This is a genomic window from Ectopseudomonas guguanensis (assembly GCF_900104265.1).
Lineage (GTDB): Bacteria > Pseudomonadota > Gammaproteobacteria > Pseudomonadales > Pseudomonadaceae > Aquipseudomonas > Aquipseudomonas guguanensis.
This window is the reverse complement of record NZ_FNJJ01000009.1, coordinates 170,551-225,869: the sequence shown is the minus strand read 5'-3', so window position 1 is coordinate 225,869 and position 55,319 is coordinate 170,551. Positions and strand designations below refer to the sequence as shown.

Below are 55,319 nucleotides of genomic sequence, written 5' to 3'. Positions count from 1 at the left end.
AGTCAATGCTGAACGCCAAGGTTGACCCTGCCCTTTACTGGCCTGTGGATTCAACGTATGACCGCAGAACCCTATGACCCCGCGGCCTATCGCGGCAGTGCACTGCCTGCGTCCTCGATTCGCGACAAGCAAGGCCTGTTCGATACAGCTTATATGGAGGCATTACGCCAAGCTGGACAGAAAAGAGGATGCCGAGCTACGCACACTGGCCAGCCCCAATCAGCAGCAACCTGCCCGGCCTGCTGGCCCATATGGGCGATGTCAGCATTCATTCTGAAACGCGGCTGCGCAGCAGTGAAATACGCTATCGCGGCAACGGCGAACCCTTTCCTCCGACAGTGACCGTGCACAACCCCGCCCCAGTAGTTCAGCGCATACTGCCCGATCGCCGCGAACTGTATATGAACACACCACTGGCAAGACAATGGACGGGGAATCTGCGCGACAGCAGCCTGCATCATGAATGGCGGGTGCGCGCACAATTGCGCCTGGCACTGGATACCGGCGAAAAAGACTGCCGCCCCGGCGCGCTCGTCTGGCTCTTCCCCGCCCCGCCGATCAGAAGCGGCAAGGCCGATCCTGCCAAGGCACCAGCCGCCAACTTCAACAAGACCAACGAACCCTTCTGGGCCGATGAGAAGACCCATGCCGAATCCTGATTCGTTCTACAGCCCCCAGGCCTACCACCCCGAGCGCATACCCGACCAGCCGCCAGCTGAGAAACAGCCCTGGTTGCGCCGCTTCGGCAGCATGCGCTTGCCTTGGGGCAATACCCAGGACATCTTCCCGGCCAGCGTACTGACCAGTATCAAACCAACCAGTTTGCGCCGTCAGGAGGAGATGGACAGGCTCAGGGATGAACAAAAGAGCCGTGGCGAATATAAACCTAAGCCATTCGAGCATATTGACCTTCATGATCGGCTGGATAACGAGCGGATCAGACACGCACAGTTTCCAGCCAGCTCCAAATTTTGGATATACATGCAGATGATCGGAAAAGGCTTCTCATGTATAACTATTCCCCTCATACTCTTTTCATTCTTGATAACTGAAGACTACAGTCATCCTAACTGGCCAAGCGAGCTAACAAACACCTTCCTTATTCTGTCTGCCTTTGTATTTGCTCCTCTTCTAATTATATGGGGGGAGGCTCGCTTGTTATCTACCACTTTCCCAAGCTCTGGATAAAACCCTCCAGAGGCCCACTCTGGGAGTTCAATCGCCGCACCGGGTTGGTCACTGTCTTCGACTACGACAATAACGGTGAATACAAAAAGAACGGCACCATCGGCGAAAAGGTCGCGCCCTTCTGCGAGTTCGATGCCTATATCACCGTCACACCGGATCGCCAGGGGCTGCCCAATAATGTGCTGTGCATCGTTCATCGCTACCGGGACATCTGGATCAACATGGGCAACTTCGTAGCCGCCAGTAGCAGCACCTCCGAGCCGTGCGCGCTCTGGGACTACCTGCAGAACTATATGGACATCAGCAAGCCTCTGCCGGACACCCCAGAGCTGGAAGCCTTCCGTCATCTCGACCCCACCACCGCCGAGCACGACCGCCAAACCGGCCGCGAACCGCGCTATTGGCGCGATATGGACGATGAAACCTTCAAGGCCAAAGAGCGCGAACTGAACGAACGCATTCCCCAGATCGACACCTTCAGCCGCCCCAACCTGATGGCCCAGCATGTGCAATACCTCTGACACCTACGCGGCGACAGCCTACGACTCCCGGCACATTCCCCAGCAGCCGCCTCAGATTCGCCAGCATGCCGTCCTGCTCTGTATGCCCCTGCCCTGGGGAGAGGCGCAAGACGTGGCGCCTTACGCGTTGATGAAGCATTACACGCCGAAAAGTCTGCGCGAACAGGAAGAGCACGAACGCCAGCCCCCCCGGGGTTCGAGCCCGTGACGAAGCGAAGTTTCACAATGCCTGCAACCATATCCGTTATCGAAGAGCCCATGCCTCGCGCTGGACGTCACGCGCCTGGGCGAGCCGGTGCCCGGCGTGGTGATCAGCGCCGACGGCCGCCCGGAGTTGGTGGCCGAGGTGCATGCGGCATGGGCTCGACTACCTGCCCAAACCGGTCAAGCCGGCGGCCCTGCGCGCCCTGCTCAGCTGTCATCTGGTGTTGCGCGGCTAGTGCGGCTCGCCAAAGCACTGATGGCGGGTTGCACCCGCCCTACGGATTCCGTTCGGTGCGCCCCCCATCCAAGGGTTGGACTTGCCGCTCCCGACCGCGGATCGGCTAGGCAGGCGCGCATCGGCCGCCAACAATGGCCAGCGCTGTCATTCTCATCCGCCGGAGCCTGCCATGCCCGCCGCCACCTCGCCGTCCGCTCGGCGCCAAGCCGCCTTATGAACGCGCCGCTGCAACGCCACGCGCTGCAGCCGCAGCGGCTGTCCATCCAGGGTGACGGCGTGCGCCTGCAGGCCTATCTCTGGGACAAGGCCGGCGTCCCGACCCTGCTGCTGGTGCATGGCTATCCCGACAACCACGAGATCTGGCAGCCGCTGATCCGCGAGCTGGCCGCCGACTATCGGATCGTCGCCTACGATGTGCGCGGTTGCGGTGCATCCGCGGCGCCGCAGCACCTGCGCGACTACCGTCTGGAGCGGCTGGCGCGCGATCTCGAAGCGGTGCTGCTGGCCACCAGCGCGGGTCGGCCGGTGCATCTGGTGGCGCATGACTGGGGCTCGATCCAGAGCTGGGAGGCCGTGACCGAGCCGCGCATCCAGCCGCTGCTGGCGTCCTACACCAGCATCTCCGGCCCCTGCCTCGACCATGTCGGCCACTGGCTGCGCGAGCGCCTGAGCCTGCGTCGCCCCGATGCGCTGCTGCAGGCGCTGGGGCAGTTGCTCAGTTCCTGGTACATCGCCTTCTTCCACCTCCCCCTGCTGCCGGAACTGGGCTGGCGCCTGGGCCTGGATCGCGCCTGGCCGAAGCTGCTGCGGCGTCTCGAAGGCGTGCGCAACCTGCCGCCCAATCCGACGCAGCGCAGCGATGGCATGCGCGGCGTGAAGCTGTATCGCGCCAACTTCATGCGCAGCCTGTGCAAACCGCGCTCGCGCAGCACCCGCCTGCCGGTGCAACTGATCGTGCCGCTGAACGACCGCTTCGTGCGCCCGCAATTATTCGCGGACCTGCAGCGCTGGGCGCCACTGCTGACTCGCCGAGAAGTTCGCGCCGGTCATTGGCAATTGCTCGCCGAGCCCGGCGCCCTGGCCGGCTGGCTGCGCGACTACGTGAACGGACTGGAACGGCGCCAATCAACTGATCGGGCCGGCAAGCGCGACTGAAGGGTCGTGAACGACACGCACCTGCAAGGCAGGTGCAAGCGGCCGGCGCCTCGACGCGCCGGCACGTGGCTCACTCGCCCAGTTCGTCGAGGGCCGGCAGGTCGGCGGCGCGCTCGAGCAGTTCGCCCGGCAGGCTCTTGCTGGCGCGGGCGCCCAGCAGCCTGAGGTTTTCCACACGGCCGACGAGGTTGCCGCGACCGTCCACCAGCTTGTTGCGCGCGCTGGCGTAGGCCTTGTCCAGCTGTTGCAGACGGCTGCCCATCTCGTCCAGATCGGCAACGAAGGCGACGAACTTGTCGTACAGCTGGCCGGCGCGCTCGGCGATCTCGCGTGCGTTCTGCCCCTGGCGCTCCTGACGCCAGAGGCTGTCGATCACCCGCAGGGTCGCCAGCAAGGTGGTCGGGCTGACGATCACCACCTGCTGCTCGAAGGCTTCCTGGAACAGCCCGGGCTCGGCCTGCAGCGCCGCCGCGAACGCTGCCTCGATAGGTACGAAGAGCAGGACGAAATCCAGGCTGTGCAGGCCTTCGAGGCGCTGGTAATCCTTGCCGGAAAGCCCCTTGAGGTGGCTGCGCAGCGAGATCAGGTGCTGCTTGAGCGCTTGCTGGCGGATTGGCTCGTCCACCGCCGCGACATACTGCTGGTAGGCGCTGAGGCTGACCTTGGCATCGACGATCACCTGCCTGTCACCGGGCAGACGGATCAGCACGTCAGGCTGGAAACGCTCGCCGCCGGCGCCCTTGAGGCCGACCTGGGTCTGGTATTCGCGGCCCTTCTCCAGGCCGGCATGCTCCAGTACGCGCTCGAGCACCAACTCGCCCCAGTTGCCCTGGGTCTTCTGTCCCTTGAGCGCGCGGGTCAGGTTGGTCGCTTCGTCGCCCAGGCGCTGGTTGAGCTGCTGCAGGCGCTCCAGCTCCTTGCTCAGGGAAAAGCGTTCGCGGGCCTCTTGTTGATAACTCTCGTCGACGCGCTTCTCGAACGCCTGGATGCGTTCCTTGAGTGGGTCGAGCAACTGGCCGAGGCGCTGCTGGCTGGTTTCGGCGAAACGCTGCTCGCGCTCGTCGAAGATCTTCGTCGCCAGCTCGGCGAACTGGGCGCGCAGCTCGTTGCGCGCGCCCTGCAGGTCGTCGAGGCGCTGCTGCTGGTTATCCCGGTTTTCCTGCAGCTCGGCCGCCAGCGCCGCACATTCTGCGGTCAGCCGGCGCAGCTCGGCTTCGTTGCGGTCACGCTGCTGACTCCAGGATTGCGCGGCCTCGCGGGCGATCTGCCGCTCCTGCTGCAGCAGCTCGTTTTCCCGGCGCAGGCCGGCCAGCTCGGTCTGCTGCTCGACCTTGATCTCGCTGACCTCGGCCAGCTCGGCACGGCAGGCATCGAGTTGCGCCAGCAGACCGGCCTGGCTCAGTTGCGCGTGCTCCAGGCGCTCCTGCAGCAGCGCCTGCTCGCCCTGCTCGCGGGCCAGTCGGCGCTGCAGCGACCAGAGCGTAGCCAACAGCGGAACCAGCGCGACGACGGCGCCGATGGCGAGAGAAAGGGGATCGATTGGCATAGACGCTCCGTGCTTGACCGCCGAGCAGTATACCCAGCCAGGGCTCTACACGGGGCCAGCACGCAGTCAGCGCGACAGGCGCTCCAGCTCCAGCTGGGCGCAACGATCGCCGGCACGAGCCGCCTGGCGCAGCAGCTCGAGGCCGATACGACGATCGCGAGTATTGCCGCAGTCGCGGCAGAGCAACCGACCCAGGCGGCTTTGCGCCTGCACGCAGCCTTTGCGCGCGGGCTGCTTGAGCAGGTTGCCGGCGATACGCTTGACGCTGGGAGTTTGTCCCAGACGTGGACTGTCGAGCAGCCAGAGCGCAACGCGCATGGGCAGACGAGCAGAGGCGGAACGAGGTGCAGGGGCCGAAGAAGGTAAAACGCGAGGCATAGATAACGGGGGATGGCTGCCGGGGCGCGCCACTCTACTCCTTTTTTACCGAAGGTAAAGTCTTGCCTGGCAGACGGATTTTCGTTCCACAAAAGAGTTCCGCCACAATCCACAGAAGCTGTGGATAACTCCGTGAACAACTTGCGCGAAAGGGCTGCCAGGCCCGATGCCTCGGGGCTCCGAGACAAACTGTCGATTTTTTCACCAACGAAAAAAATGCATATTTTTCATTGACTTAAAAATCAAGCACGAAAAATCAAACGTTTAGCAACGTTTCTGACAGTGATGTAACAGCCTGCTTCAGCATTGTGCACAACTCGCTGCGACATATCCGCGCAGCGCTCTGTTTCGGGGCATTCAAACGCCCCATGCAGCCCTCATGCGGGGCTGCGATGACCTCCCCCTGCACCACAAACTGCGCTCAGCGAAACGGCCTTCGTCGATCCGCTTGTTCAGGCAGCTCGCCCGCAAGGTCGAGCGCGGGCGACGGCCAGAGGCGCGCATCGGCTTGGCACTCTCTGGAGCATGGGGTACCGTCCCGCAACGGCACCTGGCAAGGAGAACTCATGAGCCGCCGGCGTTTCTGGCTGGGCATCTGCGTGGCGCTTGCGGTGCTGTTATCGCTGCTAGCCTGCTACGCCACCTATCGCGTGCAGCAGTTGCTCGACGAGCACGATGTCGAGCTCCACTGGCAGGGTTCGAGCCTCAGCTGGCGAGGCCTGCAGCTGCGCGAAGTGAGCCTGGTGCGGCGCCAGGATGGCGAACTGTACGCCCGTGCCGAGCAGTTGCAACTCCAGTGGCTGGCCAGCGAAGCGCCGCGCTATCGCCTGGTCGCACAGGGGCTGCGGGTGGACTGGCAGCCGGCGCCGACAAAGGCAGAAAACCCGACCACCAGCGACCTCGACACCCCCCTTCAGACAGTATCGGCTGCCCTGCCCTGGCTGCCGCGGCGGGTCGAGCTACGTGACGTCCAGGCGCAGCTGCCCTGCGCCCGCGGCCGTTGCGCGCTCGCCGGCGACCTCGACCTGCAGCGTGTGGGCGATGCCCTGCAGCTGCACGTGCGACTGCTGCGCGAACGCCACAGCGCCATCCTGCAGGCGCACCTGCAGGGACTCGACGGCGCCCTGGACAGCGCGCGCCAGCTGCAGATGACGCTGCACCTCGACGATCAGCAGCAGATGGAGCTGCGCAGCGATCTGGTTGCGCAAGACGATGCACTGCAATGGCAAGGTGACCTGCTGCTGGCACCGTTACAGGAGATCGCCTGGGTCGCCGCCTGGCTGGGCGAATGGACGCCACTCGATGCTGCCAGCCTGCCGGTAACGCCGCAGCAGGCCGGCGTCATCGCCCAGTGGCAGTTGCAGCTGCCGCAGGCCACCCGCCCATTCGGCGATCTGCTGGGTGCACCCGGTTGGCTGCGTGTCGACGCCCAGCTGCCGCAACCCTGGCCGCTGCCCGGCGTCGGCCTGATCAGCGGCGAACTGCAGCTCGACCTGCGCAACGCGACGGGCGCCTGGCAGGCGCGCAAGCTGCACGGCAACCTGCAGCTCGATACCCAGGACGCCCCCTGGCTGGCGGCACTGCCGGCCGGTGTGCGCGCGCACCGTCTGCAGCTGCAATTGCTGCCACTGGCGAGCAGCGCGGATGACGAGCTGGCCCTGCAACTGCAGCTCGCCGCAGAGGGGGCGCTCGAGGTGCAGGCCCGTGCCGAGCTTGGCCTGAAGCAGACGCGCGACTGGGCGCTGCAGGTCCGTCAGCTGCAGCTCGATGCCCGCAGCAAGCGCGTGGACCTGAGCGACAGTCGCGCCGATGGCTTGCGTCTGAATCTCGCGCTTGGCGGCCAGGCCACGGCGCAGCAGCTGCAACTGACAATGGCCGGCAACTCGCACCTGGAGATCCAGCGCCTGCGTAGCGCCGAGGTGATAGTGCAGCAAGCCCGCTTGAGCCTCGCCGGCCTCGTCCTGGCCGGCGCGCCACAGGCCCCGACCCTGTCCGGCCCGCTGGCGCTGCGCGTGCAGAGCCTGCAGCAGCCGCAGCTGCTGACACAGGCCTGGCAGTGGCAGGGCCGGCTGGAGGCCAACGCGACCCAGCAGAAACTCGATGGCGCCCTGCTGGCCGACTCAGGCCTGAGCCTGGCACTGGGCCTGAACCATGCGGCTGACGGGCTGGAACTGAACGCCAGGCTCGATGAAATCTTCCTGCGCGCCGGCAATCCGCTGCCGCAGACACTGACCAACTGGCCACCGCTGCTGACCCTGGACAACGGCCGCATGCAGGGCGACGCCACGTTGCGCCTGCCCGCCAACAGGCCCCTGCAACTGGCGGCACGCCTCAATGGCAAAGGCCTGGCCGGGATCTACGACCGCAGCACCCTCAGCGGTATCGACGCCGAGCTGCAACTGCAGCTGGACGGCGATCGGCTGCGTCTCGACCTGCCGCAGCTGAGTGCCCGTCAGCTCGACCCCGGCATCGAACTCGGCCCGTTGCATCTGCAGGCCAGCTACCAGGCCAGCCTGCGGCGACCGCTGGCCGGCAGCCTGACGCACCAGCGCGCCGAGCTGGGCGTGCTGGGTGGCAGCCTGAGCCTGGCGCCGGCGACCTGGGCACTGCAGGAGCCCAGCCAGTTGCTACCGCTGAAGCTCAGCGGCCTGGACCTGCAACAGCTGTTTCGCGTCTATCCGGCCGAAGGCCTGTCCGGCAACGGACTGATCGACGGCACCCTGCCGCTGCGCCTGGGTGAGGCCATCAGTATCGAGCAGGGTCTGATCGAAGCCAGGCCGCCGGGAGGGCAACTGCGCTTTCAGTCGCCACGCATCCGTGCCATGGGCCAGGCCAACCCCGGCATGAAACTGGTCACCGACGCGCTGGAAGACTTCCACTACGATCTGCTCAGCAGTAGCGTCGACTATGATCAGTCCGGCACACTGCGCCTCGGTATGCGTCTACATGGACAGAACCCGGCCATCGAGAAAGGCCGGCCCATCCACTTCAACATCAACCTGGAAGAAGACGTTCCGGCCCTGCTGGCCAGTCTGCAGCTGACCGACAAGGTCAGTGGCATCATCCAGCAACGGATTCAGCAATGGATGCGCCAGCGTGTCCCCCAAGAAGCAAAGGAGTAGCGCCATGCGCACGTACCGCCTCCTCGCAGTCCTGAGCCTGGGGCTGCTGTGCCTGGCCTGTACCCCGACGGTACAACTGGCCATGCCCAACGAGCCGATCAACATCAACCTCAACGTCAAGGTCGAGCACGAAATCTACATCAAGGTGGACAAGGCTCTGGACAGTGTATTCAGCGAAGGCAGCGGCCTGTTCTAAGGAGAAAGGCGATGATCCGTTACATTTCGACCCTGTTGCTGGCATTGAGCCTGAGCCTGCCGGCCTACGCACTGAACCTCAACCAGGCCATGAGCGCACTCGGCGAGGCCAAGAGCAGCGGCCAGCTGGGCGAGCAACCCAACGGCTACCTTGGCGTGGTCAAGCCCGGTGGCCAGGCCGAGGAAATCGCCCGCCTGATCAACCAGGCGCGCCGCGCCGAATACCAGAAGGTGGCGCAGGACAACGGCATCAGCCTGAGCGACGTGGAAGCCATCGCCGGCAAGAAGGCCATCGAGCGCACGCCGAAGGGGCAGTTCATCCAGCTCAATGGCCAGTGGCTGCAGAAGTGACGTAGGGTGTCGCGGGGCCGCCCAGGCCGTACGCACCGGCGCCCGTCGGTTTTATGACCCGCAGAAACGAAAGAACCCGCCTAGGCGGGTTCTTTTTTTACGAAGGCAGCGATCAGGCGCCGGCTTTGCTCACGGCATCCTTGATCAGGGTCTGCAGTTCGCCCTTCTCGTACATCTCGGTGAGGATGTCGCTGCCGCCGACCAGTTCGCCAGCCACCCACAGCTGCGGGAAGGTCGGCCAGTTGGCGTACTTCGGCAGGTTGGCGCGGATTTCCGGATTCTGCAGGATGTCGACGTAGGCGAACTTCTCGCCGCAACCCATCACTACCTGGGCGGCACGGGCGGAGAAGCCACACTGCGGCGCGTTGGGCGAGCCTTTCATGTAAAGCAGAACGGTGTTGTTGGCGATCTGCTCTTTGATGGTTTCGATGATATCCATGGGGCACCTCAGCATAGACTTCGCGACCCGACGGTCGCCACGGTGGCGCGATTGTAACGAAAAGCCGAGCATAATGCTCGGCCTTGCCGAGCATCCATTCCGTGATATGCGATGCCCCGTAGGAGCCCCGCCTCGGGGCGAAGCTCCTGGGTGTTTACCCAACATCGCGTGACGGCCGCCCTTCTCCGCGAGGCGCGGCGCCTACCACCCACTCGGGAGAGGCACCCGCCTACGCAGCCACCACCTCCACCGGCACACCATTGAGCACCGCATTGCCGGACAACGCATCGAGACGGCGCTCGTCGGTCAGGTCGTTGGCACTGGCCCCGGGCTGGGCCCGTGCGATATCCAGTTGCACGCCGGGGCGGGCATGCCCCCAGCCGTGCGGCAGGCTGACCACGCCGGCCATCACCTCGTCGCTGGCCGCCACCTCCACCTCGATGCTGCCGACCCGCGAGCGCACCTGCACGCGCTGGCCGTCGACCAGGCCACGGCTGGCCAGGTCCGCCGGGTTCATCAGCAACTGATGACGAGGCTTGCCCTTCACCAGGCGGTGGTAGTTGTGCATCCAGGAATTGTTGCTGCGCACGTGGCGCCGGCCGATCAGCAGCAGTTCATGGGCTGCCGGCTGTTCCTGCCCGGCAAAGCGCGCCAGGTCCGCCAGCAGCTGCTCGGGCGCCGCCTGTACCGTCTTGCTCGGCGTTTTCAGGCGCGCCGCCAGGTTCGGCTGCAAGGGGCCCAGGTCGAGCCCGTGCGGGTGGTCGCGCAGCGCTGCCAGGCTGAGCTTGTGTTCGCTGCGATCGCCATAGGGGCCGAAACGCAGCCCCATGTCGATCATCTGCTCCGGCGCCACAGTCGGCTTCAACTCCAGGCCATTGCGCGCGGCGAAGGCCTTGGCCAGGCCGACGAAGATTTCCCAGTCGTGCAGCGCCCCCTCCGGCTTGGCCAGGATCGCCTCGTTGAAGCGGGTGACGTTGCGCACGGCGAAGACATTGAAGGTGGTGTCGTAGTGATCGTGTTCCAGTGGCGCGGTGGGCGGCAGGATCAGGTCGGCGTAACGGGTGGTCTCGTTGATGTAGAAATCCACCGAGAGCATGAAGTCCAGGCCGTCCAGTGCCCGCTCCAGCTGGCGACCATTGGGGGTGGACAGCACCGGATTGCCGGCCACCGTGACCAGCGCGCGAATCTGCCCCTCGCCGGGGGTAAGCATCTCTTCGGCCAGTGCCGAGACCGGTAGCTCGCCGCCGTATTCCGGCAACCCGGACACCCGGCTCTGCCAGCGATTGAAATGCCCACCGGAAGTGCTCGCCACCAGGTCCACCGCAGGCGTGGTGCAAAGCGCCCCGCCAGCCCGGTCGAGATTGCCGGTAACCAGGTTGATCAGTTGCACCAGCCATTGGCAGAGGGTGCCGAAGGCCTGGGTGGATACCCCCATGCGCCCGTAGCACACCGCCTTGTCCGCCGCGGCGAAGTCCCGCGCCAGCTGGCGAATGCTGGCGGCCGGGACGCCGCAGCGGGCGCTCATGGCTTCGGCGGTAAATTCGGCAATGGCCGCGCGCACCTGCTCCAGCCCCTCCACCGGCAGATGGCTGGCGCGCGTCAGGCCCTCCTCGAACAGGGTATTGAGTAGCGCCAGCAGCAGCGCGGCATCGCTGCCGGGACGCACGAACAGGTGCTGATCGGCGATGGCCGCGGTCTCGCTGCGCCGCGGGTCGACCACCACCAGCTTGCCGCCGCGGGCCTGGATGGCCTTCAGGCGCTTCTCCACATCCGGCACGGTCATGATGCTGCCGTTGGAGGCCAGCGGGTTGCCGCCGAGAATCAGCATGAAGTCGGTGTGGTCGATGTCCGGAATCGGGATCAGCAGGCCGTGGCCGTACATCAGGTGGCTGGTCAGGTGGTGCGGCAACTGGTCGACCGAGGTGGCGGAGTAGCGGTTGCGCGTCTTCAACTGGCCAAGGAAGTAGTTGCTGTGGGTCATCAACCCGTAGTTGTGCACGCTGGGGTTGCCCTGGTACACGGCCACGGCGTTCTGCCCATGCTCGGCCTGGATCGCGCTCAGGCGCTCGGCAACCAGTTCGAAGGCCTCGTCCCAGGCAATGGCCTGCCACTGCTGGCCGATGCGGCGCAGGGGCTGGCGGATGCGGTCAGGGTCGTTCTGGATGTCCTGCAGCGCCACCGCCTTGGGGCAGATATGGCCACGGCTGAAGCTGTCCTGGGGGTCGCCCTTGATCGAGCGGATCTGCGTTTCGCCGTCTGCCAGGGTTTCGGTTTCGATGGCGAGGCCGCAGATGGCTTCGCACAGGTGGCATGCACGGTAATGAAGGGACTTGGTCATGGCCTGGCCTCTTGTTCTGATCCGAGACGACCGGTCAGGTCGCAGACTTCGAACTATGGGCCGGGCGAAGGGACGACGCCAGCAGCGTTCGTCTCATGAATCGGCAGGCATCATGCCTGCCGATTCAGGGTCGCAACGGTCCGAATCAACGGATGGAGGTCACGGTGCCCTTGTTGCCGGTAACGCTGACGCTAACGGTCTTGTACACGAAGTAATCCTGGACGTTCACTTCGTAACGCGGTGCGACGATCACGTCGGCACTGGAGGCCTTGACTGCCTTGTAGGCAGCTGCGGACTTGGCGGAAGCGACCGGGTCGAGACCCAGCGCGAAACCACCTTCGCCACCACCGTAGGTCACGCCATCGGCGAACTGGGTATCACCACCCAGCTTGAACACACCGAACAGGATGTTCACCGAAGATTGACCGGAGATGGGCTCGCCCACTTTCACGTCGGCCTTCAGGTTGGTCTGCACGGTACCGTTCAGCGGAACGGTCGGCTGGCTAACGTTCTGGCTGGCACAGCCAGTCAGCAGGGCGAGAGCGGAGAAAGCGGCGGCGTAGGCTACGTGTTTCATGCAAAACTCCTTTGCACATATATTCCATGGATGTCCCCATTGCGGGGGCAATGCATTGCCTCGAAAAGGCGGCGGCATCCTAGAGGCCCGTTCCAGAGCGGCGCAAGCGATGATGTCAGTTTTGTGACATCTCGCACGCCGCTTTGCGAAAAGGCTTACAAAACATCCATTTGCCAGTTCCAGAGGGGCAATTTGCGCCTTCTCGTCATTTCCTTATAAGATCGCGCCTTCCCCTGTTTCGTCGCACCCTGCGGCCTCTGCCGCAAGCCCTGCCGTTTTCCCGTTTTTTTGCATTCGCCTCGGGCTTGCGAACTGTAGTGATAAAGGTAGTTAACGATGAGCGTCAGACACTTTCTCTCGATGATGGATTACACACCGGACGAACTGGTGGGGCTGATCCGCCGAGGCATCGAGCTGAAGGACCTGCGCAATCGCGGCGTGCTGTTCGAACCGCTGAAGAATCGCGTGCTGGGCATGATCTTCGAGAAGGCCTCGACCCGCACCCGCCTGTCGTTCGAAGCCGGTATGATCCAGCTCGGTGGCCAGGCCATCTTCCTCTCGCCGCGCGACACCCAGCTGGGCCGTGGCGAACCGATCGGCGACGCCGCCATCGTCATGTCGAGCATGCTCGACGCCGTGATGATCCGTACCTTCGCCCACAGCAACCTCACCGAATTCGCCGCCAAGTCGAAGGTGCCGGTGATCAATGGCCTGTCCGACGACCTGCACCCCTGCCAGTTGCTGGCCGACATGCAGACCTTCCTCGAACACCGCGGCAGCATCGCCGGCAAGACGGTGGCCTGGATCGGCGACGGCAACAACATGTGCAACTCCTACATCGAGGCGGCGATCCAGTTCGACTTCCAGCTCAAGGTCGCCTGCCCCGCAGGTTACGAGCCGGACGCACGCTTCCTCGCCCAGGCCGGCGATCGCGTGCAGGTCGTTCGTGACCCGCGCGAGGCGGTGGCTGGCGCTCACCTGGTGAGCACCGACGTATGGGCCTCCATGGGCCAGGAAGACGAAGCCGAGCAGCGCATGGCGCTGTTCCGTCCTTACCAGGTCACTCCTGCGCTGCTCGACAATGCCGCGTCGGACGTGCTGTTCATGCATTGCCTGCCGGCCCACCGCGGCGAGGAGATCAGCGTCGATCTGCTCGACGACCCGCGCTCGGTAGCCTGGGATCAGGCCGAAAACCGCCTGCACGCGCAGAAGGCGCTGCTGGAAATGTTGGTCGAGCCGGCGTACCACCACGCATGAGCGAGCCGTTGCTGCAACTGCGCGGGCTGAATTGCGGCTATCACGCGCACAAGGTGGTGCAGGACCTCGACCTGCATCTGAACGCTGGCGACATCGGCTGCCTGCTCGGCCCCTCCGGCTGCGGCAAGACCACCACGCTGCGCGCCATCGCCGGCTTCGAGCCGGTGCTCGAAGGCGAGATCGAACTGGCAGGTGAGGTGATCTCCCGTGCCGGCTTCACTCTGGCCCCGGAAAAGCGCCACATCGGCATGGTGTTTCAGGACTATGCCCTGTTCCCCCATCTCAGCGTCGCCGACAACGTCGCCTTCGGCATTCGCAAGCAAGCCAATGCCGAGCGTGTCACCCGGGAGCTGCTGGAGCTGGTCAAGCTCGGCCATCTGGCCCAGCGCTATCCGCACGAGCTGTCCGGCGGGCAGCAGCAGCGTGTCGCCCTGGCCCGCGCCCTGGCGCCGGAACCGAAACTGCTGCTGCTCGACGAGCCCTTCTCCAACCTCGATGGCGAGTTGCGTCGACGCCTCAGCCATGAGGTGCGCGAGATTCTCAAGGCGCGCGGCACCAGCGCCATTCTGGTCACCCACGATCAGGAAGAGGCCTTCGCCGTCAGCGATCATGTCGGCGTGTTCAACCAGGGCCGCCTGGAGCAGTGGGACACACCGTTCAATCTCTACCACGAGCCGCTCACGCCCTTCGTCGCCAGTTTCATCGGCCAGGGCTACTTCATTCGCGGCCAGCTGCTCAGCCCGGATACGGTGCAGACCGAGCTGGGCGTGATTCGCGGCAACCGTGCCTATACCTGGGCACAGGGCAGCGCGGTAGACGTGCTGCTGCGTCCGGACGACATCGTCCCGGATGAGAGCAGCGATCTGAAGGCGCGCATCGTCGGCAAGACCTTCCTCGGCGCCGCCACCCTGTATCGCCTGCAACTGCCAACCGGCAGCCAACTGGAATCGATCTTCCCCAGCCATGCCGATCATCTGCCGGGCGACGAAGTGGGCATCCGCATCGCCGCCGATCACCTGGTGGCCTTCCCTGCGTTGGGCAGCGTGGCAGCGCAATTGCAACTGACCGACTCCGGCGGCGTGCGCCGGGTCAGCAGTAACTGAATCAGAGCATCAGCCGGCCCGAAGCAATATGCCGCGCGTGGCCGGCGATCTTCACCCGCGCGCCATCGAGGCGACAAAGCAGCTCACCACCACGCGCCGAGCACTGAAAGGCGCTGAGCTCGCTGCGCCCCAGGCGCTCGGCCCAGTAAGGCGCCAGCATGCAGTGCGTCGAGCCGGTCACCGGGTCCTCATCGATGCCGATGCTCGGTGCGAAATAGCGCGAGACGAAATCATGCCGCTCGCCGGGCGCCGTGATCAGCACGCCAAGCCCCGGCAGCTCGGCCAGCGCCGGCAGGTTGGGAGCGAAGCCCCGCACCTGCGCCTCGCTGGCGAGCACCACCATCAACTCCTGCACGCTGCCATCGGCATCGAGCAGGGCCAGCACCTGATGCGCGGGCTGATCCAAGGCGCGCTCGACCTCGGCTTGCAGCGACGCCGCTACCGGCACCACTGGACGCAGCGGAAAATCCAGCTCCAGCCGCTGCCCCTGGCGAGTCACGCGCAACGCGCCGGACAGGCAGGTGAACTGCAACACCTCGCCCGCCTCGTGATAGAGATCGAACAAGACCTTGGCGCTGGCCAGGGTCGCGTGGCCACACAGCGGCACCTCGCTGGTCGGGGTGAACCAGCGGATATGCCAGGCCTCCCCCTCCTTCACCACGAAGGCCGTCTCGGCCAGGTTGTGCTCGGCAGCGATACGCTGCATCAGCGGCTCGTCGAGCCAGGCATCGAGGCGATAGACCATGGCCGGATTGCCGGCGAAAGGTTGGTCGGTAAAGGCGTCAACTTGATGAAATTCGAGCGGCATGCTGAGTACCTGGCCGGATGAGAACGGCCAGCATGCCTGCGCCAGGTAACCTGCAACAGATACAGTTGCTGTTTTCCAGATAGCCGAGAGCGTCGCGGCTGAAGCCGCTCCTACCGCCCTGCAGGTGTAGCCCGGATGAAATCCGGGGATTGCAATACACCCCCCGGAGTGCATCCGGGCTACGAGCCTTCGGCTACGCGGTGTTCGGCAAGGTGACCCGTGGCATGGAGGTGGTCGACAAGATCGCCCAGATCCCCATTGGCAATCGCGGCATGCACCAGAACGTGCCGCGCCAGTCGGTGCTGATCATCGACGCCAAGCGTCCCGCTCCTACGGCCCTGCAGAGGTTCAGGGCTCGCTGCGCACGCGCTTCACCGCGTCCAGCCAGCCGGCGTAGAGGCGCTCGCGATGCGCGTCGTTCATCCGCGGTTCGAAACGTTGCTGGCGATGCCAGTGGCTGGCGATGGCATCGAGGTCGCGATACAGCCCGAGCTTCAGCCCCGCCAGATAGGCGACGCCGAGCGCAGTGGTCTCGGTGACCTCGGGACGCTCGACGCTGACGCCGAGGATGTCGGCGAGAAACTGCATGACCCAGTTGTTCTCCACCATGCCGCCATCCACACGCAGCGCACTGGGCGCCGCCGCGCCATCCTGGCGCATGGCCTCGAGCAGGTCGCGGGTCTGGTAGCACACCGACTGCAGGCCGGCGGTGACGATCTCCTTGATCCCGGTATCGCGGGTCAGGCCGAAGATGGCGCCACGCGCCTTCGGGTCCCAGTAGGGCGCACCCAGACCGGTGAAGGCCGGCACCAAAAACACCCCGCAGGCCTCTCCCGTGGCTTCGGCCAGGGCCTCGCTTTCGCGCGCATGACTGATCAGCTTGATGCCGTCACGCAGCCACTGTACCGCCGCACCGGCAACGAAGATGCTGCCCTCCACCGCGTAGGTGACCTTGCCGTCGAGGCGGTAACCCACCGTGGTCAGCAGGCGATTCTTCGAACTCACCGGCTGCCCGCCGGTGTTCTGGATCATGAAGCAGCCGGTGCCATAGGTGCTCTTGACCATGCCCGGTTCGAAGCACGCCTGGCCGATCAGCGCCGCCTGCTGGTCACCGGCCATGCCCAGCACCGGGATGCTGGCGCCGAGCAGCTCGGCTTCGGTATGGCCGAACTCGGCGGCGCAGTCGAGCACCTCAGGCAGCAGGCTGGCAGGGATGCCGAACAGCTTTAGCAGTTCCTCGTCCCACTGCTGGGTATGGATGTTGAACATCAGCGTACGCGAGGCGTTGCTGGCATCGGTACGGTGCACCTTGCCATCGGTCAGACGCCACAGCAGGAAGCTGTCGACCGTACCGAAACGCAGCTCGCCGCGCTCTGCCCGCTCCTGTGCGCCCGGCACGTTGTGCAGAATCCAGCGCAGCTTGGTGGCAGAGAAATACGGGTCGATCAGCAGACCGGTCCTGGCCGAGACCATCGCTTCGTGGCCTTGCTCCTTGAGTCCGGCGCAGTAGTCGGCGGTGCGACGATCCTGCCAGACGATGGCCGGATGAATCGGCGTGCCAGTGGCCGCATCCCAGACCAGCGTGGTTTCGCGCTGGTTGGTGATGCCGATGGAGGCGATCGACTCGGGCTGCAGGCCACTGCTGGCGATGGCATCGCGGCAGACCTTGAGCGTGGACAGCCAGATTTCCTGGCCGTCGTGCTCGACCCAGCCATCCTGCGGGAAGTACTGCTTGAACTCCTGCTGAGCACGCGCCACCGGCAAGCCCTGGGCACTGAAGATGATGGCACGGGAACTGGTGGTGCCCTGGTCGATGGCTAGCAGGTATTGGGACATGCAAGATTCCTTGTTGTTATCGGTAGCGTTCACTGCAGTTGACTGCAGACTGGCTTATTTTGCTGGCAGCATACTGCCCAGCTCAGGCTTTGCCGATAGCGGCGAAGTGTCCCTGGGTGTGTTGCGCCAGGGTATCGGCCGAGAGCTCCAACTCCAGCCCGCGCCGGCCGCCGCTGACGTGGATGGTCGGATGCAGGCGCGCCGACTCGTCGATGAAGGTGCGCAGGCGCTTCTTCTGCCCCAGCGGGCTGATGCCGCCGACCAGATAACCGGTGGCACGCTGCGCAGCGCTCGGGTCGGCCATATCGGCCTTCTTCGCCCCGGCCGCCGCCGCCAGCGCCTTGAGATCGAGACTGCCGGCCACCGGCACCACGGCCACCAGCAGCTCACCCTTCTCGGTGGCAGCGAGCAGCGTCTTGAATACGCGCTCGGACGCCAGGCCCAGCTTTTCTGCCGCCTCCAACCCGTAGGACGGCGCCTTGGGGTCGTGCTGGTAACTGTGCACCCGGTGTTCGGCCTTGGCCTTTTTCAACAGATCGATTGCAGGCGTCATGTTCGAATGTGAAAACGCAGTGAAGGATGGTCTACATTAACAGGCCGAAAACCTCCGCATCTACAGCTTATAATGGGTGACCATCACAGGAAGCGCTCATGAATCTCGCTCCCCGCCAGCACGACATCCTCAATCTCGCCCGTGAACGCGGCTACGTCAGCATCGACGAACTGGCCCAGGCGTTCGCCGTCACCCCGCAGACCATCCGCCGCGACATCAATCAGCTGGCCGAGCACGGCCTGCTGCGCCGCACCCACGGCGGCGCTGCCTGCGAGGCCTCGAGCATCCAGAACACCGCCTACGGCATGCGCGCCGGGCAGATGCGCGAGGAGAAGCAGCGCATCGCCGAGGCCGTGGCCGCGCAGATTCCCGATCACGCCTCGCTGTTCATCAACATCGGCACCACCACCGAGGCCATTGCCCGCGAGCTGCAGAACCACCGGGGCCTGAAGATCATCACCAACAACCTGCACGTGGCCGCGCAGCTCAGCGCCAAGGCCGACTTCGAGGTGCTGGTGGCCGGCGGCACGGTGCGCAGCGACGGCGGTATCGTCGGCCAGGCGGCGGTGGATTTCATCCAGCAGTTCAAGGTCGACTACGCCATCGTCGGTATCAGCGGCATCGACGAGGACGGCAGCCTGCTCGACTTCGACTATCAGGAAGTACGCGTCTCCCAGGCCATCATCGACAATGCCCGCCAGGTTTTCCTCGCTGCCGATTCCAGCAAGTTCGGCCGCAACGCCGTGGTGCGTCTGGGCTCCATCGCCCTGGTCGACCGCGTGTTCACCGATAGCGCGCCGTCGGCCGCCATCACCCGGCTGCTGCACAGCCACAAGGTCCAGCTCGACCTGGTCTGATCAGCGCGGTTGGCAGGTACTCATGCAGGTCGGGTGAAACCCGCCAGCCTGCTCATGGCGGGGTTACACCCGCCCCACAAATGCCCCGCGAACGAAGCCCAAACTCCTTTCACGACCGCTCGGCGCACAATCGCGCGCCGGGGTAGCGAAGTTGCGCATCTTCGACTAGCATATTTTCGAAAGTGAACATAAACACATTCGAATCCAATAGCCGAGCGTGCCCTATGCCCCACGATCCCTTCACCAGCCCCGTTGCGGAAGTCTATGACCTCGCCGTCGTTGGAGGCGGTATCAATGGCGTGGGCATCGCAGCCGATGCAGCCGGTCGTGGCCTGTCCGTGTTCCTTTGCGAAAAGGACGACCTCGCCAGCCACACCTCCTCTGCCAGCAGCAAGCTGATCCACGGCGGCCTGCGCTATCTGGAGCACCACGAGTTCCGCCTGGTGCGCGAGGCCCTGGCCGAGCGCGAGGTGCTGCTGGCCAAGGCACCGCACATCGTCAAACCGATGCGCTTCGTCCTGCCGCACCGCCCGCATCTGCGTCCGGCCTGGATGATCCGCGCCGGCCTGTTCCTCTACGATCATCTGGGCAAACGTGAACGTCTGCCCGCCTCGCGTGGCCTGCGCTTTGGCGCCGGCAGCCCGCTGAAAGCGGAAATCAGCCGCGGCTTCGAATACTCCGACTGCTGGGTGGACGATGCCCGCCTGGTGGTGCTCAACGCCATGGCAGCCCGGGAAAAGGGCGCGCATATACACCCGCGTACGCGCTGCGTCAGCGCCCGGCGCAGCAAGGGGTTGTGGCATATCCACCTGGAGCGCAGCGACGGCAGCCTGCTGTCGATTCGTGCTCGCGCACTGGTCAATGCAGCGGGTCCCTGGGTCGCGCGCTTCATTCGTGAAGACCTCAAGCAGGACTCGCCCTACGGCATCCGCCTGATTCAGGGCAGCCACATCGTCGTACCGCGACTGTACGACGGCGAACAGGCCTACATCCTGCAGAACGAAGACCGCCGCATCGTCTTCGCCATTCCCTATCTGGAACGCTTCACCCTGATCGGCACTACCGACCGCGAATACCAGGGCGACCCCGCTCAGGTGGCGATCACCGCCGAGGAAACCGACTACCTGCTCAAGGTGGTCAATGATCACTTCAAGCAGCAGCTGAGCCGCGCGGACGTGCTGCACAGCTTCGCCGGCGTACGCCCGCTGTGCGACGACGAATCCGACGAGCCTTCGGCCATCACCCGCGATTACACCCTGTCACTTTCCGGCGCACCGGGCGAAGCGCCGCTGCTCTCGGTATTCGGTGGCAAGCTGACCACCTACCGCAAGCTGGCCGAGTCGGCCATGCAGCAACTGGCGCCCTACTTCGGCAAACTCGGTCCGAGCTGGACGGCCAGTGCGCCACTACCTGGCGGCGAGGACATGCAAGACCAGGGTGCGCTGGTCGAAGCCCTCTGCGAACGTCACGGCTGGCTGCCGGCCAGCCTGGCCAGACGCTGGGCCACGACCTACGGCAGCCGCACCTGGCGCATGCTCGAAGGTGTGCACAACCTGACCGACCTCGGTGAACACCTCGGCGCCGGCCTCTATACCCGCGAGGTGGATTATCTGCGCCGTGAGGAGTGGGCTCGCAGCAGCGCCGACATTCTCTGGCGGCGCAGCAAACTGGGGCTGTTCATGACACCCGCGCAACAGGCGCGTCTGCAGGACTATCTGCACACGCGCGACCCGCATTCGGCCCATGCCGCCTGACATTCTGCGTGCCCCATGCCCCGCTTCGCGGGGCTTTTTTCTGGCCGCAACAAAATAAAAACATTCACCGCACCGGGCGCCGCAGCGGCAACAGAACTTTCAACAACTTTTTTATTTTGCCAATTCAATAACTTGGCACCAAGTTGCGGAATGAAAACATTCGTATTCAGTTTTATTTTTACTTATCTTTCAAGAACTTAGGTTTGACAGCAGAAAGAACCCGGCAGAAAATTCAAGGCCATCACGGTCATTGAAACAGCAGGAGCGGTCATGAAAGGCGACAAGAAGGTCATTCAACACCTGAACAAGATTCTTGGTAACGAACTGGTCGCCATCAACCAGTACTTCCTGCATGCGCGCATGTACGAAGACTGGGGCCTGAAAAAACTCGGCGAGCACGAGTACCACGAGTCCATCGACGAGATGAAGCACGCCGACAAGCTGATCAAGCGCATTCTCTTCCTCGAAGGCATTCCCAACCTGCAGGATCTGGGCAAGATCCTGATCGGTGAAAACACCAAGGAAATGCTCGAGTGCGACCTGAAGATCGAGCACAAGGCACATGCCGACCTCAAGGCTGCCATCGCCTACTGCGAGAGCATCGGCGACTACGCCAGCCGCGAACTGCTCGAAGATATCCTCTGCTCCGAGGAGGATCACATCGACTGGCTGGAAACTCAGCTGAGCCTGATAGAAGCCGTCGGCCTGCAGAATTACCTGCAGTCGCAGATGGACGAATAATCCTTACGCGCTACATAAAAAACGGGAGCCAATGGCTCCCGTTTTTTATTGCTATCACGAATCTCGTGGAAGGGGCGCAAGCCGCGATAGCAAGTCGCCGCTGAAGCGCCTCCCACGACTCACCGCGCTTCGCTTTCCTTGACCCGGAACCAGGCCGCATACAGCGCCGGCAGGAACAGCAGGGTCAGCGCCGTGGCGACCACCAGACCGCCCATGATGGCCACGGCCATCGGCCCGAAGAACACGCTGCGTGACAGCGGGATCATCGCCAGCACGGCCGCCAGTGCGGTCAGCACGATGGGGCGGAAGCGTCGTACCGTCGCTTCGATGATGGCGTGCCAGCGATCCAGGCCGTGGCTGATGTCCTGCTCGATCTGATCAACCAGAATCACCGAGTTGCGCATGATCATCCCGGCCAGGGCGATGGTGCCGAGCATGGCGACGAAACCGAACGGCTGGCGGAAGATCAGCAGGAACAGGGTCACGCCGATCAGCCCCAGCGGCGCGGTGAGAAACACCATGGCCGAACGCGAGAAGCTTTTCAGCTGCAGCATCAGCAACGTCAGCACCACCACGATGAACAGCGGCACCCCGGCGTTCACCGACTTCTGCCCGCGGGCCGAATCCTCGACCGTACCGCCTACCTCCAGCAGATAGCCATCAGGCAGCTCGGCGCGGATCGGCTCCAGCGTCGGCAGGATCTGCTGGGTCAGGCTGGCAGGCTGCTGACCGCCATACACGTCGGCACGCACGGTGACGTTGGGCAGACGATTGCGATGCCAGATGATGCCTTCCTCGAAACCGTATTCCAGCGTCGCCACCTGCGACAGGGCCACGCTGCGGCCGCTGTCCGTCGGTACCGCCAGACTGGGCAGCAGGCTCAGGGCCTTGCGCTCCTGGGCGGTACCGCGCTGCAGGATCTCGATCAGCTCATTGCCCTCGCGGTACTGGCTGACGCTGGTGCCGGACAGCGAGCCCTGCAGGAAGCGCGACAGCTCGGCGGTGTTGACTCCCAGGGCCCGCGCACGATCCTGATCGACATTGAGGATCACCACCTTGCTCGGCTCTTCCCAGTCCAGGTGCACGTTCACCACATGCGGATTCTCGCGCACCTTGTCCGCCACCTGGCGGGCCAGCGCGCGCACCTCGTCGATATGCTCGCCACTGACGCGGAACTGGATCGGATAGCCCACGGGTGGGCCGTTTTCCAGACGGCTGACGCGGCTGCGCAGCGCCGGAAACTCGTCGTTCATCACCTGAATCAGCCAGGTGCGCAGGCGCTCGCGCTCCTCGATACTGGTGGCCAGCACGACGAACTGGGCGAAGCTTGCCGCCGGCAGCTGCTGATCCAGCGGCAGGTAGAAGCGCGGCGAACCGGTGCCGACATAGGCCACGTAGTTGTCGATGCCGGGCTGCTCCTTGAGCAGTTGCTCCAGGCGACGCACCTCGGCCTCGGTGGCGCTGAGCGAGGCGCCCTCCTCCAGCTTGATGTCGACCATCAGCTCCAGGCGCCCGGAGGCCGGGAAGAACTGCTGTGGCACGAAACGGAACAGCAGCACCGAGGCGATGAACAGGCCGATGGTCAACAGAATGACGAGGCCGCGACGGCGCACGCACCACTCAACCGTGGCGCGCACGCGGCGGTAGAACGGCGTCGAGTAAGGGTCGTGGCCCGCGTCGCTGCCGCCGTGTTTGGCCGCATGCAGCTTGGCCAGGTCGGGTAGCAGCTTGTCGCCCAGATAGGGCACGAACATCACCGCCGCGATCCACGAGGCGATCAGCGAGATGGCCACCACCTGGAAGATCGACCGCGTGTACTCGCCCGTGCCGGACTGCGCGGTGGCGATGGGCAGAAAGCCCGCGGCGGTGATCAGGGTGCCGGTGAGCATGGGAAACGCGGTGCTGGTCCAGGCGAAGCTGGCGGCCTTGAAGCGGTCATAGCCCTGCTCCATCTTGATCGCCATCATCTCCACCGCAATGATCGCGTCGTCCACCAGCAAGCCGAGGCCGAGCACCAGGGCGCCGAGGGAAATCTTGTGCAGGCCGATGCCGAGGTAGTACATGGCGGCGAAGGTCATCGCCAGCACCAGCGGGATGACCAGGGCCACCACCAGACCGGTGCGCAGCCCGAGGGAGAAGAAGCTGACCGCCAGCACGATCACCAGCGCCTCGACCAGCACCTTGACGAACTCACCGACGCCGGTCTTCACCGCTGCCGGCTGGTCCGACACCTTGCGCAGTTCCATGCCCAGCGGCAGGGTCTGCTGCAGGCGGGCGAACTCGCCCTCTAGTGCCTTGCCCAGTACCAGAATGTCGCCACCGGCCTTCATCGACACCGCGATACCGATGGCATCCTCGCCCATGAAGCGCATACGCGGCGCGGGTGGATCGTTGAAACCGCGCTTGACCTCGGCCACGTCGGCGATGCGGAAGGTGCGATCGGCGACCCGAATCGGAAAATCGCGAATTTCCTCCACCGACTCGAAGCGACCGGTCACGCGCAATTGAATGCGCTCGCTGGACGTCTCGAAGAAGCCGGCAGCGGCCACCGCATTCTGCGCCTCCAGCGCCTGCTGCACCGCAGACAGCGGCAGGCCGAGGGTCGCCAGCTTGGTGTTGGACAGTTCGATCCAGATCTTCTCGTCCTGCAGCCCCACCAGTTCGACCTTGCCGACGTCCTTGACCCGCTGCAGTTGCAGCTGCAGGCGGTCGGCGTAGTCCTTGAGCACCGCGTAGTCGAAACCCTTGCCGGTCAAAGCATAGATGTTGCCGAAGGTGGTGCCGAACTCGTCGTTGAAGAACGGCCCCTGGATGCCGGGCGGCAAGGTGTGGCGGATGTCGCTGACCTTCTTGCGCACCTGGTACCACAGCTCGGGAATCTCCGAACTGCGCATGGAATCGCGCGCCATGAAGGTCACCTGCGACTCGCCGGGACGGGAGAAGCTGGTGATGCGGTCGTACTCGCCGGTTTCCATCAGCTTCTTCTCGATGCGCTCGGTGACCTGGCGCGAAACCTCTTCGGCGCTGGCGCCCGGCCAGTTGGTACGAATCACCATGGCCTTGAAGGTGAAGGGGGGGTCTTCGCTCTGCCCCAGCTTGGTGTAGGACAGCGCCCCGACCACGGCCAGCAGCAGCATGATGTAGAGGACGATCTGGCGATTGCGCAGCGCCCAGGCAGACAGGTTGAAGCTCATGCCGGCTTACTCCTTGACTGCCAGTTCGACATTGCGATTGTCGCGATCAACCGGGCGCACCTTCAGCCCTTCACGCAGTATCTGAACGCCAGCGGCCACCACCCAGTCCGAAGCGGAAAGCCCCTCCAGCACCGGCACGCGGTCGTCACCATAGGCGCCCACGCGGACCGGTCGACGCTGCACGGTGTGCTCGCTGGGGTCGATGACCCAGACGAAGGTCTGGCCCTGCTCGGCGCTCAGTGCCGACAGCGGCACGGCCAGCGGCACCTCGCCGTTGCTGGCGATGAATACGCGCGCGCTCTGCCCCAGTTCGGCCGGTACCTTGCCCTCAGTGAAAGCGACACGAGCGGCGAAGGTACGCGACTGCGGATCGGCCGCCGGCGCCATTTCGCGAATGCGTCCGGGGAAACGCTGGTCAGGCTGCGACCAGAGTTCCACCTCGACCGCCTGACCGATCTGGAAACGGCCGAAACTCTGCTCCGGCAGGCTGATGGACACCTCGCGCTCGCCATCGGCGGCCAGGGTGAAGACCGTCTGCCCGGCCGCCACCACCTGCCCGACCTCGACCGCGCGACGAGCGATCACGCCATCCTGCGAGGCACGCAGCACGGCGTAGTCGGTCTGGTTGCGAGCCACGTCGTACTCGGCCCGGATCTGTTTCAGACGGGCTTCGCCGGCGCGATACTGATTCTCGACATTGTCGAACTGCGAGCGGCTGACCAGGTTGCGCCCGAGCAGCGCCTTGTAGCGATCACGCTCGGCACGCACGGTCTGCAGGTTGGCTTCTGCCGCCGCCATCTGTGCGCGGGTAGCCTCCAGCTGCAGGCGTACGTCCTGCGGGTCAAGCTCGGCCAGCGCCTGATCCTTCTTCACCCGGTCACCGACCTCAACCAGGCGCTTGCTCACCTTGCCGGCGATGCGAAAGGCCAGTTCCGGCTCGTAGCGTGCGCGCACCTCGCCCGGATAGCTGTCGACCAGGGCGGCGGCCGGCTGCGGCTGCACCACCATCGCCGGGCGAACCGGCTGTTCGGGCTGCTCGCCGTTGCCGCAGGCAGACAGAAGAAAGACAAGACCCAGAGACGCAACTAGCGGGAGCACATGGCGGGACATGATGGCGACCTTTCGGAGAAGGTTTGGAATATTTGTACTGCCGGGTATAGTAAAAATAGCAAACTCGCCAGTCCAGTATTAAAATTCGCCAATGCCTGACAAGTTGTTACAACCTTCCGGCCCCGGCCGTCCGAAGGACCCCGCCAAACGCCGTGCCATCCTCGAGGCGGCCAAGAGCCTGTTCCTGCGCAACGGTTACGACGGCAGCAGCATGGACGCCATCGCCGCCGAGGCCGGGGTTTCCAAGCTCACCGTGTACAGCCATTTCACCGACAAGGAGACGCTGTTCTCCGCCGCGGTGAAGGCCAAGTGCGAGGAGCAGTTGCCGGAGCTGCTGTTCGAACTGCCGGCCGGGGCGCCGATCGAGGCCGTGCTGCTGAACATCGGCCGCGGCTTTCATGCGCTGATCAGCAGCCGCGAGTCGGTGGAGCTACACCGGATGATGGTCAGCCTGGCCAGCCAGGATCCCAAGCTGGCGCTGATGTTCTATCAGGCCGGACCGCAGCGTGTGTTGCAGGGGATGGAGGCGCTGCTGCGCAAGGCCGACCAGGGCGGCCTGCTGCAGATCGACGACCCGCTGATGGCCGCCGACCAGTTCTTCAGCCTGGTCAAGGGTGGCGCGCATTTCCGCCTGCTGATCGGTTGCTGCCCAATGCTCGAAGGTGAGACCGCCGAGCGGCACGTGCGCGGCGCCGTCGGCCTGTTTCTGCGCGCCTACCGGCGCTGAACCAGCGCAGGGTGCGCTGTGCGCACCGCTGATGGCGCAGATATGCTGTGATGCGCGCGGCGCACCCTACGCGCCTTCCAGCTTCTTCTTCGGGTAGACGTCGTAACGGCTGGACTTGCCCTCCAGCACGTAGCCGGGTTTCGCCCCATCGATGGCCGGCGCCTTGCGTGGGCGCTTGACCACCACACGGTGGGTGGCCAGCGCGAGCGCCGCTTCGAGCAGTGCCGGCGCGTCCAGGTCGTCGCCGACGAAGGGACGGAACAGGCGCATCTCCTTTTTCACCAGCGCACTCTTGTCACGATGCGGGAACATCGGGTCGAGGTAGATCACCTGCGGCGCCTCACCCTGCCAGGCGCGCATCAGTTCGATGGCATTGCCGGTGAGCAGGCGCATGCGCGCGGCAATCGGCGCTACCTCCAGGTCCAGCGCGGCACGCTGCAGGCCGTCCTCCAGCAGTGCGGCGACCAGCGGCTGGCGCTCGATCAGGGTCATGTCGCAGCCCAGACTGGCCAGCACGAAGGCGTCGCGCCCCAGCCCTGCCGTTGCATCGAGAATGCGCGGGCGAATGCCCGACTGCACCCCCACGGCCTTGGCGATCATCTGCCCGCTGCCACCGCCGAACTGCCGCCGATGCGCCGCCGCGCCCTCGACGAAATCCACCCGCACCGGGCCGGGCGCCTTGTCGCCCAGTTCGACCAGCTGCAGCCCGCCATCGCCCAGCTGCAGGGCGAAATCGGCCTCGCCGTCTTGCCTCAAGCCCAGGCGCGACGCCCATTGGGCGGCCTCTTCGGCGTACTGGGGGTGGAGGGCTTGGATACGGATGCTGGCGTTGTGCCGCTCGTCGGTCATGGGCTCGTTCTGCTCAAAAATCACTCAAAGCACCGGCCGCACGGCCGATATCGAAGAAGCGGCATTCTGCCAGACCCGGCCGCCGACAGCCGCATCGAGAGTGAACATGTTCGACGCCCTCTCCGCCCCACGTCCAGGTAGCAGCCCTGCCAGCCCCCGTCCGCAAGACGACGAGCTCGACCGTGCGGCGCGCGAATCCATCAACTATCAGATTCTGCGCCGCACCCTGGGTATCGAAGACGAGCAGAAACCCGGTGAGGTCGCTCGTGAACTGCGGGAAACCGCCGAGCCACCTGCCGTGTCCAGCAGCGCCGCGGTCGTCAGCCAGGCGGTAATCGATCAGCGCGGCCTGGAGCTGAATGTCAGCGTGGGCCAGACGCCCCAGCAGGTCGACCCGCTGGTACTGGATATGGCTGGTAACGGCTTCACCACCAGCGGTCTTGGCCGTGCGGTGCGCTTCGATCTGGATGCCGACGGACGCATGGACTCGATCAGTGTACCCACAGCTGACGACGCGCTACTGGCGCTGGATCGCAACGGCAACGGGCGCATCGACGATGGCCGCGAGCTGTTCGGCGATCAGCATGGCGCTGCCAATGGCTTCGCCGAACTGGCGCGCTTCGACGACAACGGCGACGGCCGTATCGATGCCGCCGATGCCGTGTTCGACAAGCTGCGCCTGCTGCGTTTCGATGCCCAGGGCCGCCAGCGGTTGCAGACACTCGGCGAAGCAGGCGTCAGCGCCATCGACCTGCGCGCCCGCGACGTCAGCATCGCCCTGGGTGCTTACGACCAGATCGCCCAGCTGGGCCGATTCGAGTTCACCGATGGGCGCAGCGGACAGGCGGCCGACCTGCTGTTGGCCAAACGCTGATCGCGCCGCGTCGGCATTCGGGTAGGGTGCGCCGTGCGCACCGGGAACAACGCAGTGCTTGCCAGGTGCGCACGGCACACCCTACGTGAAGCCGCCCTACGGACCGCAAGCGCCTCAGCGGCACATCCGCCACATGCCCATGTCCACGTGAAAATGATCGCGGTGGGCGGCGTTGTACTCAGGCCCCAGGGTCACGTTGAAACTGTCGCAGGCCGCCTCCTGTACCAGACGCAGGAAGCGCGCCTTGTCGCCCTGTCCAGGCCAGTCTCGCAATACGCTGACATGCTGGCCATCGCGCAGGCGAAAACCGACCATGTCCAGCGCGTTGGCATAGGAATGCTGGCTGGGTCGCTGGCTACCGGCGATGCTGCGACAGGCGAAGCTGCCGACGTGTTCGATGCGGCTGACCGGCTGGCCGAACACCGCCTGGGCGGCGGGCTGCAGGCCATGGCGCTCGAACAGGGCGAAGCTCACTGCCAGCGGACAGGTGGCCATGAAACTGCTGCTCAGGCCGACGTTGGCGCCCTGGATACGCACGGCATTTTCAATCGGGCAGCCGGGATGCGGCGTGCTGTCGGGAAGGCGCGTGAAGCGCAGCTCGGAAGTCGCCAGGGCCAGGTCACACAGCTCGCGATCCTGGCTCAGGCGCCACAGTTTGAATGAGGTCAGCAGGTTCGGCGTTTCTCGCACGTCCAGCGGCGCCCAGGGGTTGAAGCGCGGCGCCACCTCGACCCAGCCACGCCACAGCGATACCAGCAGCGCTGCACACATCAGCAGAGAGAGAAACAGCAAACGGCCGATTATCCGTATCAGCATATCCATCTTTCATCAGAGCAGGCCGAGCTGCTCCAGTTCCGGTTCCGTCTGCAACACCGGCAATTCAGGCAGGCCCGGCAGGCGCTGCATCAGCTGCTGGTGAAAACGCCGTGCCAGCTCGGGCGCCAGACGATTATCGGAGGTATGCGCGAAGACGTAGGGCACGAGCCCCTGTTCGATCCAGCCGGCGACCTTGTCCAGCCAGGGCTGCATGAAGGGGTCGTTGGCCAGCAGTTCGGGATGGCCGATAAAACGCAGCTGCGGGCTCTGGCTGAAGGCTGTGGGCCGAGTCGGCAGGCGTGGTTTCTTGGCCTGCGCATGGAGCACGGCCGGCTCCTGCGAGTCGCAACTGAACAGCGCGCGCGAGTCCAGGCAGATGCGTTCGATGCCACGCTCGTGCAACAGGCGATTGAGCATGCGCTCGGCATCGCCCTTGGCGAAGAACTCGGGGTGGCGCACCTCGATCGCCAGTGGCCAGTTGCCCCACTGCTCGATGAACGCGGCCAGCTCGGCCAACCGCGAAGGGCCGAAGGCAGCCGGCAGCTGCAGCCAGTAAGGCGCGACACGAGCCCCGAGCGGCGCCAGCAGTTGGCGGAATTGCGCGACCTCATCGAGCTGCTGGCAAAGATCCTCGCTGTGGCTGATATCGCGCGGCAGCTTGGCGCAGAAACGAAAGTGCGCCGGCATCGCCGATGCCCAGCGGGCAACCGTCTGCTCGCTGGGCCGGGCGTAGAAGGTAGTGTTGCCCTCCACCGCGTTGAATACCTCGGTGTAGCGGCCAAGAAAATCCGCAGGGCGCGTGTCCTGCGGATAGAGCGTGGCGCGCCAGGCCGCTTCGCTCCAGGATGGACAACCGAGGAAATAGGGAAGCGCAGCGCTCATCGATCCAGGCAACTGACCAGGCTGAGGGCGTGATGCACGCCGTGAAACGGAGTTACGCGTAAAGGTCGAGGCCGAGCACTTCCTGCGCATCGGATTCGTTGGCGTAGGCGGCGGTGGTGCTGTAGCTGGCCAAGGCCTGGGCCGCGCGGTTGCTCAGCGCGGGCTGCTGGTAGCCCAGATCCTGTGCGCGGGTCGGCAGGCTGTCGCTATTACTGCTGCTGGCCTGCACGCGACGAATCTGCGGGGCCTGCTCGAGCCCCTGGCTGCTGGCCGGAGCTGCCGGCTGTTCACGCTGAACCTCGACTTCCCGCTGCGCCTCGCGATAGGGCGTGACCGCAGTCCCCGAACGGGGGCCGCGATCTGGCGAGTAGGAAGGTAGGTAACCGTCGATCCGCATTCAGGATTGCTCGATGGGCTCGGCTAAGCGTGGGCAGTGCTGGCAATGTAGCGGCGGGCATCGCTCTTGGCAAATGCCTGGGTGATCTTGACGTCAAACATCCGACCAAGCGTCATACCGGCGCTGCTTTCGGCGTGGCGACCTGGTCACGCAGGTACACCGGCTGCGCCTGATCGGCCGGTACGGCCTCGCCACGGCCCCAGGCATAACCGGCCAGGTCCAGCAGGTCTGCGGCATGCGGCAGCAGGTCGCCCGCCATGCCCACAGGTTTGAGGGCGATACGCTCGGCGTAGGCGCCCCAACCAGTGCCAGCACCGAACCAGTCGCCGTCACTGCCACGCGGCGCCTGGGCCTGCTCCGGCGGCAGCACCGCTTCCTGGCCGAGCAGACGCATTTCGCCAGCTTCGGCGCGATAGCAGCCCCAGTAGACTTCATCCATGCGCGCATCGATCGCGGCGGCGACCTGGATTGCGCCTCGCTCGCGCAGCGCACGCTGGGCCAGCACGGCCAGGTTGGAAACCGGCAGCACCGGTCGATCCAGGGCGAAGGCCAGGCCCTGCACCACACCGATGGCGATGCGCACGCCGGTGAAGGCACCGGGGCCACGACCGAAGGCGATGGCGTCCAGCGCCGAGGCGGTGATACCGGCCTCGCCCAGCAGTTGCTGGATCATCGGCAGCAGACGCTGAGCATGCAGCCGCGGAGCGACTTCATAGTGGCTGAGTACGCGACCGCCATGCAGCAGGGCGACGGAACAGGCTTCGGTGGCGGTATCCAGGGCCAGGAGAGTGGTCATCGGTTCGAACGGCTGAAGAAAAAGAGCCGGCATTAGACCGGCTCGACGCGTTTTTTTCCAGCCTCATGACGGCGCCCGGCTTGCGCCGAGCGACCGACGGGGTCAGCACAGCCTTACCAGGGCTCGACTACCGGCTCGGCCTGCCAACCTTCGAGCGGCGCCTTGGACCAGGTGCCGTAACTGGCGTTGGGGAACACGATCCACTCCACGCCCCACTTGTCGGCCTCTTCGGCAACGGTCTTGCGCTGCGCATCGAGCGGCGTCTTGCGAAAGCGCGCATCGAAGTCATGCAGCGTGTCGCCCAGCAGCATGACGATCTGGTGATCGGCACTGACGATGGCGCGGCGCTCCACCTTGGGTGGCCCGAGCAGCAGAACGCTCTCCTCCGACACCTGCGGCAGGCCCAGCTTGCTCAGGGTGGCCAGGGTGTATTTCTTCTGCTGGTCGGCGCGGTCGGAGATGTAGCGGATGGTCACGCCAAGCTTGTCGGCATGCTCGAGAAACTGCTTCGCCCCTGGAATCAGCCTGGGCATGCCGTCGCGCTCCCAGGGCAGCCAGGTGTCCCAGGCATCGTACTGGTGACAGTTGGCCAGATCGCGCGCCAGCAGCGCGCTGTTGTCGATCACGGTTTCGTCGAGGTCGGTGACGATGGCCAGCCTGGATGGGTCCTTGGCTGCGGCCACGGCCTTGTCGAGCTTCTCGGTGGCGATGTTGTAGGCCTGCAACTGCAGCGCCTGGATTTCCGCCGACTGCTGCTGAAAGCGCAGGCCCATGGTGAATTCGGCAACGGAACACTCGGCCTTGCCCTGCGCCGCGCTCTCGGCGAATGCCAGCGGAGCGCTCAGCAGTGATAGCGCAAGGCCCAGCCAGATGCGTTTCTCGGTCATGTAATGCCCTCTTCCTTATAGGTTAGCGACGCGCCCCGGCGCAGGCCGGAGGCTTGCATCGTCGATACTAGCCGGCACGCCTTGCGCGGCCATGCTTGAGAGCGACCCGAACGTATCCGTGTTCCGCTTACGTATACGAAAAAGGCCCCTTGCGGGGCCTTTTTCGGAGACAGCTGGAAGCCTGGACTCAGTCCAGCGCGGCCAGGGTCTTGGCGGTGATTTCTTCGACGCTGCCGACGCCCGGAATGTGGGTGTACTTCGGCGTGCCGGTCGCTGCGGAAAGCTTCTGGTAGAAGTCCACCAGCGGCTTGGTCTGCGAATGGTAGACGGACAGACGATGACGCACGGTTTCTTCCTTGTCGTCTTCGCGCTGCACCAGCTCCTCACCGGTCAGATCGTCCTTGCCGGCGACCTTCGGCGGGTTGTACTCGGTGTGGTAGACACGGCCGGAAGCCGGGTGTACGCGACGGCCGGACAGACGCTTGACGATTTCCTCGTCGTCGACGGCGATTTCCACCACGTGATCCAGGGCTACGCCGGCATCGCGCAGCGCTTCGGCTTGCGGGATGGTGCGCGGGAAACCGTCGAACAGAAAGCCGTTGGCGCAATCGTCCTGAGCGATGCGCTCCTTGACCAGGTTGATGATCAGGTCGTCGGAGACCAGACCGCCAGCGTCCATCACGCTCTTGGCCTTCAGGCCGAGCTCGGTGCCAGCCTTGACCGCTGCGCGCAGCATGTCGCCGGTGGAGATTTGCGGAATGCCGAATTTCTCGGTGATGTAGCGAGCCTGGGTACCTTTGCCGGCACCGGGCGCCCCCAGCAGAATCACGCGCATCGATGTGCTCCTCAAGAGTTATGTAGTAATCGGTCGGACTCGCCTCGTGGGGCCAATCTCTTAGGTGGTGCGGCAGCCGTAGCGGCCAAAAGGCTGCTCAAGATACACAGCGCACCCCAGGCGCACAAGCCGCCAAAAGTCGGATAAAACCCCTTCGCTCGGCCCGCTGTTCAGGCTCGGCAGGGCCGGCATGCCACCTGCCCTGCCGACCTTCGCAGCCCTCAACCCGTATTGCGCAAACCCGCCGCGATACCCGCCACGCTGACCAGCAGGGCCTGCTCCAGAGGGCTCTCGGGCGCCTGTTCGCGTTGCCGGCAACGTGCCAGCAACTCGGCCTGCAGCAGATGCAGCGGGTCGAGATAGGTATTGCGCACGCTGATCGATTCCAGGGTTTCCGGATTGTGCGCGAGCAGGCGCGACTGGCCGGTCAGTTCCAGCACGGCCGTGCAGGCCTGCGACAATAGGTCGCGTAACTGCGCACCCAGCGGCTGCAGCGCCGGCTCGACCAGACGCTCGTCATACAGGGCGGCAATGCTGGCATCGGCCTTGGCCAGCACCATTTCCAGCATGTCGATGCGGGTGCGGAAGAACGGCCAGTGCTCGCGCATGTCCTTCAGCAGTTCGGCGTCGCCACCGGCCAAGGCCTGCCCCAGCGCCTGCTCCCAGCCGAGCCAGGCCGGCAGCATCAGCCGCGTCTGCGTCCAGGCGAAGATCCACGGGATCGCGCGCAGGCTCTCCACGCCGCCCTGGCGGCGCTTGGCCGGGCGACTGCCCAGCGGCAGCCGGCCCAGTTCCTGCTCCGGCGTGGCCTGGCGGAAGTATTCGACGAACTGCGGATGCTCGCGCACCACGCCGCGATAGGCCTTCACACCGACGTCGGCAAGCCGATCCATCATCGCCCGCCAGCTCGGCTGCGGAGCCGGCGGCGGCAGCAAGGTGGCTTCCAGCACAGCAGCGAGATACAGGTTGAGGTTCTGCTCGGCAATATCCGGCAGGCCGAACTTGAAGCGGATCATCTCGCCCTGCTCGGTGGTGCGGAAACGTCCCGCCACAGATCCCGGCGGTTGCGACAGGATGGCCGCGTGAGCCGGGCCGCCACCGCGCCCGACGGTGCCACCGCGACCATGGAACAGCAGCAGCTCGACCTGATGCTCGTGGCACAGACGCACCAGCTCCTCCTGGGCGCGGTACTGCGCCCAGGCAGCGGCGGTGGTACCGGCATCCTTGGCCGAATCGGAATAGCCGATCATCACCTCCTGCGGGCCATGCAGACGCGCGCGATAACCGGGCAAGCCCAGCAGGCGATCCATCACCGGGCCGGCGTGATCGAGGTCGGCCAGGGTTTCGAACAGTGGCACCACGCGCATCGGCCGGCGCAACCCGGCCTCCTTGAGCAGCAGTTGCACCGCCAGCACATCGGAAGCGGCACCGGCCATGGAGATCACGTAGGAGCCCAGCGAGGCAGCAGGAGCGGCGGCCACCTCGCGGCAGGTGGCAAGCACCTCGGCGGTATCGGCCGAGGGGCGATAGTCGCTTGGCAGCAGTGGCCGGCGGCTGTCCAGTTCGCGCTGCAGGAACGCCAGGCGCTGCTCCTCGTCCCACTCGGCGTAACGGCCAAGGCCGAGGTAATCGGTGATTTCCGACAGCGCTGCAGCATGCCGGGTGGAGTCCTGACGCACGTCGAGACGCACCAGGAACAGGCCGAAGGTCGCCGCCCGGCGCAGGCAATCGAGCAGCGGGCCGTCGGCGATCACGCCCATGCCGCAGGTGTGCAGCGACTGATAGCAGAGCTGCAGCGGCGCCAGCAGATCGCGATTGTCCTGCAGCACCGCAGGCCCCGCGGCGATATCGGCCGTCAGCGCCTGCTGCGCCCAGCTGCGCGTCTCACGCAGGCGTTCGCGCAGTTGCTTGAGCAGCGCGCGGTAGGGCTCGGCGCTGTCGCCCACCTGTGCACGCAGCTCGTCACTGGCCTGCTGCATCGACAGCTCGGCAGCCAGATGGTCGACATCGCGCAGGTACAGGTCGGCCGCCATCCAGCGCGCCAGCAGCAACACCTCGCGCGTCACCCGCGCGGTGACGTTGGGGTTGCCGTCACGGTCGCCGCCCATCCACGAGGCGAAACGAATGGGCGCGGCCTCCAGTGGCAGGCGCAACCCTGTGGCGGCCTGCAGGCTCTGATCGGCACGCCGCAAGAACTGCGGCACGGCCTGCCACAGCGAGTGCTCGATGACGGCAAAGCCCCATTTCGCCTCGTCCACCGGGCTGGGCCGGCTGCGGCGAATCTCCTCGGTGTGCCAGGCCTCGGCGATAAGCCTTTGCAGGCGCTCGATGATGCGCTCACGTTCAGCCGGCAACAGGTCGCTATGATCCAGCGCAGTCAGTTGCGCGGCGATGGCATCGTATTTCTGGATCAGGGTACGCCGCGCCACTTCGGTGGGATGTGCGGTCAGCACCAGCTCGATGTCCAGGCGCCCAAGCTGGCGCGCCAGTTCATCGCGGCTATGCCCCTCGGCGAGCAGGCGCTGGAGCAGTTCGTCCAGCACGCGCAGCTCGAACGGCTCGGGCTCGTCCGCGCGGCGGCGACGTACGCGGTGTTGCTGCTCGGCGATATTGGCCAGGTTGAGGAACTGGTTGAAGGCGCGTGCCACGGGTAACAACTCATCGTCGTCGAGGTCGCCCAGGGTGCTGGTCAACTGCTCGGTACCCGCGGCAGAGCCGCTGCGACCGGCCTTGGCCGCCTTGCGTATGCGTTCGATCTTGTCGAGAAACTCGTCGCCCAACTGGGTGCAGATGGTATGCCCGAGCAGTTCGCCGAGCAGGTGCACCTCTTCACGCAGGCGCGCATCTATTTCCGCCATGTCGCACTCCTTCTTCTGACCATGGTCAACAGAGTGCCCAGCGCGCCAAGTTCTTACAAGGGTGCGACGCACCTCGAGGTTGCCTGGCGTGCCGGGTCTAGGCTTGTTGAAAGGCGCAGCGGATTCGCCAGCCGGCATCGCCTGCGCCCCGTAAGGAGCAACGACATGAGAATTCGCGAACTGGCAAGACACTGGGAGCAGAATGCCAAAGGGCAGCTGACCCCGACCCGCTATCACATCCATCTGGATGTCGAGTCGGCCGCGCGCCTGGCGGCGCTCACCGAAATGTATCCCAAGCATCACAGTGAAGAGCTGCTGGGTGAGCTGATCGGCGCCGCCCTGGAAGAACTGGAGGCCAGCCTGCCCTACGTCAAAGGCAACAGGGTCGTGGCCCTGGATGAGCAGGGCGACCCGCTGTACGAAGACGTCGGGCCGACGCCGCGCTTTCTGGCGCTGTCACGCAAGTATCTGCGCCAGTTCAGTGAGTCGGCCGAGGGCACGAATCACTGATGCCGCCGTGGCGCTCGTTCGATATATCGTTCAATTTCGTGCGCCCGGCATAAGCCAGCGCTCCCTCTGAAGCGCTTTCGGTGGCGACAATGGCGACACTCCCGCGCCTGTAGGGAGACTCGCCACAGTCGCTTATCGCCTCGAAATGCCTCGCCAAATCTTATGGATCCTGTAGATAAAACGCCTCGCGCGGCCTGATCGAGAGCCTTCGGCGAAGAGCCGGCAGGCAAATAACCTGACTGACCGGTCATCAGAAAAATCATGAGCAGGCTGTCTTTTTTTCTGAACCATTTCAAAAAGCTTCCGGTCCCAACTGCAGGTCCCTCGTGGCAAGCCGACGTCGCCAGGCCTCTGGTGAACGGGCAAGACGCTGGGACCAGTTGTCACGGATATCGTCATTCATAGGAGTGTTTCAAATGGAGTTAGCCGCCATGAAGACCCGTATCGAGAAAGCCCCGCGCCGCCTGCCGGGGATTAAACTCGCTGCCCTGGTACTGGGCAGTAGCCTGGTGCTCGCTGGCTGCGCCGGTAATCCGCCGACCGAGCAATATGCCGTGACGCAATCTGCCGTGAATGCGGCGATCAGCGCCGGTGGTACCGAGTTCGCCGCCGTGGAAATGAAGTCGGCGCAGGACAAGCTCAAGGAGGCCGAGCTGGCCATGCATGACAAGGAATACGAGAAAGCCCGTCGCCTGGCTGAACAGGCCGAATGGGATGCCCGACTCGCCGAGCGCAAGGCCCAGGCCGCCAAGGCCGAACAAGCGCTGCAGGACGCCCGTCAGGGTGTTCAGGAACTGCGTGAGGAAGGCATGCGCAACGCTCAGTGAGCGGCATGCCACCCACCCATTCGCTGACAGATCAAAGGATGAACGCCATGCGTAAACACGTGATGATCCCCGCCCTGCTGGCCCTGAGCGTCGGCCTTGCCGCCTGCTCGCACCAGCCCAACGCCAACCTGGAGTCGGCGCGTAGCAACTTCTCCTCGCTGCAGAGCGATCCGCAGGCGAGCAAGGTCGCCGCGCTGGAGACCAAGGAAGCCCAAGAGTGGCTGAACAAGGCCGACAAGGCCTACCTGGACAAGGAAGACGAGAAGAAGGTCGACCAACTGGCTTACCTGACCAACAAACGCGTCGAGGTGGCCAAGCAGACCATCGCCCTGCGCACCGCCGAAGCCGAGCTGAAGAACACCTCGGCGCAACGCGCCCAGGCCCTGCTCGATGCGCGTGATGCGCAGATCCGCAAACTGCAGGACAGCCTCAACGCCAAGCAGACCGAACGCGGCACCCTGGTGACCTTCGGTGACGTGCTGTTCGACTTCAACAAGGCCGAACTCAAGAGCAGTGCGCTGCCCAACATCACCCAGCTGGCGCGCTTCCTCCAGGAAAACCCGGAGCGCCAGGTGATCGTCGAGGGCTACACCGACAGCGTCGGCTCGGCCAGCTACAACCAGGGCCTGTCCGAGCGCCGCGCCGAGTCCGTGCGCCGCGCGCTGATTCGTGCCGGCGTGGAGCCGACTCGTATCGTCGCCCAGGGCTACGGCAAGGAGTATCCGGTTGCGGATAACTCCACCGACTCCGGCCGCGCGCAGAATCGTCGTGTGGAGGTGACCATCTCCAACGACAACCAGCCGGTGGCGCCACGCTCGTCTGTCGGTGCCTGAACGCGCTGCCGCACATGAAGAAACCCGCCTGATGGCGGGTTTCTTTTTGGCTGGCGCTCGTAGGGTGTGCAGAGGCGAGTGTCATCGGTGCGCGTGGCGCACCCTACGTAAGTGCCCTTGTCTTACTGCTCCAGCGCCGGAGTCTCTTGCCCCATGCAGCGCACGGCCTGCTTCTTGTTGTCCACCAGCACGCCGGTCAGCCCCTTCTGCTGCAGGTCGAACAGCACCAGCACGCCGTCGATGCACTGCGCCACCTGATTGGCCGGCTTCAGCGAAATCTTGTAGTCCTCGCCGGGGATGGTCTTGAGCATGGTGAAATCGGACAGCAGCAGGGCATCTTCCGGTTTGGCGAAATGCACGTAGCCGTAGTACCAGAGCACGCCGATGGTGCCGACGATGCTGGCGACACCCGTGAGGATCAGAGGGATGGGATTGCGTTCGGTCATTGCGGACTCTCTGTTGCGGATTCGGTAGCCGGCCCCAGCCGTTCGACGTAAGCCTGCGGCTGCGCGAAGAACGCCAGCAGCGATTGACGCCAGGCGGGCTCGGCAAAGGTTTGCACGTGCGGCCCACGGGTCGCCTGAAAGGCACGTGGCGGGCGCGCAGCTTGATACAAACGCTGGCCATTGGAAAGCGGCACGATCGTATCGTCAACACTGTGATAGATCAGCAAGGGCGTGCCCTGGATTCGATCGATGCTGTGAATCGCGCTGTCGCCATCCGGCACCAGCCAGGACAGCGGCACCTGCAACGGCCAGGTCAGCCAGGATCTGCTCAGGGCATGACGACCGACATCGCGGTAGCTGGCCGGCACACCATCCAGTGCGATGGCCTGCAAGCTCGACTGGCGCTCGGGTTGCTGCGCCAGGTAATGCACACCGAGGGCACCGCCGAGGCTCTGCCCCAGCAGGAACAGCGGCTTGCCCCTGACCTGCGGCGCCTGGTCGAGCCAGGTGAAGGCCGCGTCGATATCCTGATAGACCTCGGGCAAACGTGGCTTGCCCTCGGACAGGCCATAGCCACGGTAATCCAGCATCAGCACCTGGTAGCCCCGCTCCGGCAGCCAGTGCACGCCGCCCAGGTGCCAGGCCAGGTTGCCGCCATTGCCATGCAGGTGCAACACCGTGCCCCTGACCTCGACACCGGCCTTGGCCGGCAGCCACCAGGCGTGCAGGCGTGTGCCATCGGCGGCGCGCAGTTCGATGTCGCGGTACTCCAGACCGGCACGTTCGGGCGTGATCGGCAGCCCCGGCTCGGGATAGAACAGCAGAGCGCTGCAACCAGCAAGCCACAGGCTGGCCAGCAAAGATGCCAGCGCCCGCAGGCTACTTGCCACCGGCACGCACCTCTTCGCGGGCCTGCACGGTCGCCGCATAGACGCGCTCGGCCAGGCGCGAGAACGGCAGGCTCTGAATCCAGACCGTGCCGGTGCCCTTGAGCGTCGTCAGCAGGATCCCTTCGCCACCGAAGAGCATACTCTTGAGGCCGCCGGCCAGCGCGATGTCGTAGTCGATGCCGCTGCTGAAGGCCACCAGGCAGCCGGTGTCCAGGCGCAGGGTTTCGTTGTTCAGCTCCTTGCGGATCACCGTGCCGCCGGCATGCACGAAGGCCAGGCCGTCGCCTTCGAGCTTCTGCAGGATGAAGCCCTCGCCCCCGAAGAAGCCGGCACCCAGACGCTTGGCGAAGCTGATGCCGATGCGGGTGCCATGAGCCGCACAGAGAAAGGCATCCTTCTGGCAGATCAGGCGGCCGCCGATCTGGGTCAGGTCGATGGGCACCACGGTGCCGGGATATGGCGCGGCGAAGGCGACCCGCGCCTGGGTCTTCCCGCCATTGCTGAAGTGGGTCATGAACAGCGACTCGCCGGTGAGCATGCGCTTGCCGGCGCTCCACAGCTTGCCCAGCAGGCCGCTGGAGGAGCCGTCGCCCATGCGCGTTTCAAAGCGCACGCCGTCGGTCATGTAGTTCATCGCGCCGGCCTCGGCGATCACCGTCTCGCCGGGGTCGAGGATGATCTCCACCGATTGCGCCGATGCACCGAGGATTTCGTATTCGAGTTGATGGCTTGCCACGGACGCATCTCCTAGATCGATTGGGACGCAACGCTCATACGGTCGGAACGGTTTCCCGAACCTGCAAACAGACCACAGGATCAGCCAATCATTTGCGGCCGAGTATGCGCAGGATACGTAGGAACAGGTTGATGATGTCCATGTACAACGCCGCCGCGCTGTCGACCGCATTGTCCAGCGTCTTGGGAATCTGGTTGGCGCGGCCCCAGTCGTAGCCGATGTAACCACAGAAGATCAGCACAACGGCCCAATCAATGATGCTGTGATGGGTACGGAACACGAAGATTTCCACCAATTCCACGACGATCACCAGCAGCAAGGCCACGGTCAACGCCGAGGCAATGCGCCTGAAGAATGCTGGAAATAGCGTGCCCAGAATCATCATCCCCACCGTCACCAACGCAGTGATGCGGATTGCCTCATGCACTAGTTGCGGGTCGTAGCGGCTGACCACCAGATTGACGACCAGGCCGAACGGGACCACCACCAGGTTGTAACCGACGAAACTCACCAACGGATTGCTGGAGCGCGCGAACAGATAGACGCCGGTCATACACGAGGCGAAATAGCCGCCATAAAACAACCAAGGATTGAGGCTGCGTATCCAATCGGTGCTGATGTTACCCACCATCCACCAGTTGCACATGAAGCCCCAGAGCAGTGCCAGGCCAATGACCAGATTGTAGACAGCCGGGCTGATCAGCCGATCCGTGAGCTGTCCTTGTCGCTCGAAAACCCAGTGTTCCATGAGATAAGTCCTTTTATAGAAGTATTCGGGTGCCAGAGCGGCGCCGATCAGAGGATGTTGGCGTAGTCCGCCTCGATGCGGTCCAGGCTCAGGTGGTTGAGGAAGTTGGAGAAGCACATCCAGGCCGATAGCGCGTTCATGTCCTGGAACTGCGGCGGCAGGTACTTGGGCGGCAGCACCAGGCCCTCGTCCACCAGTTTGCGCAGGGTACGCATGTCTTCCAGGGTGGTCTTGCCGCAGAACAGCAGCGGGATCTGCTCCAGCTTGCCCTTGCGCACCGCCAGCTGGATGTAGTTGTAGATCAGGATGAAACCCTTCAGGTACGACAGGTCCTTGGTGAACGGCAGGCCGTTCGGCACGGAGCCGCGGAACACCCGGCTGGCATTGCTGTAGCCGCCTTCCAGGCCGTAGCCCTGTTCGCGGAAGAACTCGAATACCTCGAGAAAATCCGCGCCCTCCTCGGCCATGTGGATGGCACGGGTGCGGTTGGTGAGCTTGCGCAGGCGCGTCGGGTACGAGGCGAAGGCGATCACCTCCATGAGGATCGCCAGGCCTTCCTGGGTCACGGTGGACGACGGTGGACCCTTGGCCAGGAAGGTGCAGATCGGCTGGTTCAGACCATTGAGCGTGGTACCCACGTGCACCAGACCCTCGTGCACTTCCAGCGCCTTGACGTCGCGTTCATTGAAGCGCGCATCGCTGCGAATCTTGATGTAGTCGGCACCGGCTGCGGCGTCGGCGAGGATGCCGTCGGACTCGAACACGCGGATGGTATCGTCGCCGAACACGCCCGCCAGGCGCTGCTGCAGGATATTCACCGCATCGCTGGCGCCAAGCACCTTGGGCTCGTCTTCCAGATCGCCGCGGGCGGCGATGTTGTTGAGGTAGTCCGAGAGCATCAGACCCAGGTCGGCCAGGGTCGGATCACCGGCGTGGAAGGCATCGGAAGCCGCGCCATAGAGCTCCTGGCTGATCAGGCCGAAATCCTCGGTGCCGCGTGCTTCGAGCATGCGGATGACCATGCGGTATTCCTTGCACATGCGCCGCATGATCTGCCCGACCGGGTTGAACTGGCCGAGCTGGCGAGTGATGTCGCGCTCGATGTTCTGGAATTCCAGCTTCTTCGCCGCGGCATCGAAGGCCAGCGGCCGGCTCAGGTAATAGTCGCGATCCACAGCCGGCGGCTGCTTGCCCTTGGCCTTGAGAAAGCCATCGCGGATGCCGTCGTCCCACTTCACCGCATCGAGCACGCGGATGGGGGTCTGCGCCTCGACGATACGGTCGCTGAGGGCGCGAATGCAGAGTTGATAGTCGTCCAGTTTTTGCTGGCTGTTCATTGCGATTCCTATTCGGCCACCCGCTGGTAACGCGCCACCTCGACGAACAGATCGGCATTGGCCGGGTCGTCGAGGTAGGCGAACACCTTGTCCAGCGGGCTGGTGATCAGTGCCCCGTCAGCCTCGGGCATGGCGACGGTCTGCCCCTCCAGCAGGCCCTTGTCCATGTCCTGCAGGATGCGCTCGGTATCGAGGTTGTACACCACCAGCTCGTTGTCACGGGTCAATTCGAAACCGGCGATGGCGAAGTTGGCGCCCAGGCTTTTCGGCAGGCCGGCCGAGAGATACCAGCGGCGCCCGTGATGGGCGACAGTAAAGCCGAACTCTTCGAGGCTGCCCAGGTTATCCGGGCTGCCTTCGTAGATACGCGCCTCATAGAGGTTGGAGCCGGCGCGGGTGATTTCCAGATACAGCTGCTCGCCCCACTCGTCCTGCCGGGTCCATTCGCCCAGCAGCGGAATCGGCGCGGCTTCGTTGGCCGGGATCGGGTCCTTGAAGGTGACCAGGCAACCACTCAACAGCAGGAACGACAGGGCGACCAGTGCGCGCCAGGCTTTCATTACGCTCTCCTTGTGCAGGCCGTTCGACCTGATGGTTACAACCCCAGAACCAGATTCATATAGCGTTTAAGGATGGCCAGCATTCCCTGGCTGTCCAGATGATCCACGCCGTCCAGCAGGCCCTGATACTCCATCCGCACGATGGTGGCCGTCAACAGCACGGCATCCTGTTCGGGCTGGCGCGAACCGAGCACCTCGAAGAAGTGGGTCACGCCCTGCTGCAGGATCTGCCGGTGGGCACGCACCAGCTCACGCAGACGCGGATTGAGCAACGCCTCCTGCTGGAATGCCTGCTCGGCGATCAGATGGTCACGACGCTCGCGCAACTGGTGCTGCACGTACTGCACGGCCAGTTCGGCGATCTCCTCTGCCAGTTGCCGACGTGCCTGCTCACTGCCATCCAGACGCCCGACCATCTCCTCCAGCGTACCCTGGGTACTGGCCCAGAACGCCGCCATGTGAGCGGCGCTGCGCTCGACGAACTGGGCGAAGGTGTCGGTGATCAGGTCGTCGATGTCCTTGAAGTAGTAGGTCGTGGCCGACAACGGCACCTGCGCCTCGGCGGCTACCGCACGATGGCGCACGGCGCGCACGCCTTCGCGCACGACGATGCGCATGGCGGCATCGAGAATCGCCTGGCGGCGTTGCTCGCTGCCCTGGCGACTGGCCTTGCGGCCCTGGTACTGGACGCTTTCGGCGACGGCGTTGGCCGCCTGGGTGGCATTCGGGGACGCAGGTACGGAGCTCACGATGGTTCCTCTACGCTCGGGTCATGGCAAGGAGAGTAATGGGTTGGGCGGGCAACCAAAAGGCTCCGTTTCGCTTGCAGGCACAGCGCCCGGCGAAAACGCCGCGAAAGGTGGAACGACAGGTAGCAAAAAGCCGCCCGAGGGCGGCTTCGTGTTCTGCCATCAGGCCTGCGGACGCATGTGCGGGAACAGGATGACGTCGCGGATCGACGGCGAGTTGGTCAGCAGCATCACCAGGCGGTCGATGCCGATGCCTTCACCGGCGGTGGGCGGCATGCCGTACTCCAGGGCGCGGACGAAGTCGGCGTCGTAGTGCATGGCCTCGTCGTCACCGGCGTCCTTCTCGGCCACCTGGGCGAGGAAGCGCTCGGCCTGATCCTCGGCGTCGTTGAGCTCGGAGTAGGCGTTGGCGATCTCGCGGCCACCGATGAACAGCTCGAAGCGGTCGGTGACGTTGGGATTCTGGTCGTTGCGGCGGGCCAGCGGCGAAACCTCGAACGGATACTCGGTGATGAAGTGCGGCTGCTCCAGCTTGCTCTCCACCAGCTCCTCGAAAATCATCACCTGCAGTTTTCCCAGGCCTTCGTGGCCGAGCACCTTGGCACCGGCCTTCTTGGCGATGGCGCGAGCCTTGTCGACGTCGTTCAGATCGGCTTCGCTGATATCCGGGTTGTACTTGAGGATCGAGTCGTACACCGACAGGCGCACGAACGGCTCACCGAAATGGAACACCTTGTCGCCGTACGGCACGTCGGTAGTGCCCAGCACCGCCAGAGCCAGCTCGCGGAACAGCTCCTCGGTCAGGTCCATGTTGTCGCGGTAGTCGGCGTAGGCCTGGTAGAACTCGAGCATGGTGAACTCGGGGTTGTGCCGGGTCGAAACGCCTTCGTTACGGAAGTTGCGGTTGATCTCGAACACTTTCTCGAAACCGCCGACCACCAGACGCTTGAGGTACAGCTCCGGGGCGATGCGCAGGAACATGGCCATGTCCAGGGCGTTATGGTGAGTCTCGAACGGCTTGGCCGCCGCGCCACCCGGGATGGTCTGCAGCATCGGGGTTTCCACCTCGAGGAAGCCGCGCTCGTTGAGGAAACGGCGGATGTGTGCGATCACCTGCGAGCGTACGCGGAAAGTGTGGCGGGTTTCCTCGTTGACGATCAGGTCGACGTAGCGCTGGCGGTAGCGCTGCTCGGTGTCGGTCAGGCCGTGGTGCTTGTCCGGCAGCGGGCGCAGCGACTTGGTCAGCAGACGCACGCTGGTCATGTTCACGTACAGGTCGCCCTTGCCGGAACGCGCCAGGGTGCCTTCGGCGGCGATGATGTCGCCCAGGTCCCAGGTCTTGATCGCTTCCAGGGTCTCGGCCGGCAGGCCCTTGCGGTCGACATAGACCTGCAGGCGCCCGGAGGTGTCCTGCAGCACCATGAAGGCGCCGCGGTTGAGCATGATGCGACCGGCGATCTTGACCGGAATGGCAGCGGCCTCCAGCTCTTCCTTGCTCTTGCCCTCGTACTGTTTCTGCAGCTCGCCACACAGGCTGTCGCGACGGAAATCGTTGGGGAAGGCAATGCCCTGCTCACGCACGGCGGCAAGCTTTTCCTTGCGCTGGGCAATCAGCTTGTTTTCTTCGTGCTGGCGCTCTTCGTGGCTGAGGCTGGGCTGGTCGAGTTGTTGGTCGCTCATGGCGGGTCGTCCCGGTCAAATCATCGTTCTTGAAAGGTCGCTGCACAGCTCGAGCGGGGGCCTCCATCTGGAGGCGCATCCGCTTCAGCTTGCAGCTTATGGCTTGAAGCTTGCGGCTGCTTTAGAGCCCCTGCTTGAGGCTGGCCTCGAGGTAGCCGTCGAGGTCGCCGTCGAGCACCTTCTGGCAGTCGCTACGCTCGACACCGGTACGCAGGTCCTTGATGCGCGAATCATCGAGCACGTAGGAGCGGATCTGATGGCCCCAGCCGATGTCCGACTTGCTGTCTTCCAGGGCCTGCGAGGCGGCGTTGCGCTTCTGCATCTCCAGTTCGTACAGCTTGGCCCGCAGCATCTTCATCGCGGTGTCCTTGTTGGCGTGCTGGGAACGTTCGTTCTGGCAGGCCACCACGGTGTTGGTCGGCACGTGGGTGATACGCACCGCCGAGTCGGTGGTGTTGACGTGCTGACCACCGGCACCGGAGGAGCGGTAGGTATCGATGCGCAGGTCGGCCGGGTTGATCTCGATCTCCACCTTGTCGTCGATCTCGGGGGACACGAACACCGCCGAGAACGAGGTGTGGCGACGGGCGCCGGAGTCGAACGGGCTCTTGCGCACCAGGCGGTGCACGCCGATCTCGGTGCGCAGCCAGCCGAAGGCGTACTCGCCCTTGATATGTACGGTGGCGCCCTTGATGCCGGCGACTTCACCCTCGGACAGCTCGACGATCTCGGCACTGAAGCCGCGCTTGTCGGCCCAGCGCAGGTACATGCGCAGCAGGATGTTGGCCCAGTCCTGCGCCTCGGTGCCGCCGGAGCCGGCCTGGATGTCCAGGTAGCAGTTGTTGGCGTCCATCTCGCCGCTGAACATGCGGCGGAACTCCAGCTGCTCGAGGATTTCGCGCAGGCGCTCGACTTCGGCGACGATGTCGTTCACTGCACCTTCGTCGTTTTCTTCGGCGGCCATTTCCAGCAGGTCGCGGGAATCGGCCAGGCTGCCGGTAAGGTCGTCGATGGTTTCGACGATCTGCGCCAGCATGGCGCGCTCACGGCCCAGGGCCTGGGCATACTCGGGCTTGTTCCAGACGCTGGCGTCTTCCAGTTCGCGGTTTACTTCGACCAGACGATCATGCTTGTGATCGTAGTCAAAGATACCCCCGAATTGACTGGGTTCGCTCGGACAGGTCCTTGATGGCGTTGAGGATCGGATTGATTTCCATGGTAGTCGGCGCTCGCGGCAAATCGGACGGAAAAGCCGGCGATTATACCCGAGCCGACACGGGCTGGCAGCCCGTTCCGACTGACCAATCAGCGGTCTCTGGATCAACGGCGCAGTTCTTGGCACGCCCCCGCGCAAAGGACAGCACAAAGCCAACAGCTTCGCCCCGAGGCGGGGCTCCTACACAACGCAGCTCACGCCTCCCGTAGGAGCGGCGCCTCGCCGCGAACCTGCAATTGCACGGCCGGCAGCACAGGACGCAGCGCGTCCTCCTTGATCATCTGCGCGGCCTTCTCCGCGATCATCAGCACCGGCGAGCAGGTATTGCCCGAGACGATGCTCGGCATGATCGACGCATCGACGACCCGCAAGCCGCCGATACCATGCACGCGCAGGCGAGCATCGACCACCGCGCCCTGCCCCTGTCCCATCGCGCAGGTGCCCACCGGATGGAAGATGGTGGTGCCGATCTCGCCGGCCGCGCGCTGCAGGTCTGCCTGACTCTGGTACTGCGGCCCGGGCTTGTACTCCTCGGGCCGGTAGCCAGCCAGCGCAGGCGCGGCGACGATGCGCCGGGTCAGGCGAATGGCGTCGGCCGCCACCTGCAGATCGCGCTCGTCACTCAGGTAGTTGGGCTGGATCGATGGCGCGACGGCTGCGTCAACAGAGGTGATGGCGACACGCCCACGACTATGCGGGCGCAGGTTGCACACCGAGGCGGTAAAGGCCGGGAAATCGTGCAAGGGCTCGCCAAAGCGCTCCAGCGACAGCGGCTGCACGTGATACTGCAGGTTGGCACGCGCCTGGCCGGGGTCGGATTTGGCGAAGGCGCCCAACTGACTGGGCGCCATGGACAGCGGCCCACTGCGCTTGAGCAGGTATTCCAGGCCCATGCCCAGCTTGCCCCAGGGCGTGGCGACGATGCGATTGAGCGTCTTCACCCCCTCGACGCGGTAGATCAGGCGCAATTGCAGGTGATCCTGCAGGTTCTCGCCGACGCCCGGCAGCTCATGCTTCACGCCGATGCCCAGGCGCTCGAGCAGCGGCCGCGGGCCGATACCGGAACGCTGCAGCAAGGCCGGCGAGCCGATGGCGCCGGCGCAGAGAACGATCTCGCGGCGCGCCGCCACCCGTAGCGCCCGCCCCTGCCAGCGCAGCCACAGCGCACTGGCGCGGCCGCCCTCCAGCTCCAGGCGCTCGGCTTCGGCGCCGGTCAGCACCCGCAGGTTGGGACGCTGGCGAATATCGCGGAGAAAGGCCTTGGAGGCGTTCCAGCGCACGCCGCGTTTCTGGTTGACCTGAAAGTAGCTGCAGCCCTCGTTGTCGCCGCCATTGAAGTCATCGATGCGGGCGATGCCGCTCTGCGCCGCCGCCTCACGGAAGGCTTCGAGAATGTCCCAGGACAGGCGCTGGCGCTCGACCCGCCACTCGCCATCGCCACCATGCAGGTCGCTGGCGCCGGCAAAGTGATGTTCCGATCGCTTGAACAGCGGCAGCACGTCACGCCAGGCCCAACCGGGATTGCCGGCCGCCGCCCAACCGTCGTAATCGGCCGCCTGGCCACGCATGTAGATCATGCCGTTGATCGACGAACAGCCGCCGAGCACCCTGCCGCGCGGGTACTTCAGCGCGCGCCCGTGCAGGCCGGGGTCGGCCTCGGTGTTGTAGCACCAGTCGGTGCGCGGGTTGCCGATGCAATAGAGGTAACCGACGGGAATATGGATCCAGGGGTAGTTGTCGCGCCCACCGGCCTCGATCAGCAGTACGCTGACGCCAGGGTCGGCAGACAGCCGATTGGCCAGCAGGCAGCCGGCCGGGCCGGCACCGACGATCAGGTAGTCATAACTGTCCAGGGGCGTCTGCGCCATGAGCATCCTCGCAAGGCTCGGGTATCCAGACTCAGAGACTAGCCGGCGACATGCGAAGGCAGAATGATCTTTTGGTCGGACATAAGGGCCATGAATGACGCGTGCATGATCGCCACGGCGCGGGCGATCCAACCGCTCGGCCTTGTCGTTACACTAGGGATGTCCCTCCAGAGCCCGCTGCGATGCCGTCCACGCCACCCAAGCCGCTCCCCGTCGTCGAACAGCCGCGCGGCTGGCAGCGCTGGCTGCCCGGCCTGCAGGTACTCAGGCACTACCAGATGGCCTGGCTGCCCAAGGACCTTGCCGCCGGGCTGGTGCTGACTGCCATGCTGGTGCCGGTGGGCATCGCCTACGCCGAAGCCTCCGGGGTGCCGGGCATCTACGGCCTGTACGCGACCATGGTGCCGCTGCTGGCCTACGCCCTGTTCGGCCCGAGCCGGATTCTGGTGCTCGGACCGGACTCGGCGCTCACCGCCGTGATTCTCGCCGTGGTGCTGCCCCTGTCGGCCGGCGAGCCGATGCGCGCGGTGATCCTGGCCAGCATGATGGCGGTGGTGGCCGGGCTCACCTGCATCGTCGCGGGCCTGCTGCGCCTGGGCTTCATCACCGAACTGCTGTCCAAGCCGATCCGCTACGGCTACATGAACGGCATCGCCCTGAGCGTGGTGATCAGCCAGACACCCAAGCTGTTCGGCTTTTCCATCGACAGCCAGGGGCCGGTGCAGGACATCTGGGCCATCGCCAACGCCCTGTTGGCGGGCCTGGTCAACTGGCCCAGCTTCATCGTCGGTGGCGGCACCCTGGCGCTGATCCTCGCACTCAGGCGCTTCAGGCGATTGCCCGGAATCCTCATCGCGGTCACGCTCGCGACGCTGGCGGTGGACCTGCTGGACCTCGGCCAGCACGGTGTCGCGACACTGGGCGAGCTGCCGCAGGGTCTGCCGAGCTTCACCCTGCCCTGGCTCAGCGGCGTCGATCTGGCCAGCGTGGTACTGGGCGGCGTGACGGCAGCCCTGGTGGCCTTCGCCGACACCAGCGTGCTGTCGCGCACCTATGCCGCGCGCAGCGGGCGCTATGTCGACCCCAACCAGGAAATGGTCGGCCTGGGCGCAGCCAATCTGATTGGCGGCTTCTTCCAGGGTTTTCCCGTCAGCAGCAGCGCCTCGCGTACACCGGTGGCCGAGGCCGCAGGGGCGCAGACGCAGCTGACCGGCGTGGTCGGTGCCCTGGCAGTGGCCGGACTGCTGATCGCCGCCCCGAACCTGATGCAGTACCTGCCTGCCAGCGCCCTGGCAGCCGTGGTGATCGCCGCGGTGATCGGCCTGTTCGAGATCGCCGACCTCAAGCGCATCTTCCGCGTGCAGCAGTGGGAGTTCTGGCTGTCGATGGCCTGTTTCGCCGGCGTGGCCACCTTCGGCGCCATCCCCGGCATCGGCATCGCCGTGCTGCTGGCGGTGATAGAATTTCTCTGGGACGGCTGGCGCCCCTACTATGCGGTGCTTGGCCAGGTCGACGGCATTCGCGGCTTCCACGATATCGAGCGTCACCCCGAAGCCCGCCTGGTGCCCGGCCTGGTGTTGTTTCGCTGGGACGCACCGCTGTTCTTCGCCAATGCCGAACAGTTTCAGCAGTGCGTACTCAAGGCCATCGCCCAGTCACCGACGCCGGTGCGCCGCCTGGTGGTGACGGCCGAACCGGTGACCAGCATCGACGTGACCTCCGCCGACATGCTCGCCGAGCTGGAGCAGATGCTGGCCGATGCCGGCATCGAGCTGCATTTCGCCGAGGTCAAGGGCCCGGTCAAGGACAAGCTGCGCCGCTTCGGCCTGCTGCGCGAGCACGGCGAGCAACGCATCCAGCCCACGGTGGGTGCCGCCGTCGATGCCTATCTGGCCGACCACGGCATCGACTGGTCCGGCGAGGCGCCACCACAAGGCCGGAGCTGGCACGCCGACTGAGGGCAGGCTCAGACGCGCGCCGCCTCCAGACGCACCTGGGCCTCCAGCTCGCTCTTCAGCGCCGGCGGCAACCGCAGCTGGCGCGCCAGCTCTTCGAGGTAGGCGCGCTCCATGAAGTGTTCCTCGTCCACCATCAGCACGCTGGCCAGGTACATTTCCGCGGCCATTTCCGGTGTGCTGGCAGCGCGCGCCACATCGGCCGGGTCCAGCGGCTTGTTCAGCTCGGCGTGCAGCCAGGCTTGCAGCTCGGCATCCTGCGCCAGCTTGCCCAGCTCTTCCTCGATCAGTTGACGCTCGCGCTCGTCGACATGGCCATCGGCCTTGGCCGCCGCCACCAGAGCCTTGAGGATGGCGTGGCTGTGTTGCTCGGCCTGCGGCGCCGGCAGACGATCGAGCGTCTGCGGCTCGACTGGCTGCGCGCCACCCTGCTGGGGCTGTTGCGCCTGCCAGTTGCCGTAGGCCTTGTAGGCCAGCACGCCCAGCGCGGCCAGGCCGCCATAGACCGCCACCTTGCCACCGACCTTGCGCACCCGCTTGTTGCCCAGCAGCATGGCCAACGCAGCACCACCGCCGGCGCCCTTGAGCATCGAGCCGAGGTCACTGCCACCGCTTTTGCCTGCACCGCCGCCGAGCAGGCCACCCAGCGCGCCGCCGAGCCCGGACGAGGCGCCACCAGCACCTTTCTGTTGCAGCAGGTCCTGGCCGGATTTGAGCAGTTGATCGAGCAGATTGCGGGTATTCATCGCGGACTCTCCTGAGAAATGGGCACCGGAGCATCCGACCCTGGATAGCCCAGGGAAATTCCGGATGCCCCAACCGGCAGCGGTCGAGGTGACGAAAGTTTCTAGCAGAGTTCGCCGCTACCAGCCCGGCATATTGGTAACGCCGGATTTCATCGCCGCCGCAATCAACGCGGGGCGATATGCGCCACCATCAGCTGCACGCTCTCGTTGCCGCGAAACTCGTTGAGGTCGAGCTTGTACGCCACTTCGGCCCAGCGCAGCGTCGGGTTGGGCCAGACCTCGCGGTCGATGTTGAAGGCGATGCCGTCGAGCTGCACGCTGCCGCACTCGGTCTTGAGCACCAGTTTCAGGTGCCGCTCGCCGACGATGCGCTGGCCCACGATCTGGAACACGCCATGGAACAGCGGCTCGGGGAAATGCTGACCCCAGGGCCCGGCGTTACGCAGGGCGCGAGCCAGTTCCAGATGGAACTCGGTGGCGTCGAGCTGGCCGTCGGACAGCAGGCGGCCGGTCAGGTCGTCCTCGCACAGCTGGCGACGCACCTCGGCATCGAAGGCGGCGGCGAAGGCGCCGAAGTTGGCTTGCGGCAGCGACAGGCCGGCGGCCATGGCATGCCCGCCGAACTTGCTGATCAGCCCCGGATGGCGCGCCGCCACGGCGTCCAGTGCATCGCGGATATGCAGCCCCGGCACCGAGCGTGCCGAGCCCTTGAGCATGCCCTCACCGGCATCGGCGAAGGCGATGGCCGGGCGGTGATAACGCTCCTTCAGACGCGAGGCGAGGATGCCGATCACCCCCTGGTGCCAGTCCGGCTCGAACAGGCACAGGCCGAACGGCATGTCCTCAAGCGGCAGGTCCTTGAGCTGGGCCAGCGCCTCGCGCTGCATGCCCTGCTCGATGGCCTTGCGATCCTGGTTGAGCTGATCGAGCTGCACCGCCATGTCGCGGGCCAGCGCCTCGTCGTCGCAGAGCAGGCATTCTATCCCTAAGCTCATGTCGTCCAGGCGCCCGGCCGCATTCAGCCGCGGGCCGAGGATGAAACCGAGGTCGGTGGAAGTGATGCGCCGGTGGTCGCGCCCGGCCACTTCGAGTATCGCGCGCAGCCCGGGCCGCGCCCGACCGGCACGAATACGCGCCAGCCCCTGGTGCACCAGGATGCGGTTGTTGGCATCCAGCGGTACCACGTCGGCGACGCTGCCCAGCGCTACGAGGTCGAGCAGCTCGCCCAGGTTCGGCTCCTGGCGGCTGGCGAACCAGCCCAGCTCGCGCAGGCGCGCGCGCAGCGCCAGCAGCACGTAGAACATCACCCCGACACCGGCCATGGCCTTGCTCGGGAAGTCGCAGCCCGGCTGGTTGGGGTTGACGATGGCATCGGCGGCCGGCAGTTCCGGGCCCGGCAGGTGGTGGTCGGTGACCAGCACCTTGAGCCCGGCGGCCTTGGCCGCGGCCACGCCATCGACGCTGGAGATGCCGTTGTCCACGGTCAGCAGCAGATCGGGCTGGCGCTGCAGCGCCACGGCGACGATTTCAGGGGTCAGGCCGTAGCCGTACTCGAAGCGGTTCGGCACCAGGTAATCCACGTGCGCGGCGCCGAGCAGGCGCAGGCCAAGCACGCCGACCGAACTGGCAGTGGCGCCGTCGGCATCGAAGTCGCCGACGATGAGAATGCGCTGGCGCCGCGCCAATGCCTCGACCAGCAGTTCGACGGCCGCGTCTATGCCCTTGAGCTGCTGGTACGGAATCAGCCGCGCCAGGCCCTTGTCCAGCTCCTCGGCGGACTGCACGCCACGGGCGGCGTAGAGGCGGGTGAGCAGCGGCGGCAGGTTGCCCAGGTCGGGCAGGCTTGCGGGTAGGGGACGTAGATCGATGCGCATGGGTATTCCGTATGGCGCTGCGCGTCAGCCGACGCCCAGTGCTTGAGTCAAAGCGAAGTGGCGGCGCGGGCGGCCTGGTCGTAGAGGCCGGACATGGCCCTGAGCATGCCGGCCAGGCGATGGATTTCCTCGGGGTCGATGTTGAGGTTCTCGAACGAGGCGATCAGGCATTCGCGGCGGATGTCGGCGTACTCCTGGCACAGGGCACGGCCCTTTTCGGTGGTGCGGTAGAACATCTCCTTGCCCTGCTTCTCGCCCTCCACCAGCGCCAGCTTGGCCAGTTTCTTCAGCGCGTAGGTAACGGTATGGGTGTCTTCGATGTTCAGCAGCAGGCAGATGTCCGCCTGGCGCTTGGCGCGATCGCGGCTGGTCAGGCTGTGCAGGACCATCACGTCGAGGGCGTTCATCTCCACTTCGCCGGCCGCGCGCATGCAGCGCTCCATCCAGCGCAGAAAGGCGTTGCTGGAGATGATGATGGCGAACTCGAGTTCGGAGAGCTCCTGCGACTGCTCGGCCAGGTGGGCCGACGCCACGATGGGCGAACGCGGAGAACGGGTGGATTTGGCATCAACCATCGTGCGATCCATGACTGCGAACGGCCGCGCGGGCCGCAGGTGAAAGTTGACTGGCAAGCATACAGCAAAGCACAGGGACCACGGACCAGGACCGCTCGGGATATTTTCAAAAACATATTGATGTTTTATCGATATTTTATCATCGTTATGCCAACGAGATTCCCAACCCGAACCTTCGGGCCACGTCAAAAACAACCAGAGGATTCCGATGAGCCGCCTGCTCCTGAACTGCGATATCGGCGAAAGCTATGGCGCCTGGACCATGGGTCTGGATGCCGAAGTGATGCCCTTCATCGACTGCGCCAACATCGCCTGCGGCTTTCATGCCTCGGAGCCGCTGACCATGCGCCGCACCGTGGCGCTGGCGGTCGAGCATGGCGTGCGCATCGGTGCCCACCCCGCCTACCCCGATCTGGCCGGTTTCGGCCGCCGCTCGATGGCCTGCAGCCCGGACGAGATCGAAGCCATGCTGCTCTATCAGATCGGCGCGCTCGACGGCATCTGCCGCGCCCAAGGCACGCGGGTCAGCTACGTCAAACCGCACGGCGCGCTGTACAACGACATGATGCGCGAACCGGCCAAGCTGCGTGCGGTGATGCGCGCCGTTGCCGCCTATGACCGCGGCCTGCCGCTGATGCTGATGGCCACCCGCGACGACCGGGCGCCGCAGGCGATGGCGGACGAGTTGGGCCTGCAGCTGTGGTTCGAGGCATTCGCCGACCGCGCCTACGACGCCAATGGCATGCTGCTGGCGCGCAGCCTGCCCGGCGCGGTGCACCATGGCGCGGAAACCATCGTCGCCCAGGCCATGGCCCTGGCGCGCGGCGAGGCGTTGAGCGCCAGTGACGGCAGCGCCCTTTATCTGCGCGCCGATACCCTCTGCGTGCACGGCGACAACGCCGCCTCGGTGGCGGCGGTGCAGCGTATCCGCGCCGCCCTGCAGAGCCTGCCGACATGACCCCGCGCATCGAGGTGGTGGGCATCGACAGTCTGATCCTGCGCCTGTTCGAGCAGATCGAGGAAAGCAACATGCCCTGGCTGCTGGCAGCCAGCGAGCGCCTGCGGACCGTCTTCGGCCCGGCGCTGGTCGATCTGGTGCCGTCCTACACCACCCTGCTGCTGCACTATGACCTGCAGCAGCTGGACGACCGCCAGGCCCGCGCGCTGATCGCCCAGGCCTTCGACAATCTCTCTCCGCAGGCCGAGAGCAGCGGTCGCGAGCTGCAAATACCGGTGTGGTATCACCCCAGCGTCGGTCCCGAGCTGGCGCTGCTCGGCCAGCGCAGCGGGCTGGGCAGCGACGGCGTGATCGAGCGCCACAGCGCACGCAGCTATCAGGTCTTCGCCCTCGGTTTCGCGCCCGGCTTCGCCTTCATGGGCCTGGTCGACGAGTGCCTGGCCAGTCCGCGCCTGAGCACGCCTCGGCAACGCGTCGCCGCCGGCAGCCTCGGCATCGCCGACCGCCAGACCGCCATCTACCCGCTGGTCTCCCCCGGCGGCTGGAACCTCATCGGACGCAGCCCCAGCCAACTCTTCGACCGCCAGCTGGATGGCTACAGCCTGCTGCGGCCAGGCGACAGGGTGCGCTTCGTGCCCATCGAGCGCGACGAGTTCGTGCGCCTGGGTGGCGACGACACGCCCTTCGAGGTGACGCCATGAGCCTTCTGGTGGAACGCAGCGGCGCCCTCGCCAGCCTGCAGGACGGCGGTCGCTTCGGCGTGCGCCACCTCGGTGTGACCCAGGGCGGCAGCGCCGACTGGTGCTCGCACTACTGGGCCAACTGGCTGCTGGGCAACCCACTGACGGCGCCGGTGATCGAAATCGTTCTGGGCAACTTCGAGCTGCTCGCCGAGCATGACGGCTATCTCGCCCTCACCGGAGCCGACCTCGGCGCCAGCCTCGACGGACAGGCGCTGGCGCCGGGCTGCAGCTTCCCCATCGCCAAGGGGCAGCGTCTGCGCTTCGCCCAGCCGCATCGGGGGGTACGAGCCTATCTGGCGGCACCTGGCGGTTTTCGTGCCCCGGCCACACTCGGCAGCTGCGCCACGGTGCCGCGCGAAGCGCTCGGCGGCCTGCAGGGCGACGGCCGCCTGCTGGCGGTCGGCGATCGTTTGCACGGGCAACAGGTCGAGCCACACATCCGCCGCACCGCGCCGATTCCGGAGACAGGCGGCAACACCGAGCTGCCGGTAGTGCTGGGCGCGCAGATCGGCGATTTCAGCGGCCAGAGCCTGTTCGATGCCTTCAACTGCGAGTGGCGGGTCGACCAGCGCGCCGACCGCATGGGCATTCGTCTGTGCGGCCCGGTACTGCAGTGCGCACGCCAGTCGATGGTCTCCGAAGGTGTGCCGCTGGGGGCGATCCAGGTACCCAGCGATGGCCA

Annotated in this window: 53 protein-coding genes and 2 pseudogenes (2 of these 55 only partly in view); 24 read left to right on the top strand and 31 right to left on the bottom strand. The window is 65.1% G+C overall.

Annotation, left to right across the window (positions count from 1 at the left end):
- The 6 genes and pseudogenes from BLS61_RS15075 to BLS61_RS15055 form a co-directional block, all read left to right on the top strand.
- Nucleotides 1-25, top strand: the end of a protein-coding gene (locus tag BLS61_RS15075; RefSeq protein WP_090432170.1) for a hypothetical protein. The gene continues 632 nt to the left of window position 1, outside the view; only the last 25 of its 657 coding nucleotides appear in the window; its start codon lies beyond the left edge, outside the window; the stop codon is at nt 23-25.
- 163 nt (nt 26-188) lie between these two features.
- Entirely contained in the window at nt 189-659 is a 471-nt protein-coding gene (locus BLS61_RS15070) for a hypothetical protein (RefSeq protein WP_090432168.1), read from the top strand.
- Nucleotides 646-1,188, top strand: a complete 543-nt coding sequence (locus BLS61_RS15065; protein WP_090432166.1) for a hypothetical protein — start codon at nt 646-648, stop codon at nt 1,186-1,188. Before BLS61_RS15070 ends, BLS61_RS15065 begins: the two co-directional genes overlap by 14 nt.
- Before the next feature lie 44 nt (nt 1,189-1,232).
- Nucleotides 1,233-1,709, top strand: a complete 477-nt coding sequence (locus BLS61_RS15060) for a hypothetical protein (protein ID WP_090432164.1) — start codon at nt 1,233-1,235, stop codon at nt 1,707-1,709.
- Between the two features lie 277 nt (nt 1,710-1,986).
- Nucleotides 1,987-2,149, top strand: a pseudogene (locus tag BLS61_RS24110) (hypothetical protein); the annotation flags it as partial.
- 215 nt (nt 2,150-2,364) lie between these two features.
- Nucleotides 2,365-3,306, top strand: coding sequence for an alpha/beta fold hydrolase (locus BLS61_RS15055; RefSeq protein ID WP_090432162.1), 942 nt, complete (start codon nt 2,365-2,367; stop codon nt 3,304-3,306).
- Between the two features lie 70 nt (nt 3,307-3,376).
- Here BLS61_RS15055 and BLS61_RS15050 read toward each other — a convergent pair whose 3' ends face one another.
- Nucleotides 3,377-4,852 carry a DNA recombination protein RmuC gene (locus tag BLS61_RS15050; RefSeq protein ID WP_090432160.1) on the bottom strand — a complete coding sequence of 492 codons (1,476 nt, stop codon included), beginning with the start codon at nt 4,850-4,852 and terminating at the stop codon, nt 3,377-3,379.
- A 66-nt stretch (nt 4,853-4,918) separates the two neighbouring features.
- Nucleotides 4,919-5,170, bottom strand: coding sequence for an SEL1-like repeat protein (locus BLS61_RS15045; RefSeq protein WP_090432158.1), 252 nt, complete (start codon nt 5,168-5,170; stop codon nt 4,919-4,921).
- 626 nt (nt 5,171-5,796) lie between these two features.
- Between BLS61_RS15045 and BLS61_RS15040 the strand changes: the two genes are divergently transcribed.
- Genes BLS61_RS15040 through BLS61_RS15030 form a run of 3 tightly spaced genes read left to right on the top strand, consistent with a single transcriptional unit; the run spans nt 5,797 to nt 8,898 of the window.
- Nucleotides 5,797-8,352 carry an intermembrane phospholipid transport YdbH family protein gene (locus tag BLS61_RS15040; RefSeq protein ID WP_090432156.1) on the top strand — a complete coding sequence of 852 codons (2,556 nt, stop codon included), beginning with the start codon at nt 5,797-5,799 and terminating at the stop codon, nt 8,350-8,352.
- A 4-nt stretch (nt 8,353-8,356) separates the two neighbouring features.
- Nucleotides 8,357-8,548 carry a YnbE family lipoprotein gene (locus BLS61_RS15035; RefSeq protein WP_003246054.1) on the top strand — a complete coding sequence of 64 codons (192 nt, stop codon included), beginning with the start codon at nt 8,357-8,359 and terminating at the stop codon, nt 8,546-8,548.
- An 11-nt stretch (nt 8,549-8,559) separates the two neighbouring features.
- Nucleotides 8,560-8,898 carry a YdbL family probable chaperone protein gene (locus BLS61_RS15030; RefSeq protein WP_003246055.1) on the top strand — a complete coding sequence of 113 codons (339 nt, stop codon included), beginning with the start codon at nt 8,560-8,562 and terminating at the stop codon, nt 8,896-8,898.
- Nucleotides 8,899-9,010: 112 nt separating this feature from the next.
- On the opposite strand, the gene grxD is transcribed toward BLS61_RS15030, so the two are convergent.
- The 3 genes from grxD to BLS61_RS15015 form a co-directional block, all read right to left on the bottom strand.
- Nucleotides 9,011-9,337: a Grx4 family monothiol glutaredoxin gene (gene grxD / locus BLS61_RS15025; RefSeq protein WP_003246056.1), complete on the bottom strand. Its 327-nt coding sequence runs from the start codon at nt 9,335-9,337 to the stop codon at nt 9,011-9,013.
- 229 nt (nt 9,338-9,566) lie between these two features.
- Nucleotides 9,567-11,675 (bottom strand): molybdopterin oxidoreductase family protein, encoded by a 2,109-nt coding sequence (locus tag BLS61_RS15020; protein ID WP_090432155.1) that lies wholly within the window; start codon nt 11,673-11,675, stop codon nt 9,567-9,569.
- 145 nt (nt 11,676-11,820) lie between these two features.
- Nucleotides 11,821-12,252 carry a hypothetical protein gene (locus BLS61_RS15015; protein WP_090432153.1) on the bottom strand — a complete coding sequence of 144 codons (432 nt, stop codon included), beginning with the start codon at nt 12,250-12,252 and terminating at the stop codon, nt 11,821-11,823.
- 336 nt (nt 12,253-12,588) lie between these two features.
- On the opposite strand from BLS61_RS15015, the gene argF reads away from it, so the two are divergent.
- Together argF and BLS61_RS15005 are read left to right on the top strand one after the other, a co-directional pair.
- Nucleotides 12,589-13,509: an ornithine carbamoyltransferase gene (gene argF / locus BLS61_RS15010; protein WP_090432151.1), complete on the top strand. Its 921-nt coding sequence runs from the start codon at nt 12,589-12,591 to the stop codon at nt 13,507-13,509.
- The gene (locus BLS61_RS15005; protein ID WP_090432149.1) at nt 13,506-14,612 is read left to right on the top strand and encodes an ABC transporter ATP-binding protein; all 1,107 of its coding nucleotides are present in this window, start codon (nt 13,506-13,508) and stop codon (nt 14,610-14,612) included. The genes argF and BLS61_RS15005 overlap by 4 nt, the downstream gene beginning before the upstream one ends.
- 1 nt (nt 14,613) lies before the next feature.
- On the opposite strand, the gene BLS61_RS15000 is transcribed toward BLS61_RS15005, so the two are convergent.
- Complete coding sequence (locus BLS61_RS15000) at nt 14,614-15,420, bottom strand: PhzF family phenazine biosynthesis protein (protein ID WP_090432147.1); 807 nt, start codon at nt 15,418-15,420, stop codon at nt 14,614-14,616.
- A gap of 176 nt (nt 15,421-15,596) precedes the next feature.
- Here BLS61_RS15000 and BLS61_RS14995 point away from each other — a divergent pair.
- Nucleotides 15,597-15,743: pseudogene (locus tag BLS61_RS14995) on the top strand (peptidylprolyl isomerase); the annotation flags it as partial.
- Between the two features lie 25 nt (nt 15,744-15,768).
- Here the strand turns inward: BLS61_RS14995 and glpK are convergent.
- Both glpK and ybaK read right to left on the bottom strand, forming a co-directional pair.
- The gene (glpK, locus tag BLS61_RS14990; protein WP_090432145.1) at nt 15,769-17,256 is read right to left on the bottom strand and encodes a glycerol kinase GlpK; all 1,488 of its coding nucleotides are present in this window, start codon (nt 17,254-17,256) and stop codon (nt 15,769-15,771) included.
- Nucleotides 17,257-17,338: 82 nt separating this feature from the next.
- Complete coding sequence (ybaK, locus tag BLS61_RS14985; protein WP_090432143.1) at nt 17,339-17,809, bottom strand: Cys-tRNA(Pro) deacylase; 471 nt, start codon at nt 17,807-17,809, stop codon at nt 17,339-17,341.
- Nucleotides 17,810-17,907: 98 nt separating this feature from the next.
- Here ybaK and BLS61_RS14980 point away from each other — a divergent pair, with 98 nt between their 5' ends.
- The 3 genes from BLS61_RS14980 (at nt 17,908) to bfr (ending at nt 21,161) form a co-directional block, all read left to right on the top strand.
- Nucleotides 17,908-18,666, top strand: coding sequence for a DeoR/GlpR family DNA-binding transcription regulator (locus BLS61_RS14980; RefSeq protein WP_090432141.1), 759 nt, complete (start codon nt 17,908-17,910; stop codon nt 18,664-18,666).
- 224 nt (nt 18,667-18,890) lie between these two features.
- A complete protein-coding gene (glpD, locus tag BLS61_RS14975) occupies nt 18,891-20,420 on the top strand; it encodes a glycerol-3-phosphate dehydrogenase (RefSeq protein WP_090432139.1) in 1,530 nt (509 codons plus the stop codon).
- Between the two features lie 270 nt (nt 20,421-20,690).
- Nucleotides 20,691-21,161, top strand: coding sequence for a bacterioferritin (gene bfr, locus BLS61_RS14970; protein ID WP_090432137.1), 471 nt, complete (start codon nt 20,691-20,693; stop codon nt 21,159-21,161).
- A 119-nt stretch (nt 21,162-21,280) separates the two neighbouring features.
- Here the strand turns inward: bfr and BLS61_RS14965 are convergent, their stop codons facing one another.
- Nucleotides 21,281-24,355 carry an efflux RND transporter permease subunit gene (locus BLS61_RS14965; protein ID WP_090432134.1) on the bottom strand — a complete coding sequence of 1,025 codons (3,075 nt, stop codon included), beginning with the start codon at nt 24,353-24,355 and terminating at the stop codon, nt 21,281-21,283.
- Between the two features lie 6 nt (nt 24,356-24,361).
- The gene (locus BLS61_RS14960) at nt 24,362-25,465 is read right to left on the bottom strand and encodes an efflux RND transporter periplasmic adaptor subunit (RefSeq protein ID WP_090432132.1); all 1,104 of its coding nucleotides are present in this window, start codon (nt 25,463-25,465) and stop codon (nt 24,362-24,364) included.
- A gap of 91 nt (nt 25,466-25,556) precedes the next feature.
- Here BLS61_RS14960 and BLS61_RS14955 point away from each other — a divergent pair, with 91 nt between their 5' ends.
- Nucleotides 25,557-26,192, top strand: coding sequence for a TetR/AcrR family transcriptional regulator (locus BLS61_RS14955; protein ID WP_090432129.1), 636 nt, complete (start codon nt 25,557-25,559; stop codon nt 26,190-26,192).
- A 66-nt stretch (nt 26,193-26,258) separates the two neighbouring features.
- Here BLS61_RS14955 and BLS61_RS14950 read toward each other — a convergent pair whose 3' ends face one another.
- Nucleotides 26,259-27,041 carry a class I SAM-dependent methyltransferase gene (locus tag BLS61_RS14950; RefSeq protein WP_090432127.1) on the bottom strand — a complete coding sequence of 261 codons (783 nt, stop codon included), beginning with the start codon at nt 27,039-27,041 and terminating at the stop codon, nt 26,259-26,261.
- A gap of 106 nt (nt 27,042-27,147) precedes the next feature.
- Between BLS61_RS14950 and BLS61_RS14945 the strand changes: the two genes are divergently transcribed.
- Nucleotides 27,148-27,915, top strand: a complete 768-nt coding sequence (locus BLS61_RS14945; protein WP_244157959.1) for a hypothetical protein — start codon at nt 27,148-27,150, stop codon at nt 27,913-27,915.
- A gap of 114 nt (nt 27,916-28,029) precedes the next feature.
- Here the strand turns inward: BLS61_RS14945 and BLS61_RS14940 are convergent, their stop codons facing one another.
- The 7 genes from BLS61_RS14940 to ppc form a co-directional block, all read right to left on the bottom strand.
- Nucleotides 28,030-28,731, bottom strand: coding sequence for an extensin-like domain-containing protein (locus tag BLS61_RS14940; protein ID WP_090432125.1), 702 nt, complete (start codon nt 28,729-28,731; stop codon nt 28,030-28,032).
- Nucleotides 28,732-28,743: 12 nt separating this feature from the next.
- A complete protein-coding gene (locus BLS61_RS14935) occupies nt 28,744-29,613 on the bottom strand; it encodes a DUF72 domain-containing protein (RefSeq protein ID WP_090432123.1) in 870 nt (289 codons plus the stop codon).
- Nucleotides 29,614-29,665: 52 nt separating this feature from the next.
- The gene (locus BLS61_RS14930) at nt 29,666-30,010 is read right to left on the bottom strand and encodes a hypothetical protein (RefSeq protein ID WP_090432122.1); all 345 of its coding nucleotides are present in this window, start codon (nt 30,008-30,010) and stop codon (nt 29,666-29,668) included.
- Between the two features lie 112 nt (nt 30,011-30,122).
- Nucleotides 30,123-30,806, bottom strand: a complete 684-nt coding sequence (tsaB, locus tag BLS61_RS14925) for a tRNA (adenosine(37)-N6)-threonylcarbamoyltransferase complex dimerization subunit type 1 TsaB (protein ID WP_090432199.1) — start codon at nt 30,804-30,806, stop codon at nt 30,123-30,125.
- Between the two features lie 113 nt (nt 30,807-30,919).
- Nucleotides 30,920-31,693 (bottom strand): 5'-nucleotidase, lipoprotein e(P4) family, encoded by a 774-nt coding sequence (locus BLS61_RS14920; protein ID WP_090432121.1) that lies wholly within the window; start codon nt 31,691-31,693, stop codon nt 30,920-30,922.
- Between the two features lie 187 nt (nt 31,694-31,880).
- A complete protein-coding gene (adk, locus tag BLS61_RS14915; RefSeq protein ID WP_090432118.1) occupies nt 31,881-32,528 on the bottom strand; it encodes an adenylate kinase in 648 nt (215 codons plus the stop codon).
- Between the two features lie 221 nt (nt 32,529-32,749).
- On the bottom strand, nt 32,750-35,386 hold the full coding sequence (gene ppc / locus BLS61_RS14910) for a phosphoenolpyruvate carboxylase (RefSeq protein WP_090432116.1): 2,637 nt from the start codon (nt 35,384-35,386) through the stop codon (nt 32,750-32,752).
- A gap of 165 nt (nt 35,387-35,551) precedes the next feature.
- Between ppc and BLS61_RS14905 the strand changes: the two genes are divergently transcribed.
- From BLS61_RS14905 to lptF, 3 genes are all read left to right on the top strand, one after another.
- Nucleotides 35,552-35,896, top strand: a complete 345-nt coding sequence (locus BLS61_RS14905) for a pilin assembly protein (RefSeq protein WP_090432114.1) — start codon at nt 35,552-35,554, stop codon at nt 35,894-35,896.
- Nucleotides 35,897-36,312: 416 nt separating this feature from the next.
- Entirely contained in the window at nt 36,313-36,723 is a 411-nt protein-coding gene (locus tag BLS61_RS14900; protein WP_090432112.1) for a DUF4398 domain-containing protein, read from the top strand.
- Between the two features lie 47 nt (nt 36,724-36,770).
- Complete coding sequence (lptF, locus tag BLS61_RS14895; RefSeq protein WP_090432110.1) at nt 36,771-37,556, top strand: lipotoxin F family OmpA-related lipoprotein LptF; 786 nt, start codon at nt 36,771-36,773, stop codon at nt 37,554-37,556.
- Between the two features lie 122 nt (nt 37,557-37,678).
- Here the strand turns inward: lptF and BLS61_RS14890 are convergent, their stop codons facing one another.
- The 10 genes from BLS61_RS14890 to BLS61_RS14845 form a co-directional block, all read right to left on the bottom strand.
- Nucleotides 37,679-38,002 carry a PA3694 family proteiin gene (locus tag BLS61_RS14890; RefSeq protein ID WP_090432108.1) on the bottom strand — a complete coding sequence of 108 codons (324 nt, stop codon included), beginning with the start codon at nt 38,000-38,002 and terminating at the stop codon, nt 37,679-37,681.
- Nucleotides 37,999-38,931: an alpha/beta hydrolase gene (locus BLS61_RS14885; RefSeq protein ID WP_394328149.1), complete on the bottom strand. Its 933-nt coding sequence runs from the start codon at nt 38,929-38,931 to the stop codon at nt 37,999-38,001. Before BLS61_RS14885 ends, BLS61_RS14890 begins: the two co-directional genes overlap by 4 nt.
- On the bottom strand, nt 38,882-39,628 hold the full coding sequence (locus BLS61_RS14880) for a TIGR00266 family protein (protein ID WP_090432106.1): 747 nt from the start codon (nt 39,626-39,628) through the stop codon (nt 38,882-38,884). The genes BLS61_RS14885 and BLS61_RS14880 overlap by 50 nt, the downstream gene beginning before the upstream one ends.
- Before the next feature lie 88 nt (nt 39,629-39,716).
- Complete coding sequence (locus BLS61_RS14875) at nt 39,717-40,376, bottom strand: Bax inhibitor-1 family protein (protein ID WP_090432105.1); 660 nt, start codon at nt 40,374-40,376, stop codon at nt 39,717-39,719.
- A gap of 47 nt (nt 40,377-40,423) precedes the next feature.
- A complete protein-coding gene (locus BLS61_RS14870) occupies nt 40,424-41,713 on the bottom strand; it encodes a flavohemoglobin expression-modulating QEGLA motif protein (protein WP_090432103.1) in 1,290 nt (429 codons plus the stop codon).
- Nucleotides 41,714-41,721: 8 nt separating this feature from the next.
- Complete coding sequence (locus BLS61_RS14865; RefSeq protein WP_090432101.1) at nt 41,722-42,273, bottom strand: hypothetical protein; 552 nt, start codon at nt 42,271-42,273, stop codon at nt 41,722-41,724.
- Nucleotides 42,274-42,308: 35 nt separating this feature from the next.
- A complete protein-coding gene (locus BLS61_RS14860) occupies nt 42,309-43,022 on the bottom strand; it encodes a TetR/AcrR family transcriptional regulator (protein WP_090432099.1) in 714 nt (237 codons plus the stop codon).
- A gap of 162 nt (nt 43,023-43,184) precedes the next feature.
- The gene (lysS, locus tag BLS61_RS14855; RefSeq protein ID WP_090432097.1) at nt 43,185-44,702 is read right to left on the bottom strand and encodes a lysine--tRNA ligase; all 1,518 of its coding nucleotides are present in this window, start codon (nt 44,700-44,702) and stop codon (nt 43,185-43,187) included.
- A 121-nt stretch (nt 44,703-44,823) separates the two neighbouring features.
- Nucleotides 44,824-45,919 (bottom strand): peptide chain release factor 2 gene (gene prfB / locus BLS61_RS14850; RefSeq protein ID WP_139205562.1). Its coding sequence is split into 2 segments (ribosomal slippage): nt 44,824-45,846 and nt 45,848-45,919, totalling 1,095 coding nucleotides; the frame shifts between segments, so codons are not numbered across the junction.
- 193 nt (nt 45,920-46,112) lie between these two features.
- Nucleotides 46,113-47,786: a GMC family oxidoreductase gene (locus BLS61_RS14845; protein WP_090432095.1), complete on the bottom strand. Its 1,674-nt coding sequence runs from the start codon at nt 47,784-47,786 to the stop codon at nt 46,113-46,115.
- A gap of 182 nt (nt 47,787-47,968) precedes the next feature.
- Between BLS61_RS14845 and BLS61_RS14840 the strand changes: the two genes are divergently transcribed.
- Nucleotides 47,969-49,744, top strand: coding sequence for a SulP family inorganic anion transporter (locus tag BLS61_RS14840; RefSeq protein ID WP_090432093.1), 1,776 nt, complete (start codon nt 47,969-47,971; stop codon nt 49,742-49,744).
- Between the two features lie 8 nt (nt 49,745-49,752).
- Here the strand turns inward: BLS61_RS14840 and BLS61_RS14835 are convergent, their stop codons facing one another.
- From BLS61_RS14835 to BLS61_RS14825, 3 genes are all read right to left on the bottom strand, one after another.
- On the bottom strand, nt 49,753-50,487 hold the full coding sequence (locus BLS61_RS14835; RefSeq protein WP_090432091.1) for a tellurite resistance TerB family protein: 735 nt from the start codon (nt 50,485-50,487) through the stop codon (nt 49,753-49,755).
- Between the two features lie 164 nt (nt 50,488-50,651).
- Nucleotides 50,652-52,361, bottom strand: coding sequence for a single-stranded-DNA-specific exonuclease RecJ (gene recJ / locus BLS61_RS14830; RefSeq protein ID WP_090432089.1), 1,710 nt, complete (start codon nt 52,359-52,361; stop codon nt 50,652-50,654).
- A gap of 47 nt (nt 52,362-52,408) precedes the next feature.
- Complete coding sequence (locus BLS61_RS14825; protein WP_003246115.1) at nt 52,409-52,936, bottom strand: winged helix DNA-binding protein; 528 nt, start codon at nt 52,934-52,936, stop codon at nt 52,409-52,411.
- 208 nt (nt 52,937-53,144) lie between these two features.
- Here BLS61_RS14825 and BLS61_RS14820 point away from each other — a divergent pair, with 208 nt between their 5' ends.
- The 3 genes in view from BLS61_RS14820 to BLS61_RS14810 are tightly spaced (each overlapping or abutting the next) and all read left to right on the top strand, a layout consistent with a single transcriptional unit that may run on beyond the window.
- Nucleotides 53,145-53,894: a 5-oxoprolinase subunit PxpA gene (locus BLS61_RS14820; RefSeq protein ID WP_090432087.1), complete on the top strand. Its 750-nt coding sequence runs from the start codon at nt 53,145-53,147 to the stop codon at nt 53,892-53,894.
- Nucleotides 53,891-54,595: a 5-oxoprolinase subunit PxpB gene (gene pxpB / locus BLS61_RS14815; protein WP_090432086.1), complete on the top strand. Its 705-nt coding sequence runs from the start codon at nt 53,891-53,893 to the stop codon at nt 54,593-54,595. The genes BLS61_RS14820 and pxpB overlap by 4 nt, the downstream gene beginning before the upstream one ends.
- Nucleotides 54,592-55,319 carry the 5' portion of a 5-oxoprolinase subunit C family protein gene (locus BLS61_RS14810; RefSeq protein ID WP_090432084.1) on the top strand. Its footprint extends 187 nt past the window's final position, so 728 of the gene's 915 nt are visible here — the first part of the coding sequence; its start codon is at nt 54,592-54,594; its stop codon lies beyond the right edge, outside the window. The genes pxpB and BLS61_RS14810 overlap by 4 nt, the downstream gene beginning before the upstream one ends.

Excerpts from the sequence above, each read along its gene's own strand:
- BLS61_RS14875 (WP_090432105.1), bottom strand. The coding sequence starts at position 40,376 with ATGGAACACTGGGTTTTCGAGCGACAAGGACAGCTCACGGATCGGCTG.
- lptF (WP_090432110.1), top strand. The coding sequence starts at position 36,771 with ATGCGTAAACACGTGATGATCCCCGCCCTGCTGGCCCTGAGCGTCGGC.
- BLS61_RS15030 (WP_003246055.1), top strand. The coding sequence starts at position 8,560 with ATGATCCGTTACATTTCGACCCTGTTGCTGGCATTGAGCCTGAGCCTG.
- pxpB (WP_090432086.1), top strand. The coding sequence starts at position 53,891 with ATGACCCCGCGCATCGAGGTGGTGGGCATCGACAGTCTGATCCTGCGC.
- BLS61_RS15000 (WP_090432147.1), bottom strand. The coding sequence starts at position 15,420 with ATGCCGCTCGAATTTCATCAAGTTGACGCCTTTACCGACCAACCTTTC.
- BLS61_RS14960 (WP_090432132.1), bottom strand. The coding sequence starts at position 25,465 with ATGTCCCGCCATGTGCTCCCGCTAGTTGCGTCTCTGGGTCTTGTCTTT.
- adk (WP_090432118.1), bottom strand. The coding sequence starts at position 32,528 with ATGCGCGTGATTCTGCTGGGGGCGCCCGGTGCCGGCAAAGGTACCCAG.
- BLS61_RS15040 (WP_090432156.1), top strand. The coding sequence starts at position 5,797 with ATGAGCCGCCGGCGTTTCTGGCTGGGCATCTGCGTGGCGCTTGCGGTG.
- BLS61_RS14825 (WP_003246115.1), bottom strand. The coding sequence starts at position 52,936 with ATGGTTGATGCCAAATCCACCCGTTCTCCGCGTTCGCCCATCGTGGCG.
- glpK (WP_090432145.1), bottom strand. The coding sequence starts at position 17,256 with ATGTCCCAATACCTGCTAGCCATCGACCAGGGCACCACCAGTTCCCGT.
- lysS (WP_090432097.1), bottom strand. The coding sequence starts at position 44,702 with ATGAGCGACCAACAACTCGACCAGCCCAGCCTCAGCCACGAAGAGCGC.
- BLS61_RS14870 (WP_090432103.1), bottom strand. The coding sequence starts at position 41,713 with ATGAACAGCCAGCAAAAACTGGACGACTATCAACTCTGCATTCGCGCC.
- recJ (WP_090432089.1), bottom strand. The coding sequence starts at position 52,361 with ATGCGCATCGATCTACGTCCCCTACCCGCAAGCCTGCCCGACCTGGGC.
- argF (WP_090432151.1), top strand. The coding sequence starts at position 12,589 with ATGAGCGTCAGACACTTTCTCTCGATGATGGATTACACACCGGACGAA.
- BLS61_RS14945 (WP_244157959.1), top strand. The coding sequence starts at position 27,148 with ATGTTCGACGCCCTCTCCGCCCCACGTCCAGGTAGCAGCCCTGCCAGC.
- BLS61_RS14965 (WP_090432134.1), bottom strand. The coding sequence starts at position 24,355 with ATGAGCTTCAACCTGTCTGCCTGGGCGCTGCGCAATCGCCAGATCGTC.
- tsaB (WP_090432199.1), bottom strand. The coding sequence starts at position 30,806 with ATGACCACTCTCCTGGCCCTGGATACCGCCACCGAAGCCTGTTCCGTC.
- BLS61_RS14920 (WP_090432121.1), bottom strand. The coding sequence starts at position 31,693 with ATGACCGAGAAACGCATCTGGCTGGGCCTTGCGCTATCACTGCTGAGC.
- BLS61_RS14950 (WP_090432127.1), bottom strand. The coding sequence starts at position 27,041 with ATGACCGACGAGCGGCACAACGCCAGCATCCGTATCCAAGCCCTCCAC.
- BLS61_RS15070 (WP_090432168.1), top strand. The coding sequence starts at position 189 with ATGCCGAGCTACGCACACTGGCCAGCCCCAATCAGCAGCAACCTGCCC.
- ybaK (WP_090432143.1), bottom strand. The coding sequence starts at position 17,809 with ATGACGCCTGCAATCGATCTGTTGAAAAAGGCCAAGGCCGAACACCGG.
- BLS61_RS15055 (WP_090432162.1), top strand. The coding sequence starts at position 2,365 with ATGAACGCGCCGCTGCAACGCCACGCGCTGCAGCCGCAGCGGCTGTCC.
- bfr (WP_090432137.1), top strand. The coding sequence starts at position 20,691 with ATGAAAGGCGACAAGAAGGTCATTCAACACCTGAACAAGATTCTTGGT.
- BLS61_RS14955 (WP_090432129.1), top strand. The coding sequence starts at position 25,557 with ATGCCTGACAAGTTGTTACAACCTTCCGGCCCCGGCCGTCCGAAGGAC.
- BLS61_RS14835 (WP_090432091.1), bottom strand. The coding sequence starts at position 50,487 with ATGAATACCCGCAATCTGCTCGATCAACTGCTCAAATCCGGCCAGGAC.
- BLS61_RS14820 (WP_090432087.1), top strand. The coding sequence starts at position 53,145 with ATGAGCCGCCTGCTCCTGAACTGCGATATCGGCGAAAGCTATGGCGCC.
- BLS61_RS14980 (WP_090432141.1), top strand. The coding sequence starts at position 17,908 with ATGAATCTCGCTCCCCGCCAGCACGACATCCTCAATCTCGCCCGTGAA.
- BLS61_RS14890 (WP_090432108.1), bottom strand. The coding sequence starts at position 38,002 with ATGACCGAACGCAATCCCATCCCTCTGATCCTCACGGGTGTCGCCAGC.
- BLS61_RS15020 (WP_090432155.1), bottom strand. The coding sequence starts at position 11,675 with ATGACCAAGTCCCTTCATTACCGTGCATGCCACCTGTGCGAAGCCATC.
- BLS61_RS14940 (WP_090432125.1), bottom strand. The coding sequence starts at position 28,731 with ATGCTGATACGGATAATCGGCCGTTTGCTGTTTCTCTCTCTGCTGATG.
- BLS61_RS14840 (WP_090432093.1), top strand. The coding sequence starts at position 47,969 with ATGCCGTCCACGCCACCCAAGCCGCTCCCCGTCGTCGAACAGCCGCGC.
- grxD (WP_003246056.1), bottom strand. The coding sequence starts at position 9,337 with ATGGATATCATCGAAACCATCAAAGAGCAGATCGCCAACAACACCGTT.
- BLS61_RS14905 (WP_090432114.1), top strand. The coding sequence starts at position 35,552 with ATGAGAATTCGCGAACTGGCAAGACACTGGGAGCAGAATGCCAAAGGG.
- BLS61_RS14935 (WP_090432123.1), bottom strand. The coding sequence starts at position 29,613 with ATGAGCGCTGCGCTTCCCTATTTCCTCGGTTGTCCATCCTGGAGCGAA.
- BLS61_RS15035 (WP_003246054.1), top strand. The coding sequence starts at position 8,357 with ATGCGCACGTACCGCCTCCTCGCAGTCCTGAGCCTGGGGCTGCTGTGC.
- BLS61_RS14865 (WP_090432101.1), bottom strand. The coding sequence starts at position 42,273 with ATGAAAGCCTGGCGCGCACTGGTCGCCCTGTCGTTCCTGCTGTTGAGT.
- BLS61_RS15065 (WP_090432166.1), top strand. The coding sequence starts at position 646 with ATGCCGAATCCTGATTCGTTCTACAGCCCCCAGGCCTACCACCCCGAG.
- BLS61_RS15050 (WP_090432160.1), bottom strand. The coding sequence starts at position 4,852 with ATGCCAATCGATCCCCTTTCTCTCGCCATCGGCGCCGTCGTCGCGCTG.
- BLS61_RS15005 (WP_090432149.1), top strand. The coding sequence starts at position 13,506 with ATGAGCGAGCCGTTGCTGCAACTGCGCGGGCTGAATTGCGGCTATCAC.
- BLS61_RS14885 (WP_394328149.1), bottom strand. The coding sequence starts at position 38,931 with ATGCGGCGACCGTGCAGGCCCGCGAAGAGGTGCGTGCCGGTGGCAAGT.
- BLS61_RS14900 (WP_090432112.1), top strand. The coding sequence starts at position 36,313 with ATGGAGTTAGCCGCCATGAAGACCCGTATCGAGAAAGCCCCGCGCCGC.
- BLS61_RS14845 (WP_090432095.1), bottom strand. The coding sequence starts at position 47,786 with ATGGCGCAGACGCCCCTGGACAGTTATGACTACCTGATCGTCGGTGCC.
- BLS61_RS15045 (WP_090432158.1), bottom strand. The coding sequence starts at position 5,170 with ATGCGCGTTGCGCTCTGGCTGCTCGACAGTCCACGTCTGGGACAAACT.
- ppc (WP_090432116.1), bottom strand. The coding sequence starts at position 35,386 with ATGGCGGAAATAGATGCGCGCCTGCGTGAAGAGGTGCACCTGCTCGGC.
- glpD (WP_090432139.1), top strand. The coding sequence starts at position 18,891 with ATGCCCCACGATCCCTTCACCAGCCCCGTTGCGGAAGTCTATGACCTC.
- BLS61_RS15015 (WP_090432153.1), bottom strand. The coding sequence starts at position 12,252 with ATGAAACACGTAGCCTACGCCGCCGCTTTCTCCGCTCTCGCCCTGCTG.
- BLS61_RS14930 (WP_090432122.1), bottom strand. The coding sequence starts at position 30,010 with ATGCGGATCGACGGTTACCTACCTTCCTACTCGCCAGATCGCGGCCCC.